General features: G+C 73.0%; 51 protein-coding genes and 1 pseudogene (2 of these 52 only partly in view). 29 read left to right on the forward strand and 23 right to left on the reverse strand.

Going from position 1 to position 56581, the window contains the following annotated elements; all coding sequences use genetic code 11:
* Nucleotides 1–395, reverse strand: the 5' portion of a protein-coding gene (locus OTB19_RS09860) for a MarR family winged helix-turn-helix transcriptional regulator (RefSeq protein WP_267797722.1). The gene continues 13 nt to the left of window position 1, outside the view; only the first 395 of its 408 coding nucleotides appear in the window; it begins with the start codon at nucleotides 393–395; its stop codon lies beyond the left edge, outside the window.
* Between the two features lie 168 nt (nucleotides 396–563).
* Between OTB19_RS09860 and OTB19_RS09865 the strand changes: the two genes are divergently transcribed.
* The 6 genes and pseudogenes from OTB19_RS09865 (at nucleotide 564) to OTB19_RS09890 (ending at nucleotide 5715) form a co-directional block, all read left to right on the forward strand.
* Nucleotides 564–1406, forward strand: a complete 843-nt coding sequence (locus tag OTB19_RS09865) for an alpha/beta fold hydrolase (RefSeq protein WP_267797667.1) — start codon at nucleotides 564–566, stop codon at nucleotides 1404–1406.
* Nucleotides 1407–1423: 17 nt separating this feature from the next.
* Nucleotides 1424–1801: pseudogene (locus tag OTB19_RS09870) on the forward strand (DMT family transporter); the annotation flags it as partial.
* Between the two features lie 94 nt (nucleotides 1802–1895).
* Entirely contained in the window at nucleotides 1896–2243 is a 348-nt protein-coding gene (locus tag OTB19_RS09875) for a DoxX family protein (RefSeq protein WP_267797668.1), read from the forward strand.
* A gap of 95 nt (nucleotides 2244–2338) precedes the next feature.
* Nucleotides 2339–3250, forward strand: coding sequence for an isocitrate lyase/PEP mutase family protein (locus OTB19_RS09880; RefSeq protein WP_267797669.1), 912 nt, complete (start codon nucleotides 2339–2341; stop codon nucleotides 3248–3250).
* Between the two features lies 1 nt (nucleotide 3251).
* Complete coding sequence (locus OTB19_RS09885) at nucleotides 3252–4364, forward strand: cytochrome P450 (protein WP_267797670.1); 1113 nt, start codon at nucleotides 3252–3254, stop codon at nucleotides 4362–4364.
* A 265-nt stretch (nucleotides 4365–4629) separates the two neighbouring features.
* Nucleotides 4630–5715, forward strand: a complete 1086-nt coding sequence (locus OTB19_RS09890) for a saccharopine dehydrogenase (protein ID WP_267797671.1) — start codon at nucleotides 4630–4632, stop codon at nucleotides 5713–5715.
* Nucleotides 5716–5849: 134 nt separating this feature from the next.
* Here OTB19_RS09890 and OTB19_RS09895 read toward each other — a convergent pair whose 3' ends face one another.
* The 6 genes from OTB19_RS09895 to OTB19_RS09920 form a co-directional block, all read right to left on the reverse strand.
* Entirely contained in the window at nucleotides 5850–6035 is a 186-nt protein-coding gene (locus OTB19_RS09895) for a hypothetical protein (RefSeq protein WP_267797672.1), read from the reverse strand.
* A gap of 200 nt (nucleotides 6036–6235) precedes the next feature.
* A complete protein-coding gene (locus tag OTB19_RS09900) occupies nucleotides 6236–9229 on the reverse strand; it encodes an NHLP bacteriocin export ABC transporter permease/ATPase subunit (RefSeq protein ID WP_267797673.1) in 2994 nt (997 codons plus the stop codon).
* Nucleotides 9226–11544, reverse strand: coding sequence for an NHLP family bacteriocin export ABC transporter peptidase/permease/ATPase subunit (locus OTB19_RS09905; protein WP_267797674.1), 2319 nt, complete (start codon nucleotides 11542–11544; stop codon nucleotides 9226–9228). Before OTB19_RS09905 ends, OTB19_RS09900 begins: the two co-directional genes overlap by 4 nt.
* A gap of 57 nt (nucleotides 11545–11601) precedes the next feature.
* Nucleotides 11602–12414 (reverse strand): HlyD family efflux transporter periplasmic adaptor subunit, encoded by an 813-nt coding sequence (locus OTB19_RS09910; protein WP_267797675.1) that lies wholly within the window; start codon nucleotides 12412–12414, stop codon nucleotides 11602–11604.
* Between the two features lie 23 nt (nucleotides 12415–12437).
* Nucleotides 12438–13949 carry a SagB family peptide dehydrogenase gene (locus OTB19_RS09915; RefSeq protein WP_267797676.1) on the reverse strand — a complete coding sequence of 504 codons (1512 nt, stop codon included), beginning with the start codon at nucleotides 13947–13949 and terminating at the stop codon, nucleotides 12438–12440.
* A 97-nt stretch (nucleotides 13950–14046) separates the two neighbouring features.
* Complete coding sequence (locus OTB19_RS09920) at nucleotides 14047–16299, reverse strand: TOMM precursor leader peptide-binding protein (RefSeq protein WP_267797677.1); 2253 nt, start codon at nucleotides 16297–16299, stop codon at nucleotides 14047–14049.
* Between the two features lie 276 nt (nucleotides 16300–16575).
* Here OTB19_RS09920 and OTB19_RS09925 point away from each other — a divergent pair, with 276 nt between their 5' ends.
* Nucleotides 16576–17838, forward strand: a complete 1263-nt coding sequence (locus OTB19_RS09925; protein WP_267797678.1) for an AAA family ATPase — start codon at nucleotides 16576–16578, stop codon at nucleotides 17836–17838.
* Nucleotides 17786–19144, forward strand: coding sequence for a helix-turn-helix transcriptional regulator (locus OTB19_RS09930; protein ID WP_267797679.1), 1359 nt, complete (start codon nucleotides 17786–17788; stop codon nucleotides 19142–19144). The genes OTB19_RS09925 and OTB19_RS09930 overlap by 53 nt, the downstream gene beginning before the upstream one ends.
* Nucleotides 19145–19221: 77 nt before the next feature.
* On the opposite strand, the gene OTB19_RS09935 is transcribed toward OTB19_RS09930, so the two are convergent.
* The 10 genes from OTB19_RS09935 to OTB19_RS09980 form a co-directional block, all read right to left on the reverse strand.
* A complete protein-coding gene (locus tag OTB19_RS09935; protein ID WP_267797680.1) occupies nucleotides 19222–20640 on the reverse strand; it encodes an NAD(P)/FAD-dependent oxidoreductase in 1419 nt (472 codons plus the stop codon).
* A gap of 241 nt (nucleotides 20641–20881) precedes the next feature.
* Entirely contained in the window at nucleotides 20882–21550 is a 669-nt protein-coding gene (locus OTB19_RS09940) for a VOC family protein (RefSeq protein WP_267797681.1), read from the reverse strand.
* Nucleotides 21496–22371, reverse strand: coding sequence for a hypothetical protein (locus tag OTB19_RS09945; RefSeq protein ID WP_267797682.1), 876 nt, complete (start codon nucleotides 22369–22371; stop codon nucleotides 21496–21498). The genes OTB19_RS09940 and OTB19_RS09945 overlap by 55 nt, the downstream gene beginning before the upstream one ends.
* A gap of 96 nt (nucleotides 22372–22467) precedes the next feature.
* Nucleotides 22468–23370, reverse strand: coding sequence for an alpha/beta fold hydrolase (locus OTB19_RS09950; protein ID WP_267797683.1), 903 nt, complete (start codon nucleotides 23368–23370; stop codon nucleotides 22468–22470).
* Nucleotides 23367–24299, reverse strand: coding sequence for a Rieske 2Fe-2S domain-containing protein (locus tag OTB19_RS09955; RefSeq protein WP_267797684.1), 933 nt, complete (start codon nucleotides 24297–24299; stop codon nucleotides 23367–23369). The genes OTB19_RS09950 and OTB19_RS09955 overlap by 4 nt, the downstream gene beginning before the upstream one ends.
* The gene (locus OTB19_RS09960; RefSeq protein WP_267797685.1) at nucleotides 24290–25543 is read right to left on the reverse strand and encodes a flavin monoamine oxidase family protein; all 1254 of its coding nucleotides are present in this window, start codon (nucleotides 25541–25543) and stop codon (nucleotides 24290–24292) included. The genes OTB19_RS09955 and OTB19_RS09960 overlap by 10 nt, the downstream gene beginning before the upstream one ends.
* Nucleotides 25536–26768, reverse strand: a complete 1233-nt coding sequence (locus OTB19_RS09965) for a cytochrome P450 (RefSeq protein WP_267797686.1) — start codon at nucleotides 26766–26768, stop codon at nucleotides 25536–25538. The genes OTB19_RS09960 and OTB19_RS09965 overlap by 8 nt, the downstream gene beginning before the upstream one ends.
* 72 nt (nucleotides 26769–26840) lie before the next feature.
* Complete coding sequence (locus tag OTB19_RS09970; protein WP_267797687.1) at nucleotides 26841–27743, reverse strand: ABC transporter permease; 903 nt, start codon at nucleotides 27741–27743, stop codon at nucleotides 26841–26843.
* A complete protein-coding gene (locus tag OTB19_RS09975) occupies nucleotides 27740–28687 on the reverse strand; it encodes an ABC transporter ATP-binding protein (protein ID WP_267797688.1) in 948 nt (315 codons plus the stop codon). Before OTB19_RS09975 ends, OTB19_RS09970 begins: the two co-directional genes overlap by 4 nt.
* Before the next feature lie 39 nt (nucleotides 28688–28726).
* The gene (locus OTB19_RS09980; protein WP_267797689.1) at nucleotides 28727–29107 is read right to left on the reverse strand and encodes a hypothetical protein; all 381 of its coding nucleotides are present in this window, start codon (nucleotides 29105–29107) and stop codon (nucleotides 28727–28729) included.
* 450 nt (nucleotides 29108–29557) lie between these two features.
* On the opposite strand from OTB19_RS09980, the gene OTB19_RS09985 reads away from it, so the two are divergent.
* From OTB19_RS09985 to OTB19_RS10000, 4 genes are all read left to right on the forward strand, one after another.
* Nucleotides 29558–30841 (forward strand): cytochrome P450, encoded by a 1284-nt coding sequence (locus OTB19_RS09985; RefSeq protein ID WP_267797690.1) that lies wholly within the window; start codon nucleotides 29558–29560, stop codon nucleotides 30839–30841.
* Nucleotides 30838–31794, forward strand: a complete 957-nt coding sequence (locus OTB19_RS09990) for a class I SAM-dependent methyltransferase (protein WP_267797691.1) — start codon at nucleotides 30838–30840, stop codon at nucleotides 31792–31794. Before OTB19_RS09985 ends, OTB19_RS09990 begins: the two co-directional genes overlap by 4 nt.
* A 38-nt stretch (nucleotides 31795–31832) precedes the next feature.
* Nucleotides 31833–32018, forward strand: coding sequence for a hypothetical protein (locus OTB19_RS09995; RefSeq protein WP_267797692.1), 186 nt, complete (start codon nucleotides 31833–31835; stop codon nucleotides 32016–32018).
* 61 nt (nucleotides 32019–32079) lie between these two features.
* Nucleotides 32080–33345, forward strand: a complete 1266-nt coding sequence (locus OTB19_RS10000; protein ID WP_267797693.1) for a cation:proton antiporter — start codon at nucleotides 32080–32082, stop codon at nucleotides 33343–33345.
* Nucleotides 33346–33494: 149 nt separating this feature from the next.
* On the opposite strand, the gene OTB19_RS43580 is transcribed toward OTB19_RS10000, so the two are convergent.
* Nucleotides 33495–34229 (reverse strand): helix-turn-helix domain-containing protein, encoded by a 735-nt coding sequence (locus tag OTB19_RS43580; protein WP_420716817.1) that lies wholly within the window; start codon nucleotides 34227–34229, stop codon nucleotides 33495–33497.
* A 221-nt stretch (nucleotides 34230–34450) separates the two neighbouring features.
* Between OTB19_RS43580 and OTB19_RS10015 the strand changes: the two genes are divergently transcribed.
* A complete protein-coding gene (locus OTB19_RS10015; protein WP_267797694.1) occupies nucleotides 34451–35122 on the forward strand; it encodes a DUF4097 family beta strand repeat-containing protein in 672 nt (223 codons plus the stop codon).
* 81 nt (nucleotides 35123–35203) lie between these two features.
* Nucleotides 35204–36370 (forward strand): serine hydrolase domain-containing protein, encoded by a 1167-nt coding sequence (locus OTB19_RS10020; protein ID WP_267797695.1) that lies wholly within the window; start codon nucleotides 35204–35206, stop codon nucleotides 36368–36370.
* 405 nt (nucleotides 36371–36775) lie between these two features.
* Here OTB19_RS10020 and OTB19_RS10030 read toward each other — a convergent pair whose 3' ends face one another.
* A complete protein-coding gene (locus OTB19_RS10030) occupies nucleotides 36776–37750 on the reverse strand; it encodes an endonuclease/exonuclease/phosphatase family protein (RefSeq protein WP_267797696.1) in 975 nt (324 codons plus the stop codon).
* 12 nt (nucleotides 37751–37762) lie between these two features.
* Complete coding sequence (locus tag OTB19_RS10035; RefSeq protein WP_267797724.1) at nucleotides 37763–38389, reverse strand: histidine phosphatase family protein; 627 nt, start codon at nucleotides 38387–38389, stop codon at nucleotides 37763–37765.
* Nucleotides 38390–38583: 194 nt separating this feature from the next.
* Between OTB19_RS10035 and OTB19_RS10040 the strand changes: the two genes are divergently transcribed.
* From OTB19_RS10040 to OTB19_RS10065, 6 genes are all read left to right on the forward strand, one after another.
* On the forward strand, nucleotides 38584–39099 hold the full coding sequence (locus OTB19_RS10040; RefSeq protein WP_267797697.1) for a PaaI family thioesterase: 516 nt from the start codon (nucleotides 38584–38586) through the stop codon (nucleotides 39097–39099).
* A 75-nt stretch (nucleotides 39100–39174) separates the two neighbouring features.
* The gene (locus tag OTB19_RS10045; protein ID WP_267797698.1) at nucleotides 39175–39378 is read left to right on the forward strand and encodes a hypothetical protein; all 204 of its coding nucleotides are present in this window, start codon (nucleotides 39175–39177) and stop codon (nucleotides 39376–39378) included.
* 70 nt (nucleotides 39379–39448) lie between these two features.
* Entirely contained in the window at nucleotides 39449–39613 is a 165-nt protein-coding gene (locus OTB19_RS10050; protein WP_267797699.1) for a hypothetical protein, read from the forward strand.
* A 305-nt stretch (nucleotides 39614–39918) separates the two neighbouring features.
* Nucleotides 39919–41439, forward strand: a complete 1521-nt coding sequence (rox, locus tag OTB19_RS10055) for a rifampin monooxygenase (RefSeq protein ID WP_420716818.1) — start codon at nucleotides 39919–39921, stop codon at nucleotides 41437–41439.
* Between the two features lie 243 nt (nucleotides 41440–41682).
* Nucleotides 41683–41922 carry a hypothetical protein gene (locus OTB19_RS10060; RefSeq protein ID WP_267797700.1) on the forward strand — a complete coding sequence of 80 codons (240 nt, stop codon included), beginning with the start codon at nucleotides 41683–41685 and terminating at the stop codon, nucleotides 41920–41922.
* Nucleotides 41919–42209: a hypothetical protein gene (locus tag OTB19_RS10065; RefSeq protein ID WP_324290513.1), complete on the forward strand. Its 291-nt coding sequence runs from the start codon at nucleotides 41919–41921 to the stop codon at nucleotides 42207–42209. Before OTB19_RS10060 ends, OTB19_RS10065 begins: the two co-directional genes overlap by 4 nt.
* Nucleotides 42210–42328: 119 nt before the next feature.
* Here OTB19_RS10065 and OTB19_RS10070 read toward each other — a convergent pair whose 3' ends face one another.
* Entirely contained in the window at nucleotides 42329–43303 is a 975-nt protein-coding gene (locus tag OTB19_RS10070) for a LuxR C-terminal-related transcriptional regulator (RefSeq protein ID WP_267797701.1), read from the reverse strand.
* Between the two features lie 329 nt (nucleotides 43304–43632).
* Here OTB19_RS10070 and OTB19_RS10075 point away from each other — a divergent pair, with 329 nt between their 5' ends.
* From OTB19_RS10075 to OTB19_RS10100, 6 genes are all read left to right on the forward strand, one after another.
* Complete coding sequence (locus OTB19_RS10075) at nucleotides 43633–43890, forward strand: hypothetical protein (protein ID WP_267797702.1); 258 nt, start codon at nucleotides 43633–43635, stop codon at nucleotides 43888–43890.
* A gap of 78 nt (nucleotides 43891–43968) precedes the next feature.
* Nucleotides 43969–44274: a hypothetical protein gene (locus OTB19_RS10080; protein WP_267797703.1), complete on the forward strand. Its 306-nt coding sequence runs from the start codon at nucleotides 43969–43971 to the stop codon at nucleotides 44272–44274.
* Nucleotides 44275–44377: 103 nt separating this feature from the next.
* Entirely contained in the window at nucleotides 44378–45643 is a 1266-nt protein-coding gene (locus OTB19_RS10085; protein ID WP_267797704.1) for a dTDP-4-dehydrorhamnose 3,5-epimerase family protein, read from the forward strand.
* Entirely contained in the window at nucleotides 45624–45905 is a 282-nt protein-coding gene (locus OTB19_RS10090) for a hypothetical protein (RefSeq protein ID WP_267797705.1), read from the forward strand. The genes OTB19_RS10085 and OTB19_RS10090 overlap by 20 nt, the downstream gene beginning before the upstream one ends.
* A gap of 30 nt (nucleotides 45906–45935) precedes the next feature.
* Nucleotides 45936–47081, forward strand: a complete 1146-nt coding sequence (locus tag OTB19_RS10095; RefSeq protein WP_267797706.1) for a hypothetical protein — start codon at nucleotides 45936–45938, stop codon at nucleotides 47079–47081.
* Nucleotides 47078–48553: an MFS transporter gene (locus OTB19_RS10100; RefSeq protein WP_267797707.1), complete on the forward strand. Its 1476-nt coding sequence runs from the start codon at nucleotides 47078–47080 to the stop codon at nucleotides 48551–48553. Before OTB19_RS10095 ends, OTB19_RS10100 begins: the two co-directional genes overlap by 4 nt.
* Here OTB19_RS10100 and OTB19_RS10105 read toward each other — a convergent pair.
* Complete coding sequence (locus OTB19_RS10105) at nucleotides 48540–49733, reverse strand: PucR family transcriptional regulator (RefSeq protein WP_267797708.1); 1194 nt, start codon at nucleotides 49731–49733, stop codon at nucleotides 48540–48542. The two genes, OTB19_RS10100 and OTB19_RS10105, sit on opposite strands and share 14 nt — an antisense overlap.
* Nucleotides 49734–49908: 175 nt before the next feature.
* On the opposite strand from OTB19_RS10105, the gene OTB19_RS10110 reads away from it, so the two are divergent.
* From OTB19_RS10110 to OTB19_RS10120, 3 genes are all read left to right on the forward strand, one after another.
* Entirely contained in the window at nucleotides 49909–51465 is a 1557-nt protein-coding gene (locus OTB19_RS10110; protein ID WP_267797709.1) for a GMC family oxidoreductase, read from the forward strand.
* Nucleotides 51462–53174 carry an aldehyde dehydrogenase family protein gene (locus tag OTB19_RS10115; RefSeq protein ID WP_267797710.1) on the forward strand — a complete coding sequence of 571 codons (1713 nt, stop codon included), beginning with the start codon at nucleotides 51462–51464 and terminating at the stop codon, nucleotides 53172–53174. The genes OTB19_RS10110 and OTB19_RS10115 overlap by 4 nt, the downstream gene beginning before the upstream one ends.
* A 523-nt stretch (nucleotides 53175–53697) precedes the next feature.
* Entirely contained in the window at nucleotides 53698–55194 is a 1497-nt protein-coding gene (locus OTB19_RS10120) for a helix-turn-helix transcriptional regulator (protein ID WP_267797711.1), read from the forward strand.
* A 93-nt stretch (nucleotides 55195–55287) separates the two neighbouring features.
* On the opposite strand, the gene OTB19_RS10125 is transcribed toward OTB19_RS10120, so the two are convergent.
* Nucleotides 55288–56581 carry the 3' portion of an MmgE/PrpD family protein gene (locus OTB19_RS10125; protein ID WP_267797712.1) on the reverse strand. 269 nt of this gene lie beyond the right edge of the window, so the window shows 1294 of its 1563 coding nt (coding positions 270–1563); its start codon lies beyond the right edge, outside the window; it ends in the stop codon at nucleotides 55288–55290.

The following is a 56581-nucleotide window of genomic DNA, read 5'->3' on the forward strand; positions in this document are numbered from 1 at the left end:
AGGTGGCGGGCCAGTACCTCCAGGGCCTCGGTGACCGCCGGCAGCCGTTCCGCCTCCGCCTCGCCGAGCGCCCGGGCGAGGGCTTCCTCGACCTTGGAGGCACCGGCGGCCCGCACGGTGGCCACGCGCGCGGAGACCTCGGGGGACCGGCGTACGAGCGTGCGCCGGCGGTCGGCCGGATCGGGCGCGGTCTCCACCGATCCCACCTCGCGCAGTCGGGCCACGGCACCCGACACCTGGCTCTGCGGCAGGCCCGTGCGCTGCGCGGTCTCGCCGACGGTGGTGTCCGGATGCGCGGCGATGTCCCCCGCCACGATCACCACCGAGCGGGTACTGCCGGCGTACTGACCGGATCCGCCCGGGGGCTCGGGCAGGGCTTCCTCGCCGAGCTTCATCAAGGCCCTGCCCAGCAGGAACAGTTCGATTCCATCCACCGTGCCAGAATACATCACGGCAGATACATCAAGAAAGATGCATCTCTCTTGATGTATCTGTTCCGATGGATTAGGCTGATCGCAGAGCAGCGGACAAAGGTCCGTGCCGATCAACGCAGAGGAGTCACCATGTCCGCCCTGTCCGCCACCCTCGCGGCTCCCGGCTGCACCCTTCACTACCGACTCCGAGGATCCGGACCACTGTTGTTGATCTCCCAGAGCGGCGAGGGGGACGCCGATCGCACCGTGGACCTGGTGTCGCACCTCGATGACGCCTTCACCGTCCTGACATACGACCGACGGGGCCTCTCCCGCAGCAGGCTCGACGAACCGGGCCGGACGACCACCCTGGCCGAGCACGCCGAGGACGTACACCGGCTGCTGTCCGCCGTCACCGACGAACCCGCCCTGATGTTGGGTTGCAGCCTCGGTGCGACCATCGGCCTCCACCTGGCCGCCCGACACCCGGGCCAAGTGGGCACCCTCATCGCCCACGAGCCGGTCGCCCCGCGCCTGCTGCCGGCCGCCGACCGGGCCGATCACGAGGCGGAGTTGGCCGGGTTACAGGAGATCTACCGCGCGTCCGGACTCGGCGTCGCGCTCCCGGAGATCGCCCGGGTCCTCGGCATCGACCCGACCCGCCAGGAGATCGAACCGGATGTGACCCCCGAGCCTCTGGACGACCGACGCCGCGCCAACTTCGACTACTTCGTCGAGCACGACTTCTCGGCGATCATCGAGGACACCCTCGACCTCGCCGCGCTCGCCCGCACCACGACCCGGATCGTCCCGGCCATCGGCGCGACCACGTCGGCATCGGTCTTCGACCACCGCTGCGCGACCGCCCTCGCGGACCTCCTCGACACCGCGATATGCACCTTCCCGGGCGGCCACAACGGCAACACCGCCCGCCCCCGCGCCTACGCGGCCCGCCTGCGGAGCCTGCTCACCGCCCCCGCCCACCGCTCCTGAGCGGGACCGGGCGGACCCATGCGACCCCGCTCCAGGTGACGACGTACGGCTGCTTCGTCGGTACCGCCGTGACCCTGCCGTTCATCGGTCAACTCGTCGAGCAACTGGCCTACGCCCCGCTCACCGCCACCCTCAACATGGTCTACCTGGGGCTCTTCCCGACCGCGCTGGCCTTCACCACGTGGACGTACGCCCTGTCGCGGACCACCGCCGGGAAGATGGGCGCGACCACCTACGCGGTGCCGGCCGTCGTGGTGCTCATCGCCTGGATCGCCCTCGACGAAGTCCCCGGATGGCTGACCCTGCTCGGCGGCGCGATCTGCCTGGCCGGCGTGGCCGTGTCCCGCAGACGGCGCGTCGAACCGCTCCCCGGGGGCGCGCCCTCGACGAAGTGAAAACTTTTTCCCGACACCTGTCACACGGGCGGCACCCGGCGGGTCAAGGGGGTGAGGTCGCCGCAGGGGCGACCATCCGAGAAGGAGCTTCCCGATGAACACCGCCGCCACCATCGTCGCCGTCCTCGCCGCCGCCATGTCGGGCTTCTCGGGCTACTCGCTGCTCTCGCGGGCCACGTGGGTCGTCGAAGCCATGAACGAGTACCGCGTGCCCCAGGCCTGGTGGACGCCCCTCGGCGCGGCCAAGGCCCTGGGCGCGATCGGTCTCGTCGTCGGCATCTTCCTCCCCGTCGTCGGCATCGCGGCCGGCATCGGCCTGGTGCTGTACTACCTCGGCGCCGTCATCACCGTGATCAAGGCCCGTTCGTACGCACACATCCCCTTCCCGGTCATCTACATGGCGCCGGTCGTCGGCGCCTTCGCCCTCGGCTTCGCGCTCTGAGCGACGCGCGGGAGCGATCCACAGAGCAACTCGCCCGTTCGGTCGGTACGTTGGACCGATCCGACCACCGGACGACGGACACCCCAGAGGACCCCATGAACCGCACCACCGCAGCCACCCGACACGCGCGGGCCGTCACGTTCCGGGACCTGCACGCCGCCGACCGGCCGTTCGTCGTCCCCAACCCCTGGGACGCGGGCACCGCACGCATCCTGGCCGGCCTCGGCTTCGCGGCACTCGCCACCACCGGCGCCGGCCTGGCCCACAGCCTCGGCCGTCCCGACGGTACGAACCAGGTCAGCCGCGCCGAACTCCTCGCCAACGCGGCCGTGATCGTCGAGGCCAGTGGCCTGCCGGTCACCGCCGACCTGGAGAGCGGCTTCGGGGAACGGCCCGAGGACATCGCCGAGACCATCCGCCTCGCCGCGGCCGCCGGCCTGGTCGGCGGCTCCATCGAGGACTCCACGGGCCGCGACGAGGACCCCGTGCGACCGCTCGACGAGGCGGTGGAACGGGTGGCCGCCGCCGTGGAGGCGGCAAAGGAACTGGACTTCCCCTTCACGGTCACCGCCCGCGCGGAGAACTTCTTCCAGGGCCGCCCCGACCTCGATGACACGATCCGCCGCCTCCAGGCGTACGAGGCCGCCGGCGCCCACGTCCTCTACGCCCCGGCCCTCCCCGACGCCGAAGCGATCCGTGCCGTCTGCTCCGCCGTGGACCGGCCCGTGAACGTCCTCATGGGCGGCGCCCTCTCCCTGTCCGTCGCCGAACTCGGTGCCCTCGGCGTCCGCCGGATCAGTACCGGATCCGCCCTGTCCCGCGCGGCGCTGGGGGCGTTCACCCGAGCCGCGCGGGAGATCGCCGAGTCCGGCACGTTCGACTTCGGCGCGGACGCCATCCCGTACGCCGAGGCCAACGCACTCCTGACCCCGGCCGCCACACCCGCGCCCCCCGGCGCCCCGCATCCCGACGCCCCGCCATCCGGATTCGACGGCCGGGGGGCGTGAGGTGACCGCCACCACGCCGATCGACGCGGTCCGACTGCCGGACCCCTACCCGTACTACGCCCGCCTGGTGGCCGAACGCCCCTTCGCCCACGACGAGGAGCTCGGGGTGTGGGTCGCCGCCGACGCCGCCGCCGTGCGCGCCGTACTGGGCAGCGACGCGCTGCGGGTGCGACCGCCGGCCGAGCCGGTCCCGCGGGGGATCGTCGGGACCCCGGCGGGCGAGGTCTTCGCGGACCTGGTCCGCATGACGGACGGCACGGTCCAGGGCCGCCTGAAGACGGTGGTGGCCGACGCACTGGCCCGGGCCGACACCGCGTACGCGGCCCGACTGGCCGCCCGGTTCACCCGGGAGGCGCTGGCGGCCGGCGGCGCGGTCCCGTGGGAGGAGCTGATGTTCGGGGTCCCGGCCCGGGTCGTGGCGGCGCTGACCGGCCTGACGGACGGAGCGGACCGGGAGGCGGCCCGCGCGATCGCCGACTTCGTCCAGTGCATACCGGCCTCCGCGACCCCCGCACAACAGCGGGCCGCCGCGGCGGCAGCCGATCGGGTCCGCGAACTGCTGCGGCCCGGCCTCGTCGGCGACAACGACGGGCTCCTCGGGGAGTTGGTCCGCGCCGCCGACCGGGCGTCCTGGCCGTACCTGGCGCCACTGCTGTCCAACGCCGTCGGCTTCCTGTCCCAGACCTACGACGCCACCGCCGGACTGGTGGGCAACACCCTGGTCGCCCTGGCCCGGGGAGCGGACGGCTCCGACATCGGGGCACTGGTGCGGGAGGTGGCCCGGTACGACGCCCCGATCCAGAACACCCGCCGTTTCGCCGCCGCGCCCTTCGTCCACGACGGCCGTGCGGTGGAGAGCGGGCAGCAGATCCTGGTCCTCCTCGCCGCCGCGAACCGCGACCCGGCCGTCAACCCGGATCCACACGCACTATCACCCGGACGAGTGAATCCGATGATCTTCACCTTCGGTGCGTCGTCCCACCGCTGCCCGGGAGAGGCGCTCGCCTCGGCCCTCGCCGCCGCCATCGTGACGGAACTCCGCACGGCAGGCTTGTCGTCCACGGACACCCCGACCTACCGCCCCCTGGCCAATGCCCGCATCCCCCACCTCTGACCCGCCCACGGGGCCCGCCCCGGATCCCGTACCTCATCCCGCACCGCGAACACCGAAGCGGCCGGGGCCGATGCGCCGGCGGGAACGGATCCGACCGGGTGGCGCGTTGCGGGCGCCGCAGGCCGAGCCGGGACGGGGGACAGGCGGCACCGGAGACACCCGTGACAGCGGTGGCGCCGGCGGCACCGGTGGGGACCGTACAGCCCGGCACGCACCACGGCCGGGCGTCTGCCAACCGCACGCCCCCAGACAGGAATGACCCCTCATGTCGAAGACCCCGCACCTCTGGATGCGGCACGAGTCCCGCCCCACCGAGCGCCGCGCCCCCCTCACCCCCTCCGACGCCGGCCGGCTCGTCGGGGCCGGCCTCCGGATCACCGTCGAGGCCTCGGACCAGCGCGTGTTCCCCCTCGCCGACTACGCCGCCGCCGGCTGCGACACCGCACCCACCGACTCCTGGCTCACGGCCCCCGACGACGCGTACGTCCTCGGCCTGAAGGAACTCCCCGCCGGCCCCGGCGCCCCGGTCCTGCGCCACCGGCACATCTACTTCGGCCACGCCTACAAGGGCCAGGTCGGCGCGGCCGAGTTGCTCGCCCGCTTCACCGCCGGCGGGGGCGCCCTGCTCGACATGGAGTACCTCATCGACGAGGCCGGCCGCCGTGTCGCGGCGTTCGGCTACTGGGCCGGGTACGTCGGAGCCGCCCTCGCCGTCCTGCACCGCCGCGGCCTGCTCACCGCGCCCCTGCGCCCGACCGACCGCCCCGCCCTCGACGCGCTGTTGGCCTCCGGCGCAGGAGCCCCCGGTACCGGCGCGGCCGACCCGGACGGCACGGCACTCGTCATCGGCGCGCTCGGCCGCAGCGGACGCGGCGCCTGTGACGCGTTGACCACCGCCGGCATCGAGCCGACCCGCTGGGACCTCGCCGAGACCCGCGAGATCGACCGCGCCGCGCTCCTCGGCCACGACCTGATGGTCAACACCGTCCTCACCACCACGCCCGTCCCGCCGTTCCTCACCAAGGGCGACCTCGACGACCCGGGCCGGCGCCTCTCCCTCGTCTCCGACGTCACCTGCGACGTCACCTCCGACTGCAACGTGCTGCCGGTGTACGACGAGACCACCACGTGGGAGGAGCCGGTACGCGCCCTCGCCGCGGGCGGCGCCCCCCTCGACCTGATCGCCATCGACAACCTCCCGTCCCTCCTGCCCCTCGAGGCCACCATCGCCTTCTCCGCCGAACTCGCCCCGCAACTGGCGCGCCTGGCGGACCGGGACGGGGTGTGGGCCCGCGCCCTGACCACCTTCGAGACGGCGGTCAGCGCCCGGGACGACCTTCTCGCCCGCTGACACGCGCCGCCGGCGTGCCCCGGGCCGGGGCACGCCGGATGGTGATCCACACAGGCCGGCACCGGCCCTCCGCCGCCACCCGCACCTCGGAAGCCGAAAGAGGTGCGGATCCTGAAATGCGGCCGTCAGCCGTGTCAGCCGCGGGTGGTGCGGCGGCGGCCGAAGGCGAACCAGAGGCCCAGCAGCACCCCGCCGCCCACGGCGACGGCGGTGGCGACCGTGCCGGAGGCGAGGCTCGCGGCGACGACGACGGCCAGCGCGTACGCCACGGGCAGCAGCACGTTCAGGTTGGTGACGGCTGTCTTCGGACCTTGTGACATGGGTGGGTTCCCCTATTCGGTGGATCGGTCGTACCCGTCCGCACGCCATGTGCGCAGCAGGCGGGTTGGTCGTGGGGCGCATCGTTTGCGGGAGGATCATCTCACCTGACGGCGGATGCCGTGAGCGGTCGGGCGGGGGCGCATCGCACCTCCCGCCCACGACCGCCGCGCGATCTCACAATCCGTCACATTACGGCTGCTCAGGGCCTGTTCGCGGCGTCGGACATCTGCGGGCCCGCCAGCCGGGCGAAGAGTCCGTCCGCGTCCGCCATGAGCTCTTCGTACGTGCCCTGCTGGACGACCCGGCCCCGGTCCATGACCACGATGCGGTCCGCGTCGACCACGGTGGACAGCCGGTGCGCGATGACGATCCGGGTGGCGTTCAGGCGGCGCGTGCTCTCGGCGACCAGTCCCTGCGTGGGATTGTCGAGGGCACTGGTCGCCTCGTCGAAGAAGACCAGGCGCGGCCGGGCCACCAGGGCGCGGGCGATCATGAGGCGCTGGCGCTGGCCGCCGGAGAGGGTGTTGGTGCCCTCGGAGAGCACGGTGTTCATGCTCATCGGCATGGCCCGGATGTCGTCGGCCAGGCCCGTCATCTCGGCGGCCGCCCAGGCGTCGTCGAGGGTGTGGCCGCCGGAGCCGACGATGTTGGCGAGGATGTCGCCGGCCTGGAGCGCGCCGTTCTGCAGCACCACTCCGCACTGCCGGCGGACCGCGGAGACATCCAGCTCGGCGAGGTCCTGGCCGTCGTACAGCAGGCTGCCGGACATGGGGGTCTCGAAGCCGAGCAGCAGCCGCAGCAGGGTGGACTTGCCGCTGCCGGAAGCGCCGACGACGGCGATGAACTCGCCCGGCATCACGGTGAGGCTGACGTCGTCGAGGACGAGTGGGCCGTCCTGGCCGTAGCGGAACGACAGGTGAGAGACGGCGATCCGGCCGGACAGGTCGCCGGGGTCGACCTTGGTGCCGTCGTTCTCCGGCTCCGCTTCGAGGATGGGCTTCAGCCGCTCCAGCATCGGAACGGTGCCGACGGCGGTCACGGCGGAGGCGGTGAACTGCAGGCCCGCCGAGAGCAGCAGGTTGAAGGCCGCGAAGAACGGCAGGAAGGCGGCGAGCGGGACCTCCCCGTGCAGGGGGCCCGCGGTCACCCCGAAGACGACCGCCGAACACACCAGCGGGAAGCCGGCGTTGAAGGTCGTGACGCTGTTCTGTACGCGGCGGACGCGGGCGGACAGGGCGTGGCCGCGGGCGGCCAGCCGGGTCCACTCGGCGAAGGCCCGCTCCTCGGCGGCGGCCACCCGCAGCTTCGGCATGGCGGTGAGCATCTGGAAGACCATCGCGGACATCGCCTGCTCGTGCGTGTACTCGCGGCGTGCCCAACGCAGTTGGAGCCGCCCGGCCGCCGCGGCGAACAGCACGCCGACGGCCGTGAGACCGGCGGCGACCAGGGCCAGGGTCAGGTCGTACCAGAAGACGAGGGCCAGGTTGGCGAGGCCGGTCAGCAGGGCCAGCGTGGCCGTGGTGAGCATCCCGGACAGGAGTTCCTGGGCCGCGGTGACACCGAGCACGGTGGTGCCCAGTTCACCGGTGGAGTAGCGGGTGAAGAACGCGGCCGGCAGGGACAGCAGCCGGTTCCACAGCCCGGCCTGCATGGCGGCGCCGGTGCGGCTCTCCAGCCGTAGGACGGCGAAGTTCTGTACGACGGACAGCGCGGCGGTCACCAGGCCCGAGCCGATGACGACCAGGGACCCCTGCACGATCAGGTTCCGGTTGGCGTCCGCCACGAACTCGCCGAGCACCTTGCCGGTCATGACCGGGATGATCAGACCGACCAGGGCGACGAGTACGCCGGTGAGCGCGAGCCGGACCAGGTCCCGGCCGTGCCCCAGGGAGGGCGAAAGGCCGAACCTCAGCAGGCTGGGGACGTCGCGCACGGCCTCGGGCAGCGGCCGGTACAGCACGACGGCGGCGGGGCGCAGCCGGGCGGCCGTCTCGGCGTTGAGCACGGAGACCCGGCCGTCGTCGACGAGGACGTAGCCGTGGCCGAGGGGCAGCAGCGCGACGGGCCGGCCCGTGACGTGATAGCCGAGCACCGGCCCCACGTCCCGGGTCCACCAGCGGTCCTCCAGCCGGATGCCCCGGGTGCGGAAGCCGGAGGCGAGGGCGATGGCCCGCAGGTCTTCGGCGGCGCTGCGGCGGCCCGGGCCGGGGCTTCGGACCGGGGGGCGGACCGAGAAGCCCTGCCGGGAGGCGACCAGCCGGACCGCGGCGAGCATCGGCTCGTCGTCGGCGACGTCCGCGAGCTTCAGGCGTGTGCCGGTGTCGTGCAGGACCGCGTCGAAGGTGCGGACGGCGGACGACAGGACCTTGCCGTCCTGGGCGCGGCGCGCGGCGAGTTCGGCGCGCTCACGGGCCCGCTGGACGGCGATGCGGTGGTCGACGGTGGTACGCAGCCGGGCGGAGTGCTCGGTCAGCGTGTCCGTCAGCCGGCCCTCCCGGTAGACGGAGAGGAGGGAGGCGCTGGTGAGGCGGGCGGCGCCGCGGGCCCGGACCCAGTCCTGCTCGGTCAGGACCAGCTCGGCGCCGGGGCCGACGGGCTCCAGTGCACTGGTGTCCTCCTCCCCGTCGAGCCCTGCGGCGGCGCCCTCGGCGGCCGGGTCGCCCGGGTCGAGGAGGCCGGATTCCACGCGGACGAACTGCACCCCGTCGACGGAGCGGGCCACGTCGCCCTTGTCGAGTTCGGTGCCGTCGGTGGTGCTCAGGGACGTGAACTGGCGGGGCGCGAGGGCGCCGGGGAGCGCGGCGGCGAGGGCGGTGAGCCCGGCGGTGAGGCCGGCGAGGAGCCGGGCGTGGTCGAGCGCGGCGGGACGGTCGCCCGCCGACCGGGGCAGCGTGGCCCGGCCCTGGCGGATCTGGTCGAGGAGGGACAGTGGCAGCCGGGTGAGCCGGGCGTCGAGCACGGGCCGGGCGATGACGGTGTGGCGGCTCGCGCCGCCGGTGCCGCACACCACGAGCATGCCGGCCTCGGCGCGGCACAGGAAGTAGCGCCGGCCGTGCTCCTCGCCGTCGCCGCCGCCTGGTCCGCGGTCCACGGCGAACAGGTCGGCCGCGCCGGATTCCACGTACAGCAGGGTGGTGGGGTCGTCGAGGCAGAAGGTCCGGGCGGGGGCGGCCGCGGCGGAGGGAGTGCTCACAGGGTGTCCTTCTCCTCGGAGCGGCTGGAGTCGAACAGGGCGGCGTAGCGGCCCCGGGCGGTCAGCAGTTCGTCGTGCGTGCCGCGTTCGGCGATGACGCCCCGGTCGAGCACGATGATCTCGTCGGCGTCGCGGACGGCCGACAGCCGGTGGGCGATGATCAGGCAGGCGCAGCCGCGGCGGCGCAGGTTGTCCATGACGGTGCGCTCGGTTGCCGGGTCGAGTGCGCTGGTGGCCTCGTCGAGGACGAGCAGGGTGGGGCGGGAGGCGAGCGCGCGGGCGAGTTCGAGGCGCTGGCGCTGGCCGCCGCTGAAGTTGCTGCCCTGTTCGCACACCCTGGCGTTGATGCCGCCGGGCCGGGACATGACCTCGTCGAAGACGGCGGCGTCCTGGAGGGCGGCGAGGACGACCTCGTCGGGCACGGTGTCGTCCCACAGGGTCAGGTTGTCGCGGACCGTGCCGGCGAAGAGCGCGATGTCCTGGTCGACGTAGGCCATGGAGGCGGCGAGGACGGTACGGGGGATCTCCTCGCGGGGCTGTCCGCTGATGAGGATCTGCCCCGAGCGCGGCTCGTACAGGCCGGTCACGAGGCGGCCCACGGTGGACTTGCCGCTGCCGGAGCCACCGACGATCGCCGTGCGGGAACCGGGGGTGACAGTGAGGCTGAGCGCGGTGACGACGGGGTCGGAGAGCGGGCCGTAGCCGAAGGTGACCTCGTCCAGGGTGAGTTCGCCGTCGAGCCGGTTGGCCGGTACGCCGGGCCGGCCGGCGGGGGCGTCGTCCGTCAGGCCGTCCGTCCCGGATGCGCCGGGCTGGAAGCTCCGGGCCTGCGGGTACTTCTCCACGTCGTGGATGCGCTTGAGGTCGGCGTTCATCTCCTGGAGCCTGCTGCCCAGGTTGGTGAGCTGGGTGACGGGGCGGCTGAGGGACGCCAGCAGGGTCTGGAAGGTGACGAGGATGCCGACGCTGAGGGTGCCGTCGGCCACCCGCAGGCCGCCGACGAGCAGCATGACGCCGATGTTGACGACGGCCAGCAGGGGCGGCAGGACCGTCAGCACCGCGGTGGTCTGTCCGAGTCGCTGCTGGGCGGTGGTGACCTTGGCGAGGAAGCCGGCCCAGCGGGTGAAGGCGTCGGGCTCGGCGCCGGTCGCCTTGACGGACTCGATGGTGGACAGGGTCGCGAAGGTGGTGCCGATCAGGTTGCCGCGGTCGGCGCGCAGCGCGTCCACGGCGTCCTTGCGGGAGCGCGAGACCAGTTGCAGGACCAGCACGTTGAAGCCGGCGGTGGCCAGGCCCAGCAGGCCGAGCAGGATGTCGTAGCGGACCATCAGGGCGCCGTAGAAGACGACGAGCACGAGGTTGATGGTGGTGGCGGCGAGGTCGCGCGAGAGGATCATCGCGACGGTGTCGTTGCTCGCGACGCGTCGGGCGACCTCGGCCGGGCGGCGCTGCAGGAAGAACTCGATGGGCAGCCGCAGCAGATGGCGGAAGAAGCGCGCCGACGCCACCAGTCCGGTACGGATCTCCATGCGCAGCAGGTAGTGCTGCTGCACGGAGGTGAGGACGAAGACCATCAGGGCGGTGACGGACATCGCCAGGACCAGCGGCAGCACGGCCGTGGGCGAATCCGAGACGAGCACCCGGTCGAGGAAGACCCGCGAGTAGGCGGCGCCGACGATGCCCGGCACCACCAGCAGCAGGCTGGCCAGCAGGACCAGGGGCAGGGCGCGCCCGGACGGCAGACGGCGGTCCAGGAGGGCGGCGGCGGTGCTGCTGCGGCGGCCGCCGGGCGTGAAGTCGGGGCCGCGTTCGAAGGTGAGGACGATGCCGGTGTACCCGGAGTCGAAGGCGGACCACTCCATCAGGCGGGGGCCGCCGGCCGGGTCGTTGACGGCGACCCGGGTGCGTCCGAACCGGGTGGTGATGCCCTCGACCACCATGAAGTGCTGGAACGCCCAGAAGATGATGACCGGCCCGTTGCGGAGCTTCTCCTCCAACTGGTCGGTCTCCGCCTGGAAGCCCTTGGCGACGAGCCCGAACGAGCGGGCCGCGGCCAGCACGGAACTCGCGCGGGCCCCGTCCCGGGAGACGCCGCACAGGGCGCGCAGCTCCTCCAGCGGGACGTGGCGCCCGTAGTGGGAGAGGATCATCGACAGACTGGCCGCGCCGCACTCCACCGATTCCATCTGCAGGACGGTGGGCACCCGGTGCGCGCGGCGCCGGGCCCAGCGGCGGCCCCGGGCCGCGGTGCGTTTGGTGCGTCGGGCGTCCCGGCGGGAGGCGGCCACGGGGGGTCGGGTCTTCGTGTCGCTCATGGCTGCCGTTTCCTCACTTGGCGTCGGATGTCTCGGCGTCAGCGGCGTCGGCGCCGGTCAGCGCCCCAGCACCAGGTCGAACGGCGACTGGGTGCGCAGCTCTATGGAGGCGGACACGGAGGTCTGCGAGCTGAGCCGGATGGGCGGAGGCTTGGCGGAGCTCCAGGCGTAGCCGGAGGCGGAGCCCGATGCGGGGATCAGGTCGACGGTCACCAGACGCGGCGCCTGGTCCTGCTGGAAGCTCTGGGCCGCCAGTTCGCCGCCGGCGATCGCCGCGAGGCCCTCGCGGGTCAGCGGGTACGGGTCGACACGGGTGACCGTGCCGCGCAGCAGGCCGTACACGGCCGGGGGCGCGGTCGACACGTTCAGGTCCACGGGGCGGCCGGGCACCAGGCGGGCGGCCCGGTCGGCGGGCACGAAGACGAGCGCGACGAGACGGTCGCCGGGGAGGTCGGTGCGTTCGACGGTGGCGACGGTGGCGCCGGCCGGGACGAACTGGCCGGTGGTGAGCGTGGCGCTGATGACCTTGCCGGCGAACGGGCTGGTGATCGTCTGGATCTTCCCGTCCCGATCGGCGAGGCGGGCGACGGGCTGCCCGGCGCGGACCTCGTCGGCGGGGCGGACCAGCAGATCCTGTGCCATGCCGGTGTACGGGCTCTGCACCTGGCTGGTGCCGCCGGGGTGGGTCAGGACGCCCGGGGCGTCGACGGTGACGTCGAGCCGGGCGAGCACCGCCCACACACAGGCCCCGACCATCACGATGAGCACGACGAAGACGGCGATCCAGCCGCGCGGGGCCGCGAGCATGACGGCGGCGTCGAGCTCGTCCGGCTCCCGCTTGCGCTGCAGCGCCTGGTAGCGGAACTTCATGGTGGTGTTCCCCCCTTGCCGGGTCAGAAGCCCGCTGTGGCGGGTTCGGTGGCGCGCTCGGCGGCCGGGGCCGCAGCGGCGGAGGCTCCGGTGGCGGCAGTGGCGGCAGTGGCGGTTGTGGCCGGCCCGGCCGGGCGGCTGCCCAGGACGAGCTCGCCGACGGTGCCCTCCAGCAGCGGGTCCCGGCCGGTGGCGGCGGCGAACGCGCTGGTGTCGCCGCCACCGAGTCCGCACACGGCCAGGCCCATCGCGGTGGCCACCAGGTAGACGGTCTGGTAGAGCACGCCGACGTGCTTGAGGATCAGCGGGTAGGCGACCGTCTCGTACTTCCACATCACGCGGCCGAAGCGGGCGGCCACCAGCAGCACGACCTGCGGATCCCCGTCCATCATCGTGCCGCCGCGGGCCTCCTTGACCAGGGTCGCGGTGGCCGGGCCCGGCGCGCTGACCCACTCCAGCTCGTGCCGGTCGGGCGCGTACCGGTACAGCCCCGGCTCCAGCCCCTCGCAGCGCGTGACCAGCGGGTAGACCTCCAGCTCGTGCACGGCTCCGCCGCTGGGCAGCGGGCGGTCGGCGAGTTCCTGGCCGTCGCTGCCGGTGAACGTGCCGCGGATGCGGACGGTCCGGTAGAGCAGCTCGGCGAGTTGGGTCAGCGTCAGCGGGTGCTCGGGGTCGTGCGCGCGGGTGGAGGTGCGCTGCTCGATGGCCTCGGTGAGGGTCAGGTCCCGGGCGGCGATCGCTTCGAGGTCGGGCACGGGCAGTGCCACGCGCGGCCCGTCGGCGGCGGGGGCCGCGACCGGCTCGGGGCCGAAGCGGTCGGCGTGCCGGTAGGTGCCGCCGTAGCCGGGCGCGGAGGCCGGTGTGCGGGTGCGGGCGTGGAAGGCGAGGTCGATCGGGTCCCACTGGACGCTGCCGCGCTCCTCGGCCTGCGGGTCGGCGTCGGGGCCGCCGGGGGCCAGCGCGCCGGCGGTGGCGAGCAGCCGCACCAGCGGGGCCGGGACCTCTTGCGTCCAGGTGGTCAGCAGCGGGAGCAACGCGGTGGCGCCGGCGCCCAGTTCCACGGCCAGCGGGCTGCCGGGGGCGCGCAGCGCGAGGGTGCCCTCGGCGGGTGACAGCAGGGCGTGCCGGCTCAGCCGTACGGGGCCGCGCGGGGCGGGCTTGAGGGTGGTGGCGCCGCGGCCGACGGTCACCAGGCGGGCGACGGGAGCGCCGTCCGGCCCGGCCACCGCATGCTCCAGGAGGCCCGCGGCTTCGAGCCGGGAGCGCAGTATGTGCCAGCGCAGCAGGCCCGTTTCGCCGTCGTGGGCCACGATGAGCGCGCTGATCGCGGCCTCGTCGTGGTCGTCCTCGCCGAAGGCGCGCAGCGCGGCCTCGGCGCCCGGGGTGAGGGCGTCCAGGCGCACGGCGCCGAAGCGGGTGGTGAGCTGTCCGTTCTGGAAGGCGCCGCCCCGGGGCAGTCGGCTGGTCAGGGTGTACGTGCCGGACGCCGGGGAGGCCGGCGGCGCCTCGCCCGGGAGTGTGGTCGTACTGGTCATGGCTCCAGCCCTGATGAGGCCGCGGGCCGGGTCGTGCCCCAGCCCGCGGTGGTGACGGATGATCAGGAGAGGCCCACTGCCTCGGTGGTCCGGCGGCTCAGAAGAAGACGTTCCAGGTGTTCAGGTCGGCCTCGGGGGTCGGCTCCGCGAGGCGGCCCATGCGGACCGGGGCCTCGTAGAGCCGGCCGGGGCCCAGCCGCCGCCAGAAGTGGCGCAGGCCCGGGGCGATCACCTTGACGACGTTGAGTTCCAGGTCGGGGCGCGTCTGGTCGACGACGATGACCTCGGAGCCGGCCTCCTTGATGCGCTCGACCTGCTCGCGGATGCGGGCGGCGAGGTCGAACCCGGCCTGCGGGCCGACCTTGGTGGCCGGCAGCTCCGGGTCGGGCAGCAGCCAGGGCTCCGCGGCGACGGTGGCCGTCTTCAGCCAGGTCAGGGTCTCCAGGTCACCGACGAGGTAGGAGGTGTTCCCGTCGGCGTCGCGGGTCTCGATCATCGGCAGGAACTGGTTGAGCTCGGTGAGCGCGCGGAAGGCGGCGACGCGCGGGTCCGGGTGGGCGCCGAAGCCGACCATGATGTCCTCGACGCTGTGGCGGCGGCGCGAGGCGGCCACGTACACCGGCATGCCGAGGTCGGTGGTGAGGTCCATCATCCACAGGTCGCGGTCCATGGCGTCGTAGTAGGTGCGCAGCTGCTCCACGTACGGGTCTTCGAGCGAGTCCATCTCGAAGGCCGGGAGGCGCAGCCGGTTGTACCACCACACGGCGACGGCGTCGCGCTCGGTCAGCTCGCACAGGCCCTGGAGGATCGCCTCCTCGAGGGAGTTGCCGGCGGCGGTGCCGTTGGAGTCGGCGATGCAGAAGAAGTGGTCCTGGAGGTCCGGGTGACCGTACCAGGAGTAGGCGGCCGGGATCAGGCGCTCTTCGTCGTGGGTGAGGGACCAGCCGCTGGTCCAGTCGATCGCGACGTCCTCGGGGAACCGGTCCGGCACCTTGTGCAGGCGGTTGGCGGGGTCCTGGTTCCAGGTGTCGCGGCCGGCGACCTGTGCTTCGGAGAAGTGCAGCAGGCTGCGGGGGTGGACGACCGTGTCGGGGTCGAGGTCGCGGTAGGCGGCGCGCCGCACGGCCTCGTCGCCGCGCCAGACGCCGGCGTAGCGCTCGATGGCCTCGCAGACGGCGCTCACCTTGGCCTGGATCTCGGAGCGGCCCTTGCCGCCGCTCTGGCCGCGCAGGTTGCGGCGCAGCAGGTCCATGCTGTCGTTGACCATCGCGAAGTTGTGGCCCGCGGCGTAGCTGTAGGTCAACGTGTTGGACTCGGGCGTGTGCGAGACCAGCTTGGTGATGGCGCCGAGGTGCGGGCTGATGTGCCGCTCCAGGCGGGCGAGGGTGGCCTCGGGGCTGTTGACGCGGTAGCCGCCGTCGCTGGTGTGACTGGCGTCGCCGGAGGTCAGGACGATCTTGGGGCTGCGGTTGCCGACCAGGGTCGGGTCGCCGCAGGAACGGCACTGGGGCTGGCGGATCAGCGGGTGCCGGTCGGTGGTGAGGGTGGCGAGGTCGAGGGTGACCATCTGCCCGCACAGGGCGCCGGGTTCGCCGGTGGCGGCGATCCGGGCGGCCTCGGCGGCGATCAGGCCCGCGGCGGCCAGCGGTCCGGCGGCGATGCCCGCGCGGGACGGGTGGCGGGGCACGGAGTCGCCGCGCTTGCCGGCCAGATAGCGCTCCAGCTGGCGGTTGCCGGCCAGGCGCTGGGCCAGACAGGTCCAGCAGCCGGTGTGGTCCGGGTCGAGGAACGGGCCGATCCAGGGCGCGATGCCGCCGGTGCGGGCCAGCAGCCACGGTTTGGCCGCCGCCAACTGGCGCTCGTTGCGGGCTTCGAGGACCGGGTCGAGGTAGTCGTCGACGAGGACGACGGAGATGCCCTCTTCGGGCACGGTGTCGAAGTCGCCGGTGCGGGCGGCCAGTCCGAGCGCGCGCAGCGCCGCGAGGACCGGCTCGGGGTCGACGCCCGCGGCCGCGGAGACCGTGACGGGCGCGGTGTCGAGGGTGCGGGCGGGGTCGATGCCCAGGGCGTCCCAGTACGCGAGGGTGGCCTCCGGCAGGCCGGGTCGGCCCTCGGCCAGGTGCCCGGCGGCGCCGAAGCGGGTGAGTGCCGCGAGTACGGCGGGGATGGGCAGCGTGCCGGCGAGGGCCTGCACGATCTCCATGACGGTCTTGCGGCCGTCCAGGTGCGGCAGCACAGCCGCGGCCGCCTTGCCGGGCACCAGGTAGTCCTGGCCCTCCGCGTAGAGGAAGACCCGCTCGCCCTCCACCACCTCGACGTGGAAATGGGCCTTGAGGCGCGGCTTTTCCATCTGTCCCCCTCGGTTCTCGCGATCAGCCCTGACGTGGCATCACACCGGCAACCCAAACACGGGGCCGACCCCGGGTAAATGCTTCACCTGATACGCAGGAAGACCATCGAATACGTAACCCGACGGTGTTTCATACGTACCGGGACACGCGCGGGGCGCGAGGCGACTCTGCGCGGAATTCGACCATCCGGTTTCTCTGCGAGAACCTCATCCAACTGGACTGTTCAGACTGCCATTTGGCTTGATCTGCACCCTGCGGAGTGAAACATTGACCCCATGCATTCACCCAACGGGGATCTGTACCACCGTGAGCGTGAGATGGGCCTCCTTCAGGGTGCCGTCGGTGAACTCGCCCTGGGACGCCCGACCGTGGCCACTATTCACGGGTCTCACGGAATCGGAAAGTCCGCGCTGCTGAACGCGGTGCCCCGGCTGCTCCCCCCCAAAACCCTGGTTCTGCGGGCGCGCTGCCATCCGAGCGAGAGCCAGTTCCCCTACAGCATGGTGAGTCAGCTGTTCGACCCGGTCCTCGGCGGCGCCGGCGGCCACGGCACGCCCGGACCCGGGCTCGGGGAAGCCGGTCCCACCCACGAGGCCCTGCTGGGCCTCCTGCGGACCACCCGCTCCCTCGCCGTCGACCGGCCGGTGGCCATCCTCGTCGACGACCTGACCAACGCCGACCCGCACTCGCTGCGCTGGTTCTCGTACATCGCCCGGCGGCTCGACGACCTGCCGGTGCTGATGGTGGCCACGCTGCCCGCCTCGGCCGCGGCACAGGTGGCGGAGCAGCTCGGCCCACTGCCGTACCTGCTGCGGCTGTGGCCGGAGCCGCTGTGTCCGACCTGTACGACCGAGCTGGTCGACCGCGCCTTCGACAGCCCCGTCGACCAGGAGCTGGCAGCGCTCTGCCACACCCTCGCGCACGGAAACCCGCTCGTGCTGCACGACCTGGTGACCCGGCTGCGCCGCACCCACGTGCCGCCCGGCTCGCCCGACCCCGAGCAGGTGCTGCCGATCGGGGCGCAGGCCGTCTCGGAGACCGTGCTGGCCTGGCTCGACGAGGACGACCCGTGCGCGAGTGAACTGCTCACGCAGTTGGCCGTCCTGGGCCCCGACACCGACCCGGCCGTGTGCGCCGCGCTCTCCAAGCACGGCGAGGTGCACGACCAGCAGGCCCGCGAAACGCTCGTACGGGCCGGGCTCCTGGAAGCCGGGGCGCCCGGCCGCTTCACGCACACGGCGGTCCGGCCCGCGGTCCTCGCCCGGGTGTCGGCGCACGAGCGGCTGCTGCTGCACGGGCGCGCCGCGGCCGTACTGGCACGGCTCGGCGCCCCGGCCCGGCAGACCGCGGACCAACTGATCCTGGCGGGCTGCGACTGGGGGATCGACGTGCTGCGCGGCGCGGGCATCCAGGCCTCCGGGGTCGGCGACCGCGAGTCCGCGGCCCGCTACCTGCGGCGCGCTCACCCTGTTGGAGCAGCGCGGCGTGCCCGGGGCGGACGGCGACGAGAGCGCGGCGAAGGAGGCCCGGGAACGTGAAGAATCGTTTCTTGACCTGACGATGCGGCTCGGCGCCGTGGAACTCCACCGAGATCTCGACGCCTGCGCCCGGCAGGCCGCGGCCGCGGCCGACAGCCCGCTGGGTCCGGTCCGGCGCGCCGAGGCCCTGGCCCGACTCGCCTCCCCCGCGCTCGTCTCCCGCATCGAAGGCGCCCGGCCGTTCGTCCGGGTCTGCGGCGAACTGGCGGCACTGCCCGCACCGCCGCGCGAACACCTGCTGCGGCTGACCGCACAGACCCTGCTCACCGGGCACCGCTCCGGTCTGCGCCGGGCGGCCCGCCTCGCCGCCGCCGACCCCGGGGACCCGGCCGCACACGTCTTCGCCGGGGCGCTCGCAGCGGCCGCCGCCGCCGGCGGCCGGCTCGGCACCGCGCGCCGGATGGCCCTGCGGGTCGCGGCCGGCCCGGCCGCCGCACCGGAGGGGACGGCGCCCGGGTCGGCGGCCGGCCCGGTGGGCGCCGCCCTGGCCCTGACCTGGACCGGAGACCTCGACGGGGCCGCGGCCCTCGCCGACCGGCTGATCAGCACGTCGCGCGCGTCGGACGACCTCGCCACCACCCTCCTCGCCCACCTCGTACGCAGCGAGGTCCGCCTCCGCCGGGACGAGCACACCGACGCGCACACCGACGCCGAGGCCGCGCTGCACCTCGCCCGCCGGCTGAACGCCCCCGCCCTGGCCGGCGCGGCCGCCGCGGCCGCGGCACGCGCCCTCGTGGGCCTGGGCCGGGCCGCCGAAGCGGCCGTCCTGCTGACCGCCGAACCGGCGGCCGGGGACGCCCACCCGTTCATCAAGGCGCTGTCCCTCCAGGCACACGGCACGGTCGCCGCGGCCCTCGGCGACCACACCACCGCCGTACGCCTGTTCCTCGACTGCGGCCACCGGCTCGCGCTGCGCGGCATCACCCACCCCGGCTGCGTGACCTGGCGGGCCCAGGCGGCCGCCTCGTACCGGGCCCTGGGCGAAGAGTCCGCCTCGGCCACGATCCTGGACGGCGCGCCCCGGCAGCGGGGCGCGGCGCCGCGGCCCCAGCCGGTGCGCGAGGCGGGGCCCCGGCCGGGTCGCGAGCCAGGGCGCGAACCGGTGCGCGAGCGCACACTGCTGAGCCCGGCGGAGCAGCGGGTGGCCGAGCTGGTGGTGCGGGGCAGCTCCAGCCTGGAAGTCGCGGAGAAGCTGTTCCTCAGCAAGCGCACCGTCGACACCCATCTGGGCCGCATCTACCGCAAGCTCGGCATCCACAGCCGGCACGAGCTGGCGGGCGCGATCGGCGAGGAACTTCCGGTGTGACCAAGGGCGGTGGGCGGAGCCGCCGGGCCCCGCCCACCGCGCCCGCCCCGCGGGTCAGGGGCGGCCCGCCCCGGGGGTCAGGCGCGCGCCGCCTCTGCGGACCGCCCGGACCGGCCTATGCCCAGCCGGGGAGTGGTCGTCAGGTACAGCCCCGTCGCCGTGTCGTGGCCGCCGATGTCGTGCTGCCCGGACATCCGGTCGGCCAGGACGTCGGCGGGCAGCGGACCGGCGCCACCCGCCCGCTGCGCGTCGTCGAGGTCCAGGACTCCGGCGGTGAGCGCCGCGAACGCCTCGCTGTCCGGCGCGGAGCGCATCGGGGCCGGGCTCTCCCGGCGGGCCATCAGCTCGGGGTGGCGGCCGCGGGCGAGGCGCTGGGCAAGCCAGAAGTACGTGGACTTGCCGCGGTACTGCTCGTAGAACCCGGCCACCATCGAGAACATGCGGGCGTACGCGTTGCGGTAGAGCGCCTCGTAGAAGGACAGCGCCTCGTCCTCGGTCACCTCGCCCGCGTCGACCGCCGTGATCGACGCGGCCGCGAGCATGCCGCTGTACATGCCGAGGTGGACGCCGGTCGACAGCAGCGGGTCCAGGAAGCACGCGGAGTCGCCGGCGAGGAAGTAGCCGGGCCCGCAGAAGCTGTCCGCCGTGTACGAGAAGTCCTGCTCGACGCGCACGTCGTGCTGGAACGTGCCGCCCGCCACCAGCTCGCGCACGGTCTCCGACTCCTGTACGGCGTCCAGGAACAGGGCCTCCATGCCCGCCGCGCCCGCCGGATGGCCCTGCTTGCGCTTGAGGAAGTGGTCCTGGTGGGTCACGAAGCCGACGCTGTACACGTCGTCCTTGAGCGGGATGACCCAGTACCAGCCCTCGGGGGCGGAGATGACGTTGATGCCGCCGCGGGGGGTGCGCGGCAGCAGCGTGCCGCCCTGGTAGTAGCCCCAGACGGCCACGTTGCGGAACACGTCGTGGGGTGTGCGGTTGTCGAGGTGGCGCACCGACAACAGGCCGGCCCGGCCGGTCGCGTCGATCACGTGGTCGGCGCGGGTGGTGTGCTCCCGGCCCTCGTGGGTCCACTCGACGCCCGCCGCGCGGCCGTCCTCGAAGAGCACCTTGCGGGCCTGGGCCCCCTCGATGACCTCGACGCCCTGGGAGGCGGCGTGGCGCAGCAGGACGTCGTCGAAGTCCGCGCGGTCGACCTGCCAGGAGGTCTGGGCGTTGGTGCCGAAGATCTCGGGCCAGTCGACGACCCAGTCGCGCTCGGCGCCCCAGCGCAGCAACAGGCCTTCCTTGACCTGATAGCCGCGTTCTTCCACCTTCTCCAGCGCGCCGGCCAACTCGATGATGGACCGGCAGGACGTCGCCACGGATTCCCCGATGTGGTAGCGCGGGAAATGGGCACGCTCCAGCAGTCTCACGCGCGCGCCCTGGCGGGCCAGCAGCGCCGCGGCAATGGAGCCGGCCGGCCCACCACCCATGACCACGATCTCGGGTGCCATCGCTTTCGCCCTTCCCGTTCCCCCGACGGAATTCCATCGCATTCCATGCGTCACGCGCGAGCGCGGGAATTCTTCACAGCGGATGTTTCGCATCGGATTTCTTCGGCCGAATCGACCTTCGCACGGCGGGCGGCGCGAATGAACAGGAGGTGATGCGCAGCGCGGGATTACGTATCCGGCGGACTGCGTAATGGGCGGTCGGCGAGAGGCGGTCGGTGAGCGGCGGTTCCGGAGACAGCCCTCAGGCGGTGCCGAAGTCGTCCGTCACGCCGAACACCGCTCCCCAGGGATCGCTCAGCAGTCCCGGGGCGAGGACACGGGCGCCCGCCGCGCGGGCGAGGTACTCGAAGGCGCCGGTGTCGGCCACCCCGAACCGCGGCACCCAGCGTGTGTCCGCCGCCTCCACCGCCTTCTCGGTCTCCGGCCGGGCGCCGCAGACCTCCCGGTAGAACTCGCCCGACTCACCCGGCCGCGGCGTGTGCAGGGCGGCGCCGGTCAGTGCGCCGGCCTCGTCGACGGCCACCACGCCCTCGTCGTGGGCGCCCTGCCACAGCCCGAAGGCCGCGCCCAGGGGGTCGACGGCGAGGCTGAGGCGGCCGTTGCCGCCGGCCGGGACGCCCGCCACCACCACGTGGGCGCCGTGCCGTTCGGCCCGCCGCCCCGCGGCGTCGAGGTCCTTCGCCGCGAGGTACACGGTCCACGCGGAGCCGAAGCGCGGTCCCGCCGGGCTCGGTCCGAGGCCGCCGACGATCTCGCCGCCGAGCAGCACCAGGTGGTAGCCCCGGCCGCCCTCGGGCCGGAACTCCCAGCCGAAGAGGGTCGCGTAGAAGTCCTTGGCCCCGGTGGGGTCGACGCCTACGTGGTCGATCCAGCAAGGAGTTCCGTCAACGTAGGAGGTGCGGCGGGGCACGGCGCGGTTCCCTTCGGGGTGGTCGCGGTCAGTCGTCCGTCGAGCAGGTCCGCGGCCTCTTCGGCGGCGCCCGATTCGGGCAGCAGGAGGCGCATGCGGGGGGTGGTCGCGAAGGCGGGGTCCGACGAGGCGTCCGGGGGCCACACCGAGGCGGCGAAGTTCCAGTCCTCCAGCCGGGACCGCTGCGCGCCCGTGCTGCAGAGCCGGACCAGCGTGGCCGGGCCGAGCCGTTCGCGGATGTCCGCCGTGGTGATCAGCCGCTCCGGGCGGACCATGACGGACGGGCCCGTCAGGGGCGAACAGACCGTTCGTACGTCGCTGCCGGAGCCGTCGGCGAGGCCGGCGGCCCGGGCGGCCTCCAGGGCGGGGCCCCGCAGTTCGAGGGGCAGCTGGTAGGGGAGTGTCTCCCCGGTGACGCGGTCGACGACCAGGTATTGGCCGGAAACCATGCGCCACCCGCGTGCGCCCAGGGCGAGCGCCACGGAGTTCCGCGGCGAACCGATGCCGCCGACCAGCGCGACCACGCCGGCGCCCTTGGCCAGCACGGCGGCCTGGGCGACCGCGTACGGGTGCTCCATGACGGCGAAGGGCGGCAAAACTGGCGGGATTCCGCCTATGCCGTGGTAGGCCCAGCGGCGTAGCACGCGCCCCTCGCCATCGAGCACGCGCACCTCACGCCCTACCTGCCCCACCCCGGTGTGTGAGGCGAAATGCAGGCTCAACGCGGTCCGTACCGGCTCCGCCCGTTCCTCGAGCAGATGTCGGCCGAAGTGAAAGGCGAGGTCAGACTCCTCCACCAGCCCCATTACTTGGAGGATCATCCCAAAGAACTCAAGCGTGAATATCGGCATGTCCCTCGCCCCCCGATTTGCTTCCCTTGATCACTTTATACGGGCATCGACAGGCCCATTAAGTGACTAACAGGCCAACAGGTGCTCCAGCAGCAGCGGCGCCACGGCCCACGGCTGTTCGAGAAAGGGCAAATGACCCGCGCCGGAAACCACATGGATGCGACAGCGGGGCACCACCCGGGACAACAAAGCGGCATTGTCGTGGAATACGGGCATGTCGGCGCTGCCGGTCAGTGCGAACGTACAGGCCGTGATCCGCGCCAGGTCCTCCCGGGAGTGCACGTGCGCGCTGAGCCCCGCCATCGCCCCGCTGTCCAACTCGGCCCAGGAGTGGCGGGCCACGACGGACCGCAGCTCGGCGCGGAGCACCGGATGGGCCTCGGTGCCCCGGAAGATGTCCGGCGGCGCCGCCATCCACAGATCGGCCAACAGCTCGGCCGCCTCCGCCCCGCGCATCCGGCGCAACATCAGCATCTCGATGTACCGCTTGCGGGCCGCCGGGTCGGGCGGTCCGCCGGCCGGGGTCGGCGCGCCCACGACGAGGCGGTCGACCTCGTCCGGGTACGCGAGCGCCATCTCCAGCGCGACGGTCGACCCGAAGGACAGGCCCACCCACCGCCGGGCCTCCTGCTCACGGGCCAACCCCATGACGCGTGCGGCGAGTTCCGGCATGGTCAGCCCGGAGCGCAGCGCCTCGGAGCCGCCGTGCCCCGGCAGGTCCACGCCGACGTGGCGCAGTCCGGGGAGCAACCGCCACAAGGGCCGCCACAGGGTGGCGTCCATGGTGTAGCCGTGCACCCACAGCACGGTGGGGCCGCTGCCGTAGGTCAGGGTGCGCAGCCCGTCGTACGCGCCCTCCCGCTCGCCGGGCAGCGGCTCGCAGGAGACGTGGCGCCCGTCGCCGCCGCCGGACCCGCCGGTGCGACCCCCAGGGTGATCGGCGCCGGTCGCCGTCCCGGGCTCTGTCACGATGCCTCCCCGTCGCCGAGTTCGGCGAAGCCCGCGCAGAACTCCCGGTACGCGACGACGGCCGCGTCGGCCGCGTCGTAGCGGGGCGTCACCCGCGGGTTGAGGTGCTCCCAGACGGTGATGTCCTCGGCGAGGGCCCGCTCGCTGCCGGCGACCAGCATGGGCAGCTGGTTCTCGCGGCCTTCGCGCACGCCGACGGCGACCCGGGCGACACAGCCCCCGCGCCCGTCGGGCACGGCGCCGGTGACGATGACGTGCACCTCGTCGACGGGCCCGAACTCGGTGACGACGACACCGGGGCTGTACGCGCGCGCGTGGAAGCGCGGAACGTACGGCTGCGCCGCCGCTGCCGCACCGCGGCCGGCCCAGGGCGAGGCGGACATCGGGAACTCCCCGTCCATCACCAACTCGCCGTGCACACCGATGGAATGCCTCATGCCGCGAATCCGGTGGACTTTGTGCAGCGCCGTGAAGTGGTCGGTGTCGAAGGCGTTCTCGACGATGAGGTCCGCGGCCGCGGCCACTGGCCGCTCCACCGCCTTGACCAGCGGCATCGAGTCGGCCAGCTCCTTCAGCACGGTGCGCAGGCCGCGGTCGTCGTCCGGCCCGTCGGTGAGGCGCACGAAGACGGCGTCGCCGCACTCGACGACCTCGTGCTCGCGCACCCAGGGCCGGCTGCCCTCACCCGAGGGCTGCCCCAGCCCGATGCGCCGCCCGTGGAAGGGGCACACCAGGCAGCCGCCCTCCACCCGGCCGCCGTGGCCGAGATGGGCGCCGCGGTGCGGGCAGTCGGCGTCGTGGACGCGTAGCCGGCCTTCCGTGCGCACGGCCACCAGACGGCGCCCGCCGATGTCCAACGGCACCACCTCACCGTCCAGTTCGGACGCGAAGGCGGCCAGGTACCACCCCGAATGGACGTTCAAGGACATCGCTTCCCCGCCTCCAGAACTTCCTGTGCGGCGCGCCGACCGTCGGCGTACGCGCCCTGCAGCCACGGCAGTGCCCGCCCGGTCACGGCGGCCTCCCCCGCGAAGAACAGCCGCCCGCCCGGCCCGTCCAGGGGACGGGCCCAGTCCCGGGCCGCCCGGTCCGTGCCGGGTCCCGGCGCGCAGAACGCCCCGCCGCTGTACGGATCGGCGGCCCAGTCGGCGGTCTCGACGTCCACGACCGCCACGCCCCTGGTCCACGGAAGCGCCACGGCCAGCAGCCCGGCGAGGTGGACCGCGGACCCGGCCGCCTCCCGGACGCACGCGGCCGCGGCGGACTTGGCGACGATCAGCACCTCGGGGCGGCCCTGCCGGCAGGAGACGAACCCGCCGACGCCGTCCGCGTCGAACACGGCGGCCGTTTCGGGAGCCGGGCCGGTCAGGGTCACCACGGCGCAGAAGCCGTCGCCGGGTACGAGCGTCCTCGCGGCGGCGGCCTTCTCCGGGCCGAGCCCGTCGACGGCGAGCAGACCGCCGGCGACCACGGCGGGTGGTACGGCGAGGACCGCCCGGTCCGCGGTGAGTTCGCCCTCACCGGTGACGATGCGCACGCCGCCTTCGGGGTCGGCAGCGATCCGACGGACGGGGGTGCCGGTGCGCACGTCCAGCCCTTCGGCGAGGGTGTGGGGCAGCAGGTCCAGACCGCCGGGCACGGTGAACTCACCGCGGCCGCCGCCGTCCTGGCGCACCGCGGCCGCCACCCCGGCGGCGTCGAGCCGGTCGGGGTCCGCGGCCCAGGTCTGGCGCAGCCACTCGCGGGCCGTGGCCGCCTCGGCGGGCGCGGCGCCGCTCGCCGCCAGCCAGCCGCCGACGCTGAGCCCGCCGTCGGGTCCGCCGGGGGCCGGGGCGTAGCCGGCGAGCCTGCCCTCCAGCAGCCACGGCGGGTTCGCGCCGCGGGCCAGGACGCCCATCGGGCGGGCGACGCGCCCGGTCACGACGTACGCCGCCGACGGGCGGGGCGCGGCGGGCAGCGGGCCGAGGACGGTGTGGGCCGGGTTCCGGTCGCCGTGTACGACCTGCGCGCCGAGTTCGAGTGCCGGGCCGCCGTCGGCCGGGCGGAACGTGCGGACACGGCCGCCGATTCGGGGCCGGGCCTCCAGGACGAGGGCGTCGACGCCGGCCTGCGCCAGGCGCTGGGCACAGGCCAGTCCGGCGACCCCGGCTCCGATCACCACCACCTCAGGCATGTGCGCCCTCCAGCCCGGCCGCGTCCCGTACGGCCGCGTCCCGTACGTCCGTGCCCAGGTCGACGGGGAGAGCGGTGAGGCGGCGCGGGATCAGGGACGGCGCCCAGCGCGGGTCCGGGCCGGCGATGACGGCCTCGGGGAAGCGGCGGACGATCCTGCCGAGCAGCACCGCGCCGGACTGCTTGACCAGGCGGGCGGCCAGACAGAAGTGGGGGCCGCCGCCGAAGGCGAGGTGCGGGTTGGGCCGCCGGTCCCACACCAGGCTGTCGGGGTCGGCGAAGACGGCGGGGTCCCGGTTGGCGGCGGCGAGCACCGCGAGGACCCGCTGTCCGGCCGGGATGCGCCCGCCGGGAAGTTCGGCGTCGTGGACGGTGACGCGGGCGGTGAAGGGGATCGGCGCTTCGAGGCGCAGCAGCTCGTCGACGGCGGTCTCGGCCGCGTCCTGGCCGGCGAGGCGCAGGGCGGCGCGTACCCCGGGGCGCGGCAGCAACCAGTACAGGGCGTTGCCGACAGCCTCGGCCAGCGGCTGCCAGCCTCCCACGACGGCCAGGCCGAGGACGCCGAGCATCTCCTGCCGGGTCAGCCGGGTGTCGGCGGCGAGCCGGCCGAGCGGGCAGTGCGGGTCCGCCCGGTCGGTGTGGGCGTCGAGGAACCGGGTCAGTTCGCCCATGGCGGCGCGGCCCAGGCGCGCGATGTGCGGCGGGGCGAGCGGATCGAGGTTGACGGACGCGGCACGGGCCAGTGCGGCCAGCGTCTCCCGCCCGTCTTCGGACAGGCCGAACAGCCGTGCCAGCACGGCGGTGGCCAGCGGCGCGCCCAACTCCTCCACGGCGTCGACGGGCGTGCCGCGCTCCACGGCCCGGTCGAGCAGGGCGTCGGCGTCGGCGGCGATCGCGTCGGCCACGGACGCCAGGGCGGCCGGGCCCAGCAGCAGGGCGCCGGGGGCGCGCAGCCGGGTGTGGTCGAAGCCGTCCGTGGTCAGCATGGACACCGGCAGGTCGTCGTCCCGGGACCGCTCGCGCTGCCCCGAGGCCGCGGAGAACGCCGGGTCCTTGAGGAGAGCCGCGCAGTCGGCATGCCCGGTGACCAGCCACATGCCGGTCACCGGGTCGCGGTGCACGGGGTCGCGAGCCTGCAGCCATGCGTACGCCGGGTACGGGTCGACCCGCCCGGCGGGGCTGAAGGGGTGGGCCAGGTGGGCGGGCAGCCCGGCAGCCTTGGTCATGTACGCGTTCTCCTCATCACGGCACTCTTCTCGCCCGGCTCCCGCCCGGCCGCTGTCATCGGGGGGACCCGCTCAGCGCACCCGCGGGCCGCGCCAGTCGAACGTCAATCCGGTCGCCAGCAGGCCGCCGACCGCCCACAGCGCCAGGACGAGGGCGATCCGGCCCAGTTCCCAGGAGCCGGCCGGCTCCACGGCGGTGAAGGTGTCCGGCAGGAACACCGAACGGAAGCCCTGCGCCATCCACTTCACGGGGAACAGGGCGGCGGTGTTCTGCATCCACAGCGGCAGTTGATCGAACGGGTAGAACACGCCCGAGATGAACTGCAGGACCATGAAGACAGGCGTCACCACGGCCGCGGCGGAACGGCTGTTGGGGATCAGCGCGCTGTAGGCGGTGCCGGCCAGCGCGCAGGCCGCGGTGCCCAGCGCGAGGCACCACGCGAGGGTGCTCCACCGCTCGGCGGTCTGCGGCAGGGGCAGCCCGAACGCGGCCACGGCGATGCCGATGAGCAGGATCGTCTCCAGCATGGTGGTGACCACCACGCGGACGAGCTTGCCCACGAAGTACGCCGACTTGGGCATCGGGGTCAGGGCGAGGCGGCGGATGGTGCCGGTGTCCCGCTCGATGGCCACGTTGATGGCCAGACCGGAGAACGAGGTGCTCATGACGCCCGCCGCGATCACCCCGGCCATGAAGACCTGCCGGAAGTCCGTGTCGGTGCCCTCGACCTTCCCCTCGAAGATCGAGCCGAAGACGACGAGCAGGATCACCGGGAAGAACAGGGTGAACACCAGGGACTGCTTGTTGCGGAAGAACGCTCTCAGTTCGACCGACGAACGCGCCGCGCAGGCCCGCGCGTACCCTCGCGCCCCGCGCGCGGCAGGGCGCGCGGGCATGGCTTCGGCCGGGCGGGTCGTCCCGTCACCGGACAAGTCCGGGGTCGCGGTCCTGGTTTCGGGCACGGTCACGGTCATGCGGCGGTCTCCCTGCTCTCCCTGTCGATCAGACTCAGGTAGATCTCTTCGAGGGTGGGCCGGTGCACGCGCAGGTCCGCGAGTTCCAGCGAGCCCGCCTCGCGTGCCCACGGCAGCAGCAGGCTCAACGCGTGCGAGGGCGCGGCGGTGCGCAGCGTCACGGTCCCCGGTCCGGACGGCACCACCTCGGTGCCGGGCGGCAGCGCGGGCAGCGCGACGTCGGCCAGTGCTTCGCCGCGACGGAACGAGACGGTGGAGGGCGTCCGGTCGCGGCCGCCGAACGAGGCCAGCGGCCCGTACTCGACGAGCCGGCCGCCCACCACGACGCCGGCCCGCTGGGCCAGTTCCTCCGCCTCGTCGAGGTAGTGCGTGGTCAGGACGGTCGTACGGCCGCGGTCGGCGAAGTACCGGACGAGCTCCCACGCCTCACGGCGGGCCACCGGGTCCAGGCCGGTGGTCGGCTCGTCCAAGAAGATCAGTTCGGGATCGCCGACGACGCCGACCGCGACGTCCAGACGGCGTTGCTGGCCGCCGGACAGCGCGGAGGCCTGGCGGGAGTGGAGGGAGCCGAGCCCCACCATCCCCAGCACCTCGCCGACCGGCAGCGGGGCCGGATACATGGCGGCGAAATGCGTGACGACTTCTTTCACGGTCAGATCGGAATAGGCGCCCGCCGTCTGGGGCACCACTCCTATTCTCGCCCGCCATTCCCGCGGGTCCTCGGCCGGATCATGGCCGAGGACCCGCACGTCTCCACCAGTGCGCCTCTGCACTCCCGTCAGAATGTCGACGGTTGTGGTCTTTCCGGCGCCATTCGGCCCGAGCAGTGCGAACACTTCGCCACGATGAATATCGAGGCTGATGTCGCGAACGGCTTGGACGTCACCGTACCGCTTGGAAAGTCCGCGTACGGAAACGGGATGTGCCGTCGGCGCAGGGGGCATCGGACGCTCCAGCGAAGTGGGAATGGGCGCGAGCACCTGTCAGGTGCAGCAGCAGCAGGGGCAGCAGCAGTAGTTGCAGGCGTCGAGCACGCCGGCGGCGACGTCGGACAGGTCGCCCTCGCTGAGCTCGGCGGCGTCGACCGTCGGGGTCGCGGGGATGTGGAACTCGTAGCGGCCGGTCTCCAGGCCCCTCTCCCACAGGTCGACCTGGACGTCCAGGTTGCCCTGCTCGTGGCCGTCGGGGGCCTGGGTGACGATGACGACCTCGGCATCGGCCGGGAGCTCGAGGCCGGCTTCGGCGAGCGCGGTCCGCGGCTCCGAGGCGAGTTTGGCGGAGAACGCCTCGTCGGACCAGGCGCTGATGAGAACCCGGGTGTAGGAGTTCACGAACTCAGCGCGCTGCTGCGGGTCGAGTGCCATGTGGACTCTCCATTCCTTGCGATTGCTGCGGATTCGGTGCGTTCGCCCAGCCGGCGACGAAGCAAGATTCACACGGCGAGAACCGCCCGGCCAAGACGCAAGGAAACGTAATCCGAAGACCCCCGGTCAATGAGTATCCGGCCGCTCCCGATAAGCATTGAGCCTATTCTTTCCGGGAGTTACTGTGGCCGAACCACCCGCGCCCGCAGGCTCGGTTGCCCTGCCTGCGTAGGCATGCTCTCACGCAAGGCGCCGCCCGGTGCCTGCCGGGAGCGCAACCGGGGTAATTCCCGCGGTGATTACGGAATTACCGACAGCCGGTACGCATCGCGGGGCCGGCTTGCGTAGGGGGCGTACGTACATCGGATCAAGCCATCCACGGAGGTTCACGTGACAGCCACCACCGCACCGGCGGGCACCGTCCCACCGGGGCCGGACACCCCTGTGGACATGGCACTCATGCGTGCCGACCCGCTGGCCTTCGTGACCGAAATGAACCGTCGCCACGGCGACATCACCAGCCATGTCGGCGACGGCGAGCGGGTGGTCATGCTGCACCGGCCCGAACTGGCCAGGCACATACTGAAGGACAACACCGCCAACTACACGAAGGCCAACACCCCCGACGACGCGATGCTGCGGCCCCTCCTCGGAAACGGGCTGCTGACCAGCAACGGAGCCGACTGGGCCCGCCAGCGCAAGCAGTGCGCCCCCGCCTTCCGGCGCACCGAGGTCGCCACCTTCGACAGCATCATCACCGAGGAGACCGAAGCCCTCCTGGCGCGCTGGCAGCCGGCCGTGCGGGACGGCAGCGCCCTCCCCGTCGAACACCACCTGACCTCGCTGACCCTGGCGATCCTCACCCGCGCCGTACTCGGCGTGGACCTGGGCGCGGCCGGCGAGGGCTTCGGGCGCGCGGTCGACGCCGCCAACCGGTTCATGGGGCACTACGTACCGGCCCCCGACCCGGACCCCGCGGACACGGCGCTGCGCCGCAAGGGATACGTACAGGCGCGCATGTTCCTCCAGTTGATCGCCCGCACCGTCATCGCCTCCCGACGGGCGGTCGCGGGCGGGCAGCCCCCCGCGCACGGGTCCGCGTCCCTGCTCGACGCGATGATCGGCGAGCTGGACGACGAGGAACTGCGTGACCAGGTGCTCACCCTGGTCATGGCGGGCCACGAGACCACTGCCAAGGCCCTGACGTGGACCCTGTACCTGCTCGACCGGCACCCGGAGGAGGCGGAGAAGGTCCGGGCGGAGCTCGACGCGGTCCTCGGGGACCGCACGCCCACCGCGGCCGACCTGCCCGACCTGGTGCGCTGCCGGCGCGCGATCGAGGAGGCCATGCGCCTCTACCCGCCGGTGTGGCTGATCTCCCGGCGCGCCAAGGGCCCCGACACCGTCGGCGGTTACGAGATCCCCGCCGGGACGCTGGTGTGCGTCAGCCAGTGGGTGCTGCACCGGCACCCCGACTACTGGGACCGGCCCGATGCGTACGTACCCGACCGCTTCGAGGACGCCGACCTGCCCAGCCACCTCTACCTGCCCTTCGGCGGGGGCGAGCGCATCTGCATCGGCCGGCACCTGGCCCTGATCGAGGCCACGCTGGTGCTGGCCGTCCTGATGCGCGCGACCCGACTCGAACTGGAGCCGGGCTTTGTGGTGGAGCCGGAAGCCCTGGTGACCCTGCGACCCAAGAACGGCATGCGGATGACTGCGAGGCCCCGATGACCACGTCCCCCCTGATGTCCTCACCCCCGTCACCCCCGTCGGCCCCCGTCCCGGCCCCGGCCCCGGCCCCCGTCCCGGCCCCGGCCCCGGCCCCGGCCCCGGTCCCGGCCCCGGCAGATCCGGCAGGCCGGGCGGGCGCCGGAGCCCGCCCGGTCGGCGGCTCGTACGACCCCGCCGCCACCACGGCCGGCGGGCTCACCGGCGAACTGGCCCGCCTGGAGGCCCAGGCCGAGCTGTCGTTCGGCGCCGAGCTGCGCATCCTGCGCGAGGCGGGCCTGGACGCGCACGCCGGCCCGTTCGTCGAGATCGGCGCCGGCTCCGGGGCGGTCACCCGCAGGCTGCGCGCCGCCCTGCCCGGCCTCGCCCACACCGCCGTCGACATCGACGGCCACCTGCTGGCCCACGCCGCCGGCTGTGGAGCCGCACTCCTCGTGGCCGACGGCGCGGCCCTGCCGCTCCCCGACGACTCGGTCGGCTTCGTGCTGCTGCGCTATGTACTCCAGCACCTGGCCGACCCGCAGGCCGTACTCGCCGAGGCGCTGCGCGTGCTGCGGCCCGGCGGGCGGATCGCCGTGACCGAGGTCGACGCCTCCTGCTGGGGCCTGGCCGAGCCCGCCTACCCCGAACTGGCCGGGATCCACGGCAAGCTGGCCCGGGCCCAGACATCGGCGGGCGGGGACCGGACCGTCGGACGCCGCCTGACCCGGCTGCTGCGCGGTGCGGGCTACGAGGAGGTGGCCCTGCGCCCGTTCGCCACCACCAATGACGACCACCCCGTCGAGGCTTTCGCCCCGCACCTGGGCCCCGGCCGCCTCCAGCCGCTCGTGGCCGCCGGCGTGGTGAGCCTGGGCGAGTTCGCGCTGGCCACCGACCGCTGGAACCGCTTCCGCGCCGACCCGGACGCGTACGTGATGCTGCTCGGCTTCACCGCCACGGGGACCGCCCCCCACTGACCCGGCCCGAACAACCGCCCCTCTCCGATTGGACCCCCATGAATCCGAGCCTCAAGATCTTCCTGACGATCTTCTGCTACATCAGCGGCGTGATGGGCGTCGTGACGGCCGTCCTGCACGCCGGCGACCAGCCCGCCCAGACCACCGCGGCCGTCATCGCCGGCGCCCTGGGCGCGGTCTTCCTGTTCGCCGGCATGGCACTCAGCCGCCGCCCCCGCCACTGACGGCCCGGCACCGCCGCACCGCGAAGGGCCGGACCGGCCCGGTCCGGCAGAACGGAACCGCATGTTTCCTCTCGACTCCGTCGGCCACTTCTTCCTCGGTGCGGCCGTCGTCCTCGCCCTGTCGCGGGCCGCGGGCGGCCTCGCCGTCCGGGTGGGCCAGCCGCGCGTGATGGGCGAGGTGATCGCGGGCATCGCCCTCGGCCCCTCGCTCCTGGGCGCGCTCGCCCCCGAGGCGGCGGTGTGGCTGTTCCCGACGGCCGTGCTGCCCATGTTCTCCGGGCTCGCGCAGATCGGCCTGGCGGTGTTCATGTTCTTCACCGGGCAGGAGCTCTGCTCGATGCGGGTGCGGGGCACCGCCCGGCAGGGCCTGCTGGTCAGCCAGGCCTCCCTGTTCGTCCCGTTCGCCGGTGGAGCCCTGGCCGCCCTGCCGCTCGCGGACCGCTACACGCCCGCGGGCCTGCCGGAGTCCGTCTTCGTCCTGTTCATCGGATGCGCGATCAGCATCACGGCGTTCCCGGTGCTGGCCCGCATGCTGGAGGACCTGGGCCTCTCCCGCACCCGTCCCGGCCGGCTGAGCCTGTTCGCCGCGGCCGTCGGTGACGGCGGCAGCTGGCTGGCGCTTTCGGCGATCGTCGCGCTGTCCCAGGGCTCGGACCACCGGGACGCGGCCGTACGCGGGCTCGTCGCGGTGGTCGTCGTCGCCGTCTACCTGGGGCCGGTGCGCCGGGCGGCGGCCGGGTGGTTCGCGCGCAAGGGCGAGACCACCGACCCCGCCACCCTCCGGGTCGTGCTCGTCACCGCGATCGCCGCCTCCGCGGCGCTGACCGCCGCCCTCGGCGTGCACCAGCTCATCGGCGCGTTCCTGGTGGGCCTGGTGTGGCCGGCCGGCAACCCGTTCGCCGTCGCCGCCGCCGAGCCGCTGGCCACCACGTCCAAGACCGTACTGCTGCCCTTCTTCTTCCTGGGCTTCGGGCTCGGAGTGGACCTGTCGACCCTGGACCTCTCCTCGGGTGGGGCACTGGTCCTGCCGGCCCTGCTGGCCGTGGCCGTCCTCGGAAAGATCGGCGGCGCGGGGCTGGCCGCGCGGTACGCGGGCCTGCCCTGGCGGGAGTCGTTCACTCTGGGCGTGCTGCTGAACACCCGCGGACTGACCGAGCTGGTCGTCCTCCAGATCGGCCACGAGGCGGGCATCATCGATGGCCCGCTGCTCGCGATACTCACCGTCGTCGCCCTGGTCACCACCCTGATGACCGGCCCGCTGCTGAAACTCGCGGGCTCGTCGGCCCCGGCCCCGGACACCCCACAGCCCGCGACCGTGAACCGCTGACCGCCGGGCGCCGGACATCAAGGCGCCGGACACCGGTTGAAGCTTGGCGGCCCGGGTCGGGCGGCCCGAGTGCGCGCCGATGCCCGGCGGTGGCCGGCGTTGGCCGGCGGTGGCCGGTCCGGCGCCTCCGGGCTCGATCCGAACGTGTCTCAGGTGGCGTTCTCCGATGGCGGTTCGGGTTTTGTGTGGAGGACCGCGCGGGCCTGGTCCGCGGCGCGGGCGATGCTCTCGGAGATGAAGTCGACGAAGCGGGCGATGTTCTCCAGGCGGGCCGCGGCCGGGGTGCCGGGGCCGAGGACGCCGACGCCCTGCCGGGCGACGTCGCCGAGGTGGGCGGTGGCGCGGGCGCTGGCCATCGTCGACTGGTAGAGGACGTCGTCGTCGACGACGTAGCGCTCGCGGCGGCGTTCGTCGCGTTCGCGGCGGATGAGGCCCTGGTCGTCCAGGAACGCGATCGCCTTGGAGACGGTCGCCGGGCTGACCTGGAGGCGCCCGGCGAGTTCGGCGGCGCCGAGGCTGCCGGCGTCGGTGGTGTAGAGGGCGGCCAGCACCCGGGCCGTCATCCTGGGCAGGCCCGATTGCATGAAGACGGTGCCGAACACCTCCTCGTACGCGCGCACGGCCTCGGTATCGCGTCCGTGCGCCTGCGAGGGCGTGCCGGCGTCCCGGGGCGTGGCGCGCTTGCGCCGGTGGGCGCGTTGTTCGGTGGCGCGGTGGGCCAGGTCGGCGCGGTAGGCGGCGGGGCCGCCGTTGCGCATCACCTCACGCGTGATCGTCGAGGTCGGACGGTCGAGACTTCTGGCGATCTCCGCGTAGGCGAGCCCGTCGGCCACCCCCAGTGCGATCTGTCGGCGTTCCTGCTGGGTGAGTCTGCCTCCCGGCATCGCGGTCTCCTTCGTGGTGTGTGATGCCCCATCATAGCGTTCACTCCCATTCCATTGCAACGAATCCCGGGAGGTTTGTTGCATTGAATCCAGAACCGTTGCAACGATTCAGCGGCTTCTACCTGCAGTGATGCGCATCGTGCGCAACGAACTGATTGCCGGATACTCGAACGCAACGTAGCTTTTCCCTCATCGGAAACAGCGAAGCGAAGGAAGACATCATGCTGAAGTTCGACACCCCCGCCCCGGTCTCCGCCGTCCTCGACATCCCCGCCGGCCGTATCCGGTTCATCGCCGCCGACCGCGCCGACACCGCCGTCGAGATCCTCCCCGCGAACGCCTCGAAGGGCCGCGACGTGAAGGCGGCCGAGCGGACCACGGTCGAGTACCTCGACGGCGTCCTGCGGATCACGGCCCCGGAGGCGAAGAACCAGGTGCTCGGCGCTTCCGGATCCGTCGAGATCACGGTCCAGTTGCCCGCCGGTTCCCACGTCGAGGCGAAGACCGCCGCCGCCGAGTTCCGGGGCGTCGGCCGGCTCGGTGACGTGACCTTCGAGGGCGCGCAGGGTGCGGTCAAGCTCGACGAGACCGCGAGCGCCCGTCTCACCCTCCTCGCCGGTGACATCTCCGTCGGCCGCCTCGGTGGCCCGGCGGAGATCAGCACCCAGAAGGGCGACCTCCACGTCACCGAGGCCGTGAGCGGCACGGTCGCGCTGCGCACCGAGGCCGGCGACATCTCGGTCGGGGCGGCCCGTGGGGTGTCGGCCTCCCTGGACGCCGGCACCGGCCACGGCCGCATCCACAACGCACTCCGGAACACCGAAGGCGCCACCGCCGGGCTGACGCTCCACGCGACCACCGCCTACGGCGACATCACCGCCCACAGCCTGTAGGCGCGGCGCCCCTCACGCCCGGCGATCCCGCCCACCGGTCGGCGACCGAGACAGTCCACGACGAGCAAGGAGCACACCATCATGTCCCTCACCCCCACCGACCACGGTCGGCAGGACCACGGCGACCACCAAGCCCACCCGGAACGAGCCGAGTTGCACAAGATCATGGAGGAGATGGTCGAGTCCGGCTTCACCGGTGTGACGATGCGCGTGCACGACGAGCGGGGCGCGTGGGTCGGCAGTGTCGGGGTGCGCGAACTCGGCGGGAGCGCGCAGCCGCCGACGGACGGCCACGTCCGGATCGGCAGCAACACCAAGACCTTCACCGCGACCCTGGTCCTGCAACTGGTGGCCGAGGGCAGGATCGGCCTGGACACGCCGGCGGACGAGTACCTGCCCGAGTTCGGGCTGGACCGCAGGATCACGGTGCGGATGCTGCTGCAACACACCAGCGGAATCTTCAACTTCACCGGCGAGTACTACGACGACGGGACGTTCGTACCGGGGATCCCCGCCACGCCCGCGGGCCGGGAGTGGGTGGACAACCGGTTCAAGACCTACCGACCGGAAGAGCTGATACGGCTGGCCCTGTCCAAACCGGCGCGCTTCGAGCCGGGCACGGACTGGAGCTACGCCAACACCAACTACGTCCTGGCCAGGCTGCTGATCGAGAAGGTCACCGGCCGCTCGCTCGCCGAGGAGATGCGCCGCCTGATCCTGGAGCCGCTCGGACTGTCGGAAACCCTGCTGCCGGACACCGACCCGGAGATCCCGGAGCCGCATCCCCGCGCCTACTACCGCTACGAGGACGCCGGCCGGGAGGAGACGGTCGACGTCACCCGCCAGAACCCGTCCTGGATCTCCACCGGCGGAGACATGATCTCGACCACCCGGGACCTGCACACCTTCATCTCCGCACTCGTGGGAGGCAGGCTCCTGCCGGCCCCGCTGCTGACCGAGATGTGCACGCCGCATCCCAAGGTCGGCTACGGACTGGGGGTGTTCGTCCAGGACACGGGCGAGAGCGGCGGCACCGTCATCACCCACAACGGCGGCATGGCGGGCCACGCGGCACTCATGTACAGCACGCCCGACGGCAGCAGGACCCTCACCGCCGCCCTGAACTACGTCGACGACGCCGCACTGTCCATGGCAACGGCGTTCCACCAGGCGACGCAAAGGCTCGTCAAGGAGTTCTTCGGGTCCGACCGGACGGCCCGGACGGACCCGCCGACCCCGGCTCGGTAGACCGGGGCGAGCGGTGTGGAACCCACACGGTGGGCACGGTGGGCACGGCAACGGTCCCGCAAGCTCGGTGATTCGGCCGGGGGCGGGAGGTGCCGGCTCGACCGGCGCACGTGAGAAGACCCGGCGGCACGCCACCTCCGAAGCGTGCCACCGGGTCGGTCTCATGGGCCGCCCGGGCGAAGCCCGGCCGGGCCGGCGCCGCCCGGTACCGCAGGCGCGCTCAGGGGGGACGGTGCCTCGGCTTCCAGACCGAAGGCGGGCGTCGTCGGTGGCGAGGAGGGACACGACGTCGGCGACGTCGCCCGGCTGTCCGACGCGGTTGAAGACCGAGAAGGCGGCGGCCTGGGCCTTGGCCTCGGGGATGGCTGTCGGGGCGCAGGGTGTGGCGGTTCCCGGCCGCCGGGGTCACAGCGTGACGCGCGCGGCGACGGGCAGGTGGTCGCTGCCGGTCCGGGGCAGCGACCAGACCCGGGTGACGGTCGCCGACCGGGCCAGGACCTGGTCGATCCGGGCCAGCGGGAAGCGCGCCGGCCAGCTGAACGCGAAACCCGAACCCGGCGCCGTCAGCCGCGAGGTGAGCGGGTCCAGCCCCCGGTCGTCCACCGTGCCGTTCAGGTCCCCGAGCAGCAGCACCCGCCGCGACGGCTCGGCCGCGACCGCCGCGCCGAGCCGTACCGCGCTCTCGTCCCGCCGCGCCGAACCGAAGCCGTGCGCGCCGATCCGCAGGGACGGCAGGTGGGCCACGTACACGGCGACGTCCCCCGCCGGGGTTCTGGCCGTCGCCCGCAGCCCGCGGTTCCATTCCGGCCCCACCCCCGTGGGCCGGATGTCCACCGGTCGCGCGTCCGCCAGCGGGTACCTCGACCAGAGCCCGACCGTGCCGTGGACGGTGTGGTGCCGATACCCGGCGGCCAGGGCGGCCTCGTACGCGGGCAGCGCGACCGGCGTCAGCTCCTCCAAGGCGATCAGGTCCGCGTCCGCGGCGGCCAGCGCCCTCGCCGTGCCCGTCGGATCCGGATTGTCGTCGGCGACGTTGTGCTGCACGGCCACCAGAGCACGACCGTCGCCCGCACCGGGCGCGGCGCCCTCACCGTCCGTACCGGGCAACGGCAGAGCACCGAACAGCGCGAGCCAGGCGGCGACCGGCAACAGCGCCGCGAACGCGACGACGGCCGACCGGCGCAGCAGCGCCGCCGCCCACAGCACCGGGATCAGCAGACCGAGCCACGGCAGGAACGTCTCCAGCAGACTCCCCGGCCGCCCCGGCAGGTCGGGCACGAGGCCGTGCAGCGCCAACAGGGCGGCGAGCAGCACCGCCGACGCGGTGAGCACCGGTGACGTGCCGATCAGACGCGACGCCTCGATGCGCGCGCGGTCCACCTTCCGCCGCCCTCAGATCCGCAGTTCGGCGGGGAAGCCCGTCCACCGCGACCGCGCCGGCAGATGCCCCGTGTCGTTGTAGAGCAGCACGGAAGCCGGCCGGTCCGGCGCGTACCGGATCACGGTCAGCGCGGCATGGGCGGGACTCAAGCCCATCCACCGCCACTTCGGCGCGTCCAGGGCGGCCCGTACGAGCCAGCCGATCAGGAAGGCGTGGGTGACGACCAGCTCGTGACGGGGTTCGTCGCCCGCCACCGGGCAGGCGAACCGCGCGAGCGCCGCCCGGGCCCGCTCCGGACCGCCCTCCCGCTCCTCGGCGGGGAAGGCCGCCAGCCGCTCCAGCATCGCGTCGGCCGAGTCCGCCGGCAGTTCCTCGCGCCGCGGCAGGTACGGGACGTAGTCCCCGGCCAGGTCCGACTCCCGTACCGGAACCCCGTCGAGCCGCTCGCCGATCAGGGCCGCGGTCCGTGCCGCCCTCGGCAGCGGACCGTGGTGGACGACGGAGAGCGCGGCGCCCGCGAGCCGTTCACCCAGCAACACGGCCTGCCGGCGACCGGTGTCGGTCAACTCGCTCTCGTCCGGCGTCGCCTCGCCGTGTCGGGCGAGGTAGAGGTAGCGGGCGGCGGCGGTCGCGGTCATGGGCAGGGTCCTCATGTTCATGATCTTCCGGGTGTGTGGAGGACGCCCCGCCCCACCACCGCGGTTCCACACCACGCTCGGGGATCGGGGCGGGATTCCGGACCGGCCCGACGCGGGGATGACGGCTGAATCACGCCGGAAGATGCCGGATCCGTCCCTCCCGTCGCACGGGCCGGTGCCCCTAGGGTCGAGCGATGACCTCGCACGAGACGACCGACCCCGCCCCGGCCCCTTCCCGTACCCACGACCGGCAGCCGGGCCCCGAGGCCCCCGAACCGCACGGCCTGAGCGGCCTCGACATGCTCCGCGCCACCCTCAAGGGAACCCTCCCCGACGCCTCGATCATGAGCACGATGAGCTTTCGGCTGACCGACGTCGCCGAGGGCTTCGTCGCCTTCGAGGGGGACCCGGGCGACCACCTCCTCAACTACATGGGCACCGTGCACGGCGGCTTCCTCGCCACCCTCCTGGACTCGGCCCTCGGCTCGTCCGTGATGACCCGGCTGCCCGCGGGCACCACCTACGCCACCGTCCAACTGGGCGTCCACCTGATCCGCCCCGTCCTCGCCGACACCCCGACCCTGCGCTGCGAGGGCACCGCCCTGCACGTGGGCCGCACCACCGCCACCGCCGAGGCCCGCGTCATCGGCACCCACGACGGCAAGCTCTACGCCCACGGCACCACCACCTGCGCCATCCTGCGCCCCTGAGCTTCCGGACCGGGCGGTGTGTGCGGGGGGATGCGGGGCACACGGTCGGCACGGTTGTTCGAGAGGGAGGTCCCCATGCTGGCCATCGCTGCGGCAGTACTGTTCTTCATCGCGTTCGTCATCAACGCGGCGGGTATCGACACGAATGACGTCCTGTCATCGGTCAACATCATGCTGCTGGGACTGACGGTACTGGCCCTGCACTTCGGGGGCGTCGGTTCGAGCGCCCGCACGGGCGGTGGCGCCGGTCGCCGGTCGGGTTGGAGCCGCAGACGCTGACGGGTCCCGCGCGGGTGCCCCCACCTTGCCGCCCGGGCGTCGGAGGCCTCGTGCGGGGTAGGCGCGGCACATGACTGAGAAGAACACGTCGTGCCGGTGGTCGGAGATGAGCCTGTCGGAGATGAGCCGCCGCGTGGCACCGTCCCTGCCCCCGTTCCAGAGGGCGGTACTCGCCTCGGTCCTGCGGAGCCGCGAGGCCCGGACCGGCGCCGCGACCACGTCCCGCGCGTCCTGAGGATTGGGGTCCGGGCTTCAGGGTGCCGGGGTCCGGGGTCCGGGGTCCGGGGTCCGAAAACAGCAAAGGCAAGGAGTCGCGCACTCCTTGCCATGTTCAAGATATAGCGCACGGGGGGCCTTGCGGCAAGGCCCCGGTCGTGCCGCAGAATCTCCGATCGAAGCCGGAAACCGCGGACAACACGGACACCACGGACGTGCGCGTACGCACGCCTCGTCGAGTCGATGTGCGGGTCTCGCGGCGGGGCGCGCCGCCGCCGGAACGCGGGGCGCGACCGGCCGACGGCGAATCGTTGAACGGGCGGCATGGTGATGATGGACGTGGACGTGGACGTGGACGTGGACGTGGACGTGGACGTGGACGTGGACGTGGACGTGGACGTGGACGTGGACGTGGACGTGGACGTGGTCGGTGGCGGACCGACGGGCCTGATGCTGGCCTGCGAGCTGCGGTTGGCCGGCGTAGGGGTGGTCGTGCTGGAGAGGTTGGCCGAGCCGTCCGGGCAGTCCCGCGGCCGTGGCCTGCACGCGCGCAGCGTCGAGTTGATGGACCAGCGCGGCCTGCTGGACCGGTTCCTCGCGGTCAGTGAGAAGTTCCGGGTGGGCGGTCTCTTCGGCGGCGTCACCGCGTCGTGGCCGGACCGGTTGGACACCGCCCACCCCTACGGCCTCGCCACCCCGCAGCCGGTCACCGAACGGCTGCTCGACGAGCGCGCCCTCGAACTCGGCACCGAGATCCGGCGCGGCTGCTCGGTGGTGGGGCTGAGCCAGGACGAGGACGGGGTGACCGTCGAGACGGCGGACGGTACGCACCTGCGCTCGCGCTACGTCGTCGGCTGCGACGGCGGCCGCAGCACGGTGCGCAAACTGCTCGGCGTCGGCTTCCCCGGCGAGCCCGCCACGGTCGAGACGCTGCTGGGGGACATGGAGCTGACCGAGGACCCGGCGACGATCGCCGCCGTGGTCGAGGAGGTCCGTACGACGCAACTGCGTTTCGGCGCCCTCCCCGACGTGGACGGGAACCGGGGGGTGTACCGCGTCCTGGTGCCCGCCGAAGGGGTGGCCGAGGACCGGGCGACCGCGCCCACCCTGGAGGAGTTCAAGGAGCGGATGCGGGCCTGCGCGGGCACCGACTTCGGGGCGCACTCGCCGCGTTGGCTCTCCCGCTTCGGCGACGCCACCCGGCAGGCCGAGCGGTACCGGGTGGGTCGGGTACTGCTCGCCGGCGACGCGGCACACATCCACCCCCCGACCGGCGGGCAGGGACTCAACCTCGGCGTGCAGGACGCGTTCAACCTCGGCTGGAAGCTGGCCGCCGCCGTCAACGGCCGGGCTCCGGAAGGCCTGTTGGACAGCTACCACACCGAACGGCACCCGGTGGGCGCCGCCGTACTGGAGAACACCCGCGCCCAGATGACCCTGCTGGGGGCCGACCCGGGGCCGACCGCGTTGCGGGGGCTGTTCTCGAAGCTGATGGACTTCGAGGAGGTGAACCGGTACGTGACCGGGATGATCACCGCAGTCGACGTCCGCTACGACCTCGGCGAGGGGCACGAGCTGCTCGGCCGGCGGATGCGGGACGTCGGGCTGAAGCACGGTCGCCTCTACGAGCTGATGCGCGACGGCCGGGGACTCCTGCTCGACCGCACCGGCCGGCTCTCCGCCGAGGGCTGGGCGGACCGGGTCGACCACGTCGTCGACGCCTGCGAGGAACTCGACGCGCCCGCCGTGCTGCTCCGTCCCGACGGCCACGTGGCCTGGGTCGGCGACGAGCAGCGTGACCTCCTCACCGCACTCCCCCGATGGTTCGGCACCGCAACCGACTGACTCCGCAGAACCGGCCGACCGGCCGACCGGCCCCTTCGCCGGCCCGCGGGCGGAACGCGGCAGCGGGTTTGAGCGTCCCGACTGCGTCGGGGATCGCCAGGTACGCACGGATCTGCACGTCGCCGTGCCGCGTGACGACCTTCGGAGGGGGCGCAGGACTCTCGGTGTACGCGGTCACACGACCGCCACCGATGTGGAAGCTGCGGTTCGCGTTGGAAATCGAACACATGATTGAATTAGGGGATGGCATGCACTCCCTTTCCCGACGACCTGGTGGAACTCCAGGTCCAATGGCTCCGCACCTACCGGGAGCTGGCCCGGCAGCCCGCCGAGGCCGGTACGGCCGTGCTGCGACGTCGTCTGATCGTCCTGTCCTGCCGGATCGAGGCGCACGCCCACTGGGCTGAGCCGAACCGGTCTCGGGCGGGCAGGGTGGAACTCCGCCGGTTGGCGCGAGCGCGCGGATGGGTGACGGCGGCATGAGGGACTCCTGTCAGGGCCACGATCGGTCGGAGGATCCGGGCGAGCCGTTCGGCGAGGACGGCTCGGCCGCGCCGCGCCTGGTCGTGCACCCGCCGGATCGCCGCGGCTGGCGCCGGGTGCACTGCGACGGGCGGAGCCTGGGCACCGCCTACCGGTACGAGGACATCGCGATCTTCCTGGCCACCGCGGGCATGGAGGACGCGCAGGACGCCGACCTCTCCGACCCGGGGTTCGTGGAATGGCGCGGCGGGGGACCGGAGGTCTGGTCGGCGTCGCCGATGGAGTGAGGCGGGTCCGCCTCGGGCCGTCCGCAGGGCCCCTCGCGCCGCGGACACGGGGTCTCCCCGGTCGGGAGGCCCGGTCCTTCGCGACCTCCCTCGCGCTGCGGATTCGCCGGGAGCCGGGCCTACAGCCAGCCCCGCTTCGTGGCGTTGACGCCGGCCTGGAAGCGGCTGGCCGCCTCCAGGCGTTCCATGAGGTGGGCCATCATGCGGCGGACCGTGCGCAGGGAGATGCCGAGTTTGCGGGCGGCCGCCTCGTCGGTGTCGCCGCCGGCGATCATTCCCAGCAGGGTGCGCTCCATCGGGGTGCACCCGTTGTCGTCGGCGGGCGTCTGCTCGCCGACGGGGGAGCCGGCCTCCCAGGTCTGCTCGAACAGCGCGCACAGGGCGGCCACGACGCCGGGGCTGTGCACCTCCAGCGCGCCCGCGCGCGGCTCGGCCGGGTCCAGGGGGAGGATCGCGACCCTGCGGTCCACGATGATCATCTGGATGGGCACGGTGGGTACGGTGCGCATCTGCCCGCCGTGCTCGATCAACCAGCGGGCGTAGGCGAGGGTGTCGGGGTCGTTGCGGAAGCTGTCCCGGCACACCGCCCGGATGACGACGCCGCGTTCCAGCGCCTGTTCGTTGAGGGGGGTGGCGGCGTTCCGGGCATCGGGCCGGTGCGCGCCGCCCGGGTTGAGGGACAGGCATTCGAACTCGGTGATCCGCTGTAACTCCTCCAGCCGGACCCGGACCGCGTCCAGCCCTTCGAGCCGCGTGGCGCCGTCGAACGCGCGGGCCCCGCGGTGCTCGGCGGCGATGGCGGCGATCTCCGCGCGCGTGGTCTCGACCCGGGCCTGGTGGGACGCCAACTCGGCCTGGGCCGAGGCCAGGAGTGCGGCGAGCCCCACTTCGGGGCTGACGGGGCGCAGCCGGCCGTTGAACTGGTCGGACGGTTTGAGGAGGGTCAGCGCCGCCAGTTCGTCCAGGGCGGCCCGTACCTCGCGCTCGGACAGGCTGGTGTCCTCCACCAGGGCGGCCACCCCGTGATCGGGGTGCCGGAGCGTCGCCCGGTAGACGGCCTCCGCGTGTGGTGACAGCCCGAGCAGTTGCAGCATGGCGGTCTCCCCTGGTCGCGACCTCCGGCGGGTCGCTCCAGGCTTCCGTATGGCCGGGAACTCCTCAAGCCCAAGGGGGGACAACCGGCCGGCACCCGGCCCCGGGGCGCGGGGTCGAAGCCCTGCCCGAAGGCGGACCGTGCGGAGCGCCGGGGGCGGCGGCGGCCGAAGTGGCCCCAAGGTGCCAGGCACCTTGAGGCCCGCGTCGGGCTGGTGACATCGGTCCCTCGGTCGGACAGTCTTGAGCCATCGACCGCAACACCCCGCAAAACAGGGTGAAAGCGCAGGAACAGCAGCGAACCAAATGACCTCGAAGGGTGGAGTTCGTCATGTCCCGGATCGTCGCCTCGGTGCTCACCTCCGTCGTCCTGCTCGCCGTCGCGGGGACCACCACCGCCGCCACCGCGGCCGCCGAACCCGCGCCGGTCCGGCACGTGACGGCCGGCGACGGCTACGGATGGGGCACCCCCCTCGACGACGGCGGCACATCCCTCTATGACGGCGGCACGTCCGTCGGCGGCGGCACCACCCCCGTCGACGTCACCACCCCCGCCACCGGTGGCGGCACCGCCCGGCACGCCGGCTGACGCTCCTCGGCGGGGGGAACACGGGGCCGACACGGTCCCTCCACGGTTCCACGGCGCGGGTGCACGACCGGAGGCCACATGCACATGATCACGATGCGGCTGGTCGGTCCCGGAACGCACACCGCCCCGGCCACCCTCAACGAACTGCTCATGGCCCGCTTCACGCCGGCGGACCGGGTCGAGCACCTCTGGACACGCGCCGGTCCCGGCCGGATCGACCTGGTGATGTTCCTCCTCGCCGACTGCGAGGCCGAGGCCCTGCTCACCGCTCGCGCGGCCTGCCTGCGGGCCATCGAAGACACCCCGCGCCTCACCACCTGGCGCCTGTCGGACGACCCACACCCCCCCGGGGCCGGCGAGGAGGACCGGCGCGACCCCGCATAGGAGCACGGCCCCGGCCCACCACGCACCCCCCGGCCCACCGCACCCTCGACCCCCCGCGCCCACCCGCCGGCCATCACGACCGAGGCACAGAGAGGAATCGACCATGCTCGAAACCGCCGACGCGGGGTCCCCCGCGGCGCTCGACCGCACCACCGGGCGCAGTCACATCGGAACCTTCCCGGTCCCGGACGACATCAACGACCGGGACTTCCCGCTCCCCGGGGTGCAGCTCCGGCAGAACAACGTCAGTACCGGCGACGGCACCACCGCGGTGGTGAGCGTGACCCGCATCTCCAACGGGCCGGGCATCACCGACTACGTCACGCACGAGCAGGACTTCACCTACTCCACCTTCGGCATCCACGTCGGCCAGGACGACCGGCTCACCTTCTTCGGCGAGCGCCGCCGCATCAGCGTGCACCTGATCGACTGCCGCGAGGACTCGCCGCAGCTCGGGGACGAGATCACCATCGAGCTGGACGTCTCACCCCACCGCGTCCTGATCATCCCGAAGGGTGTCGCCCACACCCTCGACGGCCTCGGCGGCGTCGTCACCCGCGACGAACCCGTCTGGTACGCGGACCGGAACCCCGACTGGGAACCCGACAACGACCTGGTGTCCTTCCTGCGCACGGCCGACCGGGCTCCCGTGGTGCGCACCAACCGCCACCTGCTGCCGGTCTCCGCCCACATGCTGCTGTCCCGCATGTCGCAGAAAACCAACTCCCAGATCCAGGAGGCGTACGCCGCGAGGTTCCGGGTGTCCATCGGCGGCGAGACGACCTACGCCACGATCAGGCCCGACTGGCGGGCGGCCGAGGCCGCCCCCGCGGACGCCCACCCCCTGGTCAGCCGCAACAACTTCGTCCTGACCGGACCCGAGTCCTTCACCGTCGTCCCCTCGACGGACAGTTGCACCTCGGACGTCCTCGAAGTGGAACTCGACGGCCAGGAAGGCCGGTTCGTCCGGCACCAGTTCTCCCGCCGGCGCCTCACCTGGCTGGCGGGCAGCACGGACGCGCGGATCGAGGTGGTCGACACAGACGGCGAACGTTCCCTCATCCGTCTCGGCGACCCCACGATCGGCGTCCGCGTTCCCCCCGGTACCTGGTACCGGCTGACCGGCAGCGGCCGCATCTGGTTGCGCGCCGAGACGGAGCTGCTGGACCTCAGTCCCTGGGGCCCCCGGCACCGGCTCGGCCGCGACGCCACCACGGCGGACCCGTCCGAGACCGGTCCCAGCACCCCCGAGCGGGACGACGCCCCGTACCTGCCCGGGCCCGCACTGCACGCCCTCGCCCGCATGGAGGCGAAGGCGATCTCCCTCACCCACCGGAAGGAAGTACCCCATGTCCATCACCAGCGCTGAGACCACCGCCTGGAAGAACGACCTCGACGCCATGCTCGACGACGTCACGGACCCGGAGGCGCGTGCGGCCCTCGGCAACCTCCGCTCGGCCCTGGAGCCGTACTTCGAGACCCCGGAGTACTTCCGCAGCATCCTCGGCAAGATCGCTTCGTCGGTCCTGGACCCCGAGACGGAGGAGCGGATCACCTCCCGCGCCTTCGGTGACGTGGAGGAGTTCAAGGCCGCCCTGCCGGAGGGCGTCTCGGTCACCACCATCCAGTAGTCCCGCAGGCGTTCAGAAAGGAAGCCGGCCATGCCCGTCGCCCTCCCGAACCCGCACCTGATCATGACCAAGACCCGCACCACGGGCCACGAATCCGGCCTGCCGGGTGCGCGGCACGTGAGGTCCTCGCGCAACGACCGGCCGTACCACTACATGGTCCACAGCCCGCACTTCGCCTACGAGGAGTACGCCCTGCACCTCGGGCAGTACGACCGGCTGTCCTTCTACGGCGAGGCCGACGCCCCACCCGTCACCGTGCACATGTACGACTGCCGCGAGGACTCGCCCGAGTACGACCGCAAGCTGGAGATCGACGTCCCGGCGGACGGATCCTGCGTCCTGGCCATTCCCCCCGGCTACGCCCACTGGTTCGAGGGGCTCGGCAGCGTCACCACCCGCAACGACTACTCGGTGCTCGCCCCCGAGGACTCCTCCTCGCCGTGGAACCCCCTGGAGGACAACGCGACGTACTCCGTCGAGGCGATGCGGGCCGGCCGACCCAGGACCGTCGCCAACACGGTCGAGCTCCCCGTGCCCGCCCAGTTCCTGATCTCCAAGGCGGTCTCGCGCAGTTGGCGGGGAGGCGCCACGGAACAGGGGGTGGTCGCCACCGCGGAGATCGACGGCGAACTGCGCCGCTACTACCTCGACCAGGACCTCACCGGCGACCGGCCCGAACTGCCGGGGTCGGAGCTGGCCACCGTGAGCGCCGGCGTCGGCTCCTACCAGTCCATCCGCGACGACTCGTACGGGATCGGCGCCAACGTCGGCAACGGCCTCGCCGACACCATGGTCTGCGACCTTCCCGGCCAATGGCCGCGACATTTCAGCGCCCATCCCCATCTGACCCTCAAGCTGTCGCCGCTCCTGTACGACAATCCCGAGATGGAACTGCAACTCGTCGACCGCCGGGCCGACTCCCCGACCTTCGGCGCCACCCAGGTCATCCCCTTCCCCCGCGACCCGCGCGTCGTGCTGACGATCGAGCCGGGCGTGCTGATGCGCGCTCGCGGCAGCGGGACGCTGCACTACCGCGTCGAGTTCGAGGTCCACGACGCGACCGTGCGGATGCCCCGGCTGTTCGTCCCCGTCCCCGACGACGCCTTACCCCCGACTTTCGATCCGCCCGGTGCCGCCCTCGCGGAGACCGTCGTCAGGGAGTTGGCGTACCGGTGACCACCACGAACCAGACATCCGCCGCGAACGGGCACCCCGCCACGGACGGGCAGTCGGCCACGGACGGGCAGTCCGCGACGAACGGGCAGTCCGCGACGAACGGGCAGCCCGCCACGGAACCGGAGACGGCGACGAAGGAGCGCGCCGGTCTCCCCGCCCCCTCACCCCGGCTGACCCTGCTGCTCGTGGTCTTCGCCGCGCTGGTGCTGGCCCGCTCGATGAGCGAGGGCATCTACGACATCGCGTTCGCCAACCTGGCGCTGGACCTGTCCGGGCTGGTGAGCACCGTCGGCCTGGTGTACTTCGTCGGGTACGGCGTCGAGGTCGTCGCGTCCGTCGCCGCCGGCCCCCTGTTGGACCGGGGCGACCCGAAGACCGTCCTGGTCGTCTCCTACCTCGTCAAGATCGGTGTCTTCGTCCTCATCGGACTCGGCTCGACGTTCCTCTCCTCCCACCTGTGGGCGATCGTCGTCGCGGCGGCGACGGTGGACCTCGTCCACCACGTCGGGGAGATGGCCCTCTTCGTCCTCCTGCCGAGGATCCTCGACGCGCGCGCCCTCGTCCGGGTCCAGGCCCTCGGCGGCACCGTGCGGTCGGCCTCCGAACTGCTCTCCCCGGTCGTGGCCGGCCTCGTCATCGCCCTCATGCCGGGCTCGCGCGCCCTGCTCGTCGCCGCGGGCCTCCAGGTCCTCGCGCTGGGCCTGTTCGCCGCCTTCGTCGCCGTCGTGGTCCGGGCGCGGCGTCCCGTGCGGTCGACCGCGCCGGCCGATGCGGCGGAGCCGGACGCCGGGGAGGGCGCCGAGCGCGCCCCGCTGCCCTCGCGCCGCGAGGTGGCCCGGACCCTGACCGGAAGCCGGGCGTGGCGGAGGTTCACCACCTTCCACGGACTGACCGTCCTCGCGCTGTCCACGGTGATCCTCTCCGTGCTCTCCCTGATGCGCGAGACGCTGCACATGACCGCGGCGGGCGCCGGATCCTTCCTGGCCTTCTCGACCATCGGCGCGATCATCGGCGGCCTCGCCGTCGCCAAGGCCGGACCGGACGGGATCTACACCAGCCTCCGCTGGGCGCCCGCCCTCGCCGGCACGGGCGCCCTGACGGCCGCGTTCCTCGGCCAGACGCGGTGGCTGCTGGCGGCCGGCCTGATCCTGTTCGGGCTCGGCTTCACCGTCTACCTCCGGTCCGCCGGGCTGCTGATCCAGCTGCGCGCGCCCTCCGCGGTCCTCGGCACCTGGAACGGGCTCCTCGACGCGGTCATCCGGATCGTCAGCGCCGCGGCGATCCTGGTGACGGGCTTCCTCTTCGACCGTTTCGGCGGACAGGCGATCTACCTCGCCTTCGGACTCCTCCTGGTCCTGACCGCCGCGCTCTGGTCCACCTTCGGGACGCAGGACCGCGAGGCCCTGGGCGCGACCCCACTGCACCCCGCGCCGGCGGCGCGGGACGAGGCGGGGGAGGTCAGGCGATCCTGAGGCCGGAACCCAGTCGGACGGCCTGGAGGGCGACGTACAGTTCCGCGGACGACTCGGCGTCCGTGGTGCGCCGTCCGGTCAGTTCGGCGATCCGGTTGAGGCGGTACAGGACGGTGTTGCGGTGGCAGTGCAGACGCTCGGCGGCCGTCGCCGTGGAACCGCCGCTGGCGAACCAGGTGTGCAGGGTCTCCAGCAGCGTGGTCTGCTCCACCTCGGGCAACGCGCGCAGCGGACCCAGTACGGCCTGGGCCACCTCCGCCGCGGTGTCCGGGGAGGCGGCCGCGAGGATCGCGATCGGGGAACTTCCGTACAGGTGGACCCCGTTGGCGGCGGGCGGCAGGCACTGCACCGCCAGTTGGGCCTCGCGCCACGCCGCGGGAGCGTTGATCGGGGCGCTGAAGGGGCGGCTGACCCCGAGCCGGCAGTGGGCGCTGTCCGTGAGTCGGTCGACGGCCGTCTCGACCATGTGCGCGTTCGGGAGCGTCATCAGTCCCGCCAGGGCGCCGATCTGGGCGACCCACTCGGAGCCGATGCCGACGGCCCGGAGCCGATCCCCCACGCCGGGCAGGGAGTCCTCGCCGTCGTGGGTCTCGGCGCACACCACGAGGAACAGCCCCTTGCGGTCCAGTTTCAGGACCCGGGCGATCTCCCACGCGCCGGCGCCGGTGCCGGCCCGGCCGTCGAGCAGGGTCGCCAGCATCACCCGGCGCGCCGCGGTGTCGCGTCGGACCCGGACCTCGACCGTGGTCCGGTAGGCCTCGGCGGCCGCGCTGGAGTACTCGTCGATCGCCATCCAGATGTCGGACACCTTGGGCAGCAGCTCGCTCGCGCACTCCTCTTCCGAGGTCAGTACGAGCAGCCGGTCCCAGATGAACCGCCCGGCCATCCGGTAGGCGTGCAGCAGCGCGGCCAGCGGGATGCCCTGCTCGGCCTTGAGCCGGCCGGCCGCGCGCGGGGCCTCCAGCGTGCTCGGCCCGCCCCGCAACGTCGTCAGCAGTGTCAGGAGGTTGTCGCGGACCACGGTGCGCAACCGGTCCCGGTCCAGCACCGTGCTCTCGGCGTAGGAGTCCTCGCCGTCCACGATCTCGACGGTCAGCTCGTCGGCGAGCGAATCCACATCGATCAGCAACCGGCCGACCAGTGACGCGACACGCTCGTCGGATCCCAACTCTGCTGTCACGCGCCGAGTCTAGGTGCCGCCGCGTGTGCGTGGGCACAAGGGAACGGGGCTTTTTTCCGGCCTCCTGCCCATGGCCGGATCGGCCGTGGAGAGGTGAAATCGCGAACAGCGTGTGTCGCACCGCCGTTCCTCGAAGGCGGCGGTCGCACAACCGTGGCGGAACAAAGGAGAGCGGATGAACACCTACGACTACGTCATCGTCGGAGCCGGGTCGGCGGGGTGCGTGCTGGCGGCGCGCCTCTCCGAGAACCCGGACGTCCGCGTGGCGTTGATCGAGGCGGGCGGTCCGGACACCGCCCAGGAGATCCACGTCCCCGCCGCCTTCGGCACGCTGTTCAAGAGTGGGGTCGACTGGGACCTCGACACCGAACCCGAACCGGGACTGGACGGCCGCCGCGCCTATCTGCCCCGGGGCCGGGTCTTCGGCGGGTCCAGCTCGATGAACGCGATGATCTACATGCGCGGCAACCCGGCCGACTACGACGGCTGGGCGGCGGCCGGGGCCACCGGCTGGTCCTACGACGAGGTGCTGCCGTACTTCCGGCGCTCCGAGGACAACGAGCGCGGGGAGGACGCCTTCCACGGGGTGGGAGGACCCCTGCGGGTCAGCGAGGGCCGGTCCCGGCACCCGCTGGCCGCCGCGTTCGTCGAATCCGCCGTACGGGTCGGGCACAAGCGCAACGACGACTTCAACGGCGAAGCCCAACTCGGCGTCGGCACGTACCAGTTGACCCAGCGCGACGGGATGCGTTGCAGTACGGCCGTCGCCTGGCTCCACCCCGCGCTGTCCCGGGACAACCTCACGGTGCTGCCGTCGACCCGGGCCCACCGGGTGGTGATCGAAAGCGGCCGGGCCACCGCGGTCGAGGTGGAACGCGGCGGCGCCGTCGAGCTGGTCCGCGCCGAGCGGGAGGTGATCCTCTCCGCGGGCGTCTACGAGTCCCCGAAGCTGCTGATGCTGTCCGGCGTCGGCCCGGCCGCCGCACTGGCACCCTTCGGCATCGACGTGGTCGCGGACCTCCCCGTCGGCCGCGGGCTTCAGGACCACTACATGGCGCTGCTGAACTTCCGCACCCACGTCGAGTCGCTGCTGACCGCGGCGACGCCGGAGAACGCCGCCCTGCTCCAGGGCGAGGGCCGCGGCCCGCTGACCTCCAACATCGGCGAGGCCGGCGGGTTCTTCCGCAGCCGCGAGGACGTCCCGCTCCCCGACGGGCAACTCCACATGGCGCCGGTGCTGTTCCACCAGGAGGGCCTGGGCGCCGTCGCCGAACACGGGTTCGCGCTCGGCCCCTGTGTGCTCGCCCCGACCAGCCGCGGCCAGGTGACGCTGCGCTCCCCGCGACCGGACGCCGCACCGCGGATCCTGCACAACTACCTGACGACGGCCGAGGACCGCGACTGCATCGTCGACGGGGTCCGGATCGCCCTCGACATCACGGCGCAGGCCCCGCTGGCCGACATGATCACCGGACAATTCGACGTCCCCGAGTCGGACTCCACGCCCGATGTGCTCGCCTGGGCGCGCAGGTCCGGGATGACGCTCTTCCACCCGACCTCGACCTGCGCCATCGGGTCCGTGGTCGACCCCGAGCTGCGCGTCCTGGGGGTGGAGGGGCTGCGGGTCGTCGACGCGTCGGTGTTCCCGACGGTCCCCCGGGGCAACACCAACGCCCCCACGATCATGGCCGCGGAGAAGGCGGCCGACCTCATCAAGGAGACCGTGCGATGACCACGTCGGCGCCGACGGCGGAACAGGAGGCGCGGGTCGACCGGGCCCTGGCCGAACTCGTCCGGGGCGAGGCCGCCTGGGCGGCGTGCGACCTCCCGCGGCGCGGGCGGCTGCTGGATCAGGTGCGGGCCGCCACCGCCGCGCAGGCCGGAGCCTGGGTGCGCGCGGCCGCCGCGTACAAGCGCCTGCCCGACGGCAGCCCGCTGCTCGGCGAGGAGTGGATGTCCGGCCCGTACCCGGTGCTGACCGGCACGGCCGCGCTCGGCGAGAGCGTGCGCGCGCTGACGCGGGGACGCAGCCCGGTCGACGGGTTCTCCCTCGCGACGGCGCCGGGCGGCCGGGTCGCCGTACGGGTGCTGCCGCACGGGACGTACGACCGGCTGCTGCTGAGCGGGTTCTCCGCCGAGGTGTGGATGCCCCCGGGGGTGACCGCCGCCCGGGTGCGCGAGGGGGCCGGCCTCGGCCTGCGCCGGCCCGAGCGGACGGCGGGGGTCGGCGTGGTCCTCGGCGCCGGCAACATCACCTCCATCCCGGTGCTGGACGTGCTGTACGAGCTGTACGCCCACAACCGGGTGGTCGCCCTCAAGCTCAACCCGATCACCGACGGCCTGTACGACGTGTTCAGCGCGGTGCTGGCCCCGCTGATCGAGGTGGGGGCGGTACGGATCCTGACGGGCGGCGCCGACGTCGGGACCCGGCTCGTCCACCACCCGTCCGTCGCGCACGTGCACATGACCGGCAGCGCCGCCACGCACGACGCGATCGTCTTCGGCACCGGCCCCGAGGGCGCCGACCGCAAGAGGAACGGGACGCCACTGCTGACCAGGCCCGTCACCAGCGAACTCGGGGGCGTCTCGCCGACCCTCGTGCTCCCCGGCACCTGGTCCGACGCGGACCTGCGCTTCCAGGCCGAGCACGTGGCCACCCAACGGCTCCACAACGGCGGGTACAACTGCGTGGCGTCCCAGGTCGTGGTCATCGGCTCCGACTGGGCCCAGAAGGACCGCTTCCTCACCCACCTGCGCGCGGCGCTGGCCCAGGCCCCGACGCGCCCCGCCTACTACCCGGGCAGCGACGATCGGGTGAAGCAGGCCCTGGACGCCTACCCGGACGCCCGGATCCTCGACGAACGGGTCCTCGTCGAAGGCGTCGACCCGAACGCCCCGGGACCGCTGCTGACCACCGAGTACTTCGCCCCCGTACTCGGTGTCGTCGAACTGCCCGGCAACGCGCGGGAGTTCCTGGACACCGCCGTCCGCACCGCCAACGAGGACTTCGCCGGCACGCTCGGCGTGAACCTCATCGCGCACCCGGGCACCCTCGCCGAACTCGGCCCCGCGCTGGACGAGGCGATCGCCGAACTGCGCTACGGCACGGTCGCGGTGAACGCCTGGACCGGTGTCGGCTACCTGACGGCGAACGCCTCGTGGGGCGCCTTCCCCGGGCACACCGTGGACGACGTGCAGAGCGGCATCGGGGTCGTGCACAACGCGATCCTGCTCGACGGCCCCGAACGGAACGTCGTGCGCGGCCCGTTCCGTCCGGCCCCCCGCTCCCTGCTGCACGGGGAGCCCTCCCTGTCCCCGAAGCCCCCGTGGTTCGTCGACAACCGGACCGCCGCGCGCACCGGCCGGCTGCTCGCCGACTTCGCCGCCGCGCCCCGCTGGTCGGCGCTGCCCGGAATCTTCGCCTCCGCGCTGCGCGGCTGAGCCGGGGCGCCCCGCGTCCGGGGAACGAACGCCAGGCCCGATCGAGGCCCGGACCACGAAGCCGTGGTCCGGGCCGATTTCGTTCGGCGACCGTGTCGTGCGCGTCACCGCCGCGAGGTCGCCCCGGACGCGGCGCGCCGCCTCCGGGGCGGCCTCGCCACCCGCGTTCGCCCGCGAGGAACGGCAGAAAACCGAAGGAATCAGGCCAATCTCTGACAACCGAAATGAACGGGACCCCGAGCATCAAGTCGGGCTCGAAAATTGGCCATTCTCATTCGTAGAGAATTCGTACGAGGATCCGGGTGACTTGTGGGTAGGTCTAGCAATTGAACACCCGCGCGATTTAGGGTTGCCCGGGCAATGCGGCAATGGGTCGATGTTTGGACAGGAGGAACGGGTCGTGTGATAAAGGGGCCGGTCCGGCCTTGAAGCTCAACCGGGGGGAACGATGGACAGGTCGCAGGGCGGCGCGGAGCGGAAGGTGCAGAATTCATCGAATTCAGAATCCGCCGCCCCGACATCCATGAGCGATATTCTTTACCTCATCAATTCCTATTGCTCCGGATCATTGCCCATCGATATCCTCCGGACGCTCGACGACGCACGGATCGCATTCGTTCGGGGTGACATCGGCGACGCGCTGGCCGCCGTCGACCGGACCCTCGACGAGTTGGACGGGTCGATGCCCGGGTACCGGGACGTGATCGCGCTCCGGCTGTTCATGGGGTCCGTGATCGGCGCGGACTCGAAGCGATGGATGGCCGAGACGGCCGGTGAGAGCGTTTCCGGGTCGGACGCGCTCACCGTGGCCGCCCTGTGCGTCGAATCGGACGAGCACTGGCATTCCGGGAGCCTGCTCCAAGGGCTGTCCCTGAACCGGGCCGCGGTCGAGCATTCCCACGACGTGGCCCCGGTGTGGCGCGTCTACGCCTACCTGCTCTTCGCCAAGAAGCTCAGCGACATCCACATCTCCCTCCAGGCGCACCGTGTCGTGCGCGACCTGGACAACCTCATCGACACCACCGGACTCCACGTGCTCGGGTCCCTGCCCGAGGCCCTGCGCTCGGTCCTGCACCTCCAGGCCGGCCGGTTCGAGCAGGCGATCGAGTCGGCCTCGTCCGCCGTGCGCGTCAGCGACGAACACCACTCGGCCGTCGGCGTGAAGCTCGCCCTCTCCGTCGCGGCGACCGCCCACCTGGCACGCGGCGACTGGGACCGGGCCGTGACATCCCTGGAGTCCTTCCACACGAAGGTCGACCACTATGCCCTGCCCGACTCCGTCGCGCGCGCCGCGTTCGCGGAAACGGCCCTGATCGCCGCGCAGGAGGGGCCGCACGCGGCCGCCGAGCAGATACGTGCCAAGTGGCACCTGCTCAACACCGGTTCGGCGAGCCTCATCGAGGACCCCGCGCGACCGGCGTGGCTGATCGCGGTCGCACGGCGGGCCGGGGACACCGCCCTCGCCGAACGCTGCCTGCGGGCCATCGAACGGCTGGCGAACGACAACCGCGGGTTCACCCTGCTGGAGAGCGCCGCGCAGAGCGCCCGCGCCGCGGCGGCGGGCGAGAAGCCCGAACTGACCTCGCTCCTGGACTTCGGCGCGGACCGGCCGCCCGTCGTCGCGGCCCCCCACCATCCCTCACCGCAGCCGGCCCCCGACCCGGAGTCGCTCGGCGCGTCCCCGGCACGTACCCGGCGGCGGCTCGACCCCGAGTCGGCCGCCCGCCCGACCGCCGGCCGCGACGACCAACCCCGTACCGCCGAAGCGGTGGCGCGGGCCGGAGCCGCCGACCCCGCGCCCCCCGAGCCGAGGCCGATCGCCTCGCTGAGCCTGCGGGAGAGCGAGATCGCCCGGTTCGTCGGCCGCGGCATGACGAACCAGCAGGTCGCGAAGCAGCTCGACCTCTCCCCGCACACCGTGAACTTCCACCTGCGCAACATCTTCCGCAAGCTCTCGATCTCGACACGCGTCAAACTCGGCCCGATCGTCGCGCAGTTCGACCGACCACCGGACTCCTGACCGGCGGACACCCGAACAACCCGGGTGCCCGACGACAGGACCCGCGACCCCCGGACTCCCGACCCCCGGCGTCCCCCGATCGCCTGGGCGCCGTCAGTTCGGTTCGACGCCCGCCGAGACGTCCACCGCCCGGTTCAGGGCCCGCGCCGTCCCGGCCGGATCGAGCAGGTCGACGTCCTCCAGCTCGCGCAGCACGTCGTCCGGGCCGCCGACGGCCCGGAACTTCTCGCGGACGAGGGACCGATGGTCCCGGCGCGTCGCCGGGCCCGCCGAACCGATGAACGCCTCGCACTCCTCGGTCACGACGCTGCCGTCGACCAGTTCGACGGCGACCCTGGCGCCGATGGCCATCGTCGCGTTCTCCAGCGTCTCCTCCGGAGCACCCAGCCCGGCCAGGATGCGAGGGACGTCCGCACCGCCCCACGTATGCAGTTCGGGCCAGTCCAGCGCGCGGTCGCCCGCCTGCCGCAGGGCCTCGCCGAGCGGGGACGTCGCCCGCACCATCCGTTCCGACAACACCATGTCGTGCTCGACCGTCACCTTGTCCGCCAGGGACCAGCGGGCCGCCTCGCCGATCGCCTCGGGGGTCAGGTCCCGCACCCCGAAGGTTCCGGTCGAGAGCAGCGTGGCGACGCCGTACCCGATGGACAGGGTCGCGGCGGACACGCTGGTGTCGGGGCCGTGCAGGTCCCGGGCGACCTTCCGTTCCATCTGCCAGGTGAGCAGCGAGCCGTGGACGAGGACACGCCGCACACGGGACGCGTCGACCGCGCCGAGCCGCCGGTGGAGGCGTTCGGCGCAGTCGAAGGCGGCGTGCAGGTAGGCGCTGCCCGGGAAACGCTTGTACGTGAGGGTGTCCGTGTGCCAGCGCCGCCCCAGCCCCTCGATCACCGCGTCCGGCAGGGGCACGGCCGACAGGTGCGCCAACAGCCCCTCGGGGTGTTCGAGGATCGCGTCGGGCCCGGCCAGCCCGTGGGCCGCCGCGTCACACGCGTCGAGCGCCAGGCGGATCGGCGCCGCCGCGCCGAGCGCCTTGACGTCGCTGGTGACGACCCCGTGGTGGAGGGGAACGGCCAGAATCCCGAACGCCATGCCCAGCCCCGCCGTCCACTCCCGCTCCGACGCGCGCCGGGCGTGGAGCCGGGCCGCCGCCGCGCTCGCCAGGTGGCAGTGCGTGTTCGTCTGGCCGCGGAAGAAGGGGCTGAGGATCGTGGCGGCCGAGACGCGCGCCGCGCACTCGTTCGCGACGACGATCGTGGTCAGCAGCGACCTCCCGTCGAGGCCGCCCCGTACCGCCTCCGCGATCGCGACGTTCACCGCGCCGGCGGACACGTGCCCCGAGTAGGCCACCTCGTCGAAGTCGAGTGCCGTCGCCAGGGCCGCCAGG

This window comes from Streptomyces sp. H27-H5, assembly GCF_026627505.1.
Taxonomy (GTDB): domain Bacteria; phylum Actinomycetota; class Actinomycetes; order Streptomycetales; family Streptomycetaceae; genus Streptomyces.

Bases quoted from the DNA above. Each gene is read 5' to 3' on its own strand.
- OTB19_RS09865 (WP_267797667.1), top strand. From the start codon at position 564: ATGTCCGCCCTGTCCGCCACCCTCGCGGCTCCCGGCTGCACCCTTCAC.
- OTB19_RS09875 (WP_267797668.1), top strand. From the start codon at position 1,896: ATGAACACCGCCGCCACCATCGTCGCCGTCCTCGCCGCCGCCATGTCG.
- OTB19_RS09880 (WP_267797669.1), top strand. From the start codon at position 2,339: ATGAACCGCACCACCGCAGCCACCCGACACGCGCGGGCCGTCACGTTC.
- OTB19_RS09890 (WP_267797671.1), top strand. From the start codon at position 4,630: ATGTCGAAGACCCCGCACCTCTGGATGCGGCACGAGTCCCGCCCCACC.
- OTB19_RS09895 (WP_267797672.1), bottom strand. From the start codon at position 6,035: ATGTCACAAGGTCCGAAGACAGCCGTCACCAACCTGAACGTGCTGCTG.
- OTB19_RS09905 (WP_267797674.1), bottom strand. From the start codon at position 11,544: ATGAGCGACACGAAGACCCGACCCCCCGTGGCCGCCTCCCGCCGGGAC.
- OTB19_RS09910 (WP_267797675.1), bottom strand. From the start codon at position 12,414: ATGAAGTTCCGCTACCAGGCGCTGCAGCGCAAGCGGGAGCCGGACGAG.
- OTB19_RS09915 (WP_267797676.1), bottom strand. From the start codon at position 13,949: ATGACCAGTACGACCACACTCCCGGGCGAGGCGCCGCCGGCCTCCCCG.
- OTB19_RS09920 (WP_267797677.1), bottom strand. From the start codon at position 16,299: ATGGAAAAGCCGCGCCTCAAGGCCCATTTCCACGTCGAGGTGGTGGAG.
- OTB19_RS09925 (WP_267797678.1), top strand. From the start codon at position 16,576: ATGCATTCACCCAACGGGGATCTGTACCACCGTGAGCGTGAGATGGGC.
- OTB19_RS09935 (WP_267797680.1), bottom strand. From the start codon at position 20,640: ATGGCACCCGAGATCGTGGTCATGGGTGGTGGGCCGGCCGGCTCCATT.
- OTB19_RS09945 (WP_267797682.1), bottom strand. From the start codon at position 22,371: ATGATCCTCCAAGTAATGGGGCTGGTGGAGGAGTCTGACCTCGCCTTT.
- OTB19_RS09955 (WP_267797684.1), bottom strand. From the start codon at position 24,299: ATGTCCTTGAACGTCCATTCGGGGTGGTACCTGGCCGCCTTCGCGTCC.
- OTB19_RS09960 (WP_267797685.1), bottom strand. From the start codon at position 25,543: ATGCCTGAGGTGGTGGTGATCGGAGCCGGGGTCGCCGGACTGGCCTGT.
- OTB19_RS09965 (WP_267797686.1), bottom strand. From the start codon at position 26,768: ATGACCAAGGCTGCCGGGCTGCCCGCCCACCTGGCCCACCCCTTCAGC.
- OTB19_RS09970 (WP_267797687.1), bottom strand. From the start codon at position 27,743: ATGACCGTGACCGTGCCCGAAACCAGGACCGCGACCCCGGACTTGTCC.
- OTB19_RS09975 (WP_267797688.1), bottom strand. From the start codon at position 28,687: ATGCCCCCTGCGCCGACGGCACATCCCGTTTCCGTACGCGGACTTTCC.
- OTB19_RS09980 (WP_267797689.1), bottom strand. From the start codon at position 29,107: ATGGCACTCGACCCGCAGCAGCGCGCTGAGTTCGTGAACTCCTACACC.
- OTB19_RS09985 (WP_267797690.1), top strand. From the start codon at position 29,558: ATGGCACTCATGCGTGCCGACCCGCTGGCCTTCGTGACCGAAATGAAC.
- OTB19_RS09990 (WP_267797691.1), top strand. From the start codon at position 30,838: ATGACCACGTCCCCCCTGATGTCCTCACCCCCGTCACCCCCGTCGGCC.
- OTB19_RS09995 (WP_267797692.1), top strand. From the start codon at position 31,833: ATGAATCCGAGCCTCAAGATCTTCCTGACGATCTTCTGCTACATCAGC.
- OTB19_RS10000 (WP_267797693.1), top strand. From the start codon at position 32,080: ATGTTTCCTCTCGACTCCGTCGGCCACTTCTTCCTCGGTGCGGCCGTC.
- OTB19_RS43580 (WP_420716817.1), bottom strand. From the start codon at position 34,229: ATGCCGGGAGGCAGACTCACCCAGCAGGAACGCCGACAGATCGCACTG.
- OTB19_RS10015 (WP_267797694.1), top strand. From the start codon at position 34,451: ATGCTGAAGTTCGACACCCCCGCCCCGGTCTCCGCCGTCCTCGACATC.
- OTB19_RS10020 (WP_267797695.1), top strand. From the start codon at position 35,204: ATGTCCCTCACCCCCACCGACCACGGTCGGCAGGACCACGGCGACCAC.
- OTB19_RS10035 (WP_267797724.1), bottom strand. From the start codon at position 38,389: ATGACCGCGACCGCCGCCGCCCGCTACCTCTACCTCGCCCGACACGGC.
- OTB19_RS10040 (WP_267797697.1), top strand. From the start codon at position 38,584: ATGACCTCGCACGAGACGACCGACCCCGCCCCGGCCCCTTCCCGTACC.
- OTB19_RS10045 (WP_267797698.1), top strand. From the start codon at position 39,175: ATGCTGGCCATCGCTGCGGCAGTACTGTTCTTCATCGCGTTCGTCATC.
- OTB19_RS10050 (WP_267797699.1), top strand. From the start codon at position 39,449: ATGACTGAGAAGAACACGTCGTGCCGGTGGTCGGAGATGAGCCTGTCG.
- rox (WP_420716818.1), top strand. From the start codon at position 39,919: ATGGTGATGATGGACGTGGACGTGGACGTGGACGTGGACGTGGACGTG.
- OTB19_RS10060 (WP_267797700.1), top strand. From the start codon at position 41,683: ATGGCATGCACTCCCTTTCCCGACGACCTGGTGGAACTCCAGGTCCAA.
- OTB19_RS10065 (WP_324290513.1), top strand. From the start codon at position 41,919: ATGAGGGACTCCTGTCAGGGCCACGATCGGTCGGAGGATCCGGGCGAG.
- OTB19_RS10070 (WP_267797701.1), bottom strand. From the start codon at position 43,303: ATGCTGCAACTGCTCGGGCTGTCACCACACGCGGAGGCCGTCTACCGG.
- OTB19_RS10075 (WP_267797702.1), top strand. From the start codon at position 43,633: ATGTCCCGGATCGTCGCCTCGGTGCTCACCTCCGTCGTCCTGCTCGCC.
- OTB19_RS10080 (WP_267797703.1), top strand. From the start codon at position 43,969: ATGCACATGATCACGATGCGGCTGGTCGGTCCCGGAACGCACACCGCC.
- OTB19_RS10085 (WP_267797704.1), top strand. From the start codon at position 44,378: ATGCTCGAAACCGCCGACGCGGGGTCCCCCGCGGCGCTCGACCGCACC.
- OTB19_RS10090 (WP_267797705.1), top strand. From the start codon at position 45,624: ATGTCCATCACCAGCGCTGAGACCACCGCCTGGAAGAACGACCTCGAC.
- OTB19_RS10095 (WP_267797706.1), top strand. From the start codon at position 45,936: ATGCCCGTCGCCCTCCCGAACCCGCACCTGATCATGACCAAGACCCGC.
- OTB19_RS10110 (WP_267797709.1), top strand. From the start codon at position 49,909: ATGAACACCTACGACTACGTCATCGTCGGAGCCGGGTCGGCGGGGTGC.
- OTB19_RS10115 (WP_267797710.1), top strand. From the start codon at position 51,462: ATGACCACGTCGGCGCCGACGGCGGAACAGGAGGCGCGGGTCGACCGG.
- OTB19_RS10120 (WP_267797711.1), top strand. From the start codon at position 53,698: ATGAGCGATATTCTTTACCTCATCAATTCCTATTGCTCCGGATCATTG.